Source organism: Undibacterium sp. Di27W (assembly GCF_049340345.1).
Taxonomy (GTDB): Bacteria; Pseudomonadota; Gammaproteobacteria; order Burkholderiales; family Burkholderiaceae_D; genus Undibacterium.
This window is the reverse complement of the sequence record NZ_JBMPOS010000004.1, coordinates 1-57,671: the sequence shown is the minus strand read 5'-3', so window position 1 is coordinate 57,671 and position 57,671 is coordinate 1. Positions and strand designations below refer to the sequence as shown.

43 protein-coding genes (1 of these 43 running past the window's edge) are annotated in these 57,671 nt (G+C 51.1%); 29 read left to right on the top strand and 14 right to left on the bottom strand.

Annotated elements, in window-relative coordinates; genetic code table 11:
- Together ACO0LF_RS09875 and ACO0LF_RS09870 are read left to right on the top strand one after the other, a co-directional pair.
- Positions 1–883: the 3' portion of a tryptophan 7-halogenase gene (locus ACO0LF_RS09875; RefSeq protein WP_423013942.1), read on the top strand. 221 nt of this gene lie to the left of the window's left edge; 883 of the gene's 1,104 nt are visible here — the last part of the coding sequence; its start codon lies beyond the left edge, outside the window; it ends in the stop codon at positions 881–883.
- A 95-nt stretch (positions 884–978) separates the two neighbouring features.
- Entirely contained in the window at positions 979–1,893 is a 915-nt protein-coding gene (locus ACO0LF_RS09870) for a hypothetical protein (protein WP_423013941.1), read from the top strand.
- Between the two features lie 49 nt (positions 1,894–1,942).
- Here the strand turns inward: ACO0LF_RS09870 and ACO0LF_RS09865 are convergent, their stop codons facing one another.
- Positions 1,943–3,136 (bottom strand): trans-sulfuration enzyme family protein, encoded by a 1,194-nt coding sequence (locus tag ACO0LF_RS09865; RefSeq protein WP_423013940.1) that lies wholly within the window; start codon positions 3,134–3,136, stop codon positions 1,943–1,945.
- Positions 3,133–4,518, bottom strand: coding sequence for a pyridoxal-phosphate dependent enzyme (locus ACO0LF_RS09860; protein ID WP_423013939.1), 1,386 nt, complete (start codon positions 4,516–4,518; stop codon positions 3,133–3,135). Before ACO0LF_RS09860 ends, ACO0LF_RS09865 begins: the two co-directional genes overlap by 4 nt.
- 463 nt (positions 4,519–4,981) lie before the next feature.
- Here ACO0LF_RS09860 and ACO0LF_RS09855 point away from each other — a divergent pair, with 463 nt between their 5' ends.
- Positions 4,982–5,740, top strand: a complete 759-nt coding sequence (locus ACO0LF_RS09855) for a DUF6882 domain-containing protein (protein ID WP_423013938.1) — start codon at positions 4,982–4,984, stop codon at positions 5,738–5,740.
- Between the two features lie 80 nt (positions 5,741–5,820).
- On the opposite strand, the gene ACO0LF_RS09850 is transcribed toward ACO0LF_RS09855, so the two are convergent.
- Together ACO0LF_RS09850 and ACO0LF_RS09845 are read right to left on the bottom strand one after the other, a co-directional pair.
- Positions 5,821–6,297 carry a cache domain-containing protein gene (locus ACO0LF_RS09850; protein ID WP_423013937.1) on the bottom strand — a complete coding sequence of 159 codons (477 nt, stop codon included), beginning with the start codon at positions 6,295–6,297 and terminating at the stop codon, positions 5,821–5,823.
- Between the two features lie 250 nt (positions 6,298–6,547).
- The gene (locus tag ACO0LF_RS09845) at positions 6,548–6,916 is read right to left on the bottom strand and encodes a hypothetical protein (RefSeq protein WP_423013936.1); all 369 of its coding nucleotides are present in this window, start codon (positions 6,914–6,916) and stop codon (positions 6,548–6,550) included.
- Between the two features lie 278 nt (positions 6,917–7,194).
- Here ACO0LF_RS09845 and ACO0LF_RS09840 point away from each other — a divergent pair, with 278 nt between their 5' ends.
- The 10 genes from ACO0LF_RS09840 to ACO0LF_RS09795 all read left to right on the top strand — a co-directional run bounded on the left by ACO0LF_RS09840 (position 7,195) and on the right by ACO0LF_RS09795 (position 24,304).
- The gene (locus ACO0LF_RS09840) at positions 7,195–8,547 is read left to right on the top strand and encodes an MdtA/MuxA family multidrug efflux RND transporter periplasmic adaptor subunit (RefSeq protein WP_423013935.1); all 1,353 of its coding nucleotides are present in this window, start codon (positions 7,195–7,197) and stop codon (positions 8,545–8,547) included.
- A 33-nt stretch (positions 8,548–8,580) separates the two neighbouring features.
- Entirely contained in the window at positions 8,581–11,685 is a 3,105-nt protein-coding gene (locus tag ACO0LF_RS09835; RefSeq protein ID WP_423014216.1) for an MdtB/MuxB family multidrug efflux RND transporter permease subunit, read from the top strand.
- A 4-nt stretch (positions 11,686–11,689) separates the two neighbouring features.
- Complete coding sequence (locus ACO0LF_RS09830) at positions 11,690–14,803, top strand: multidrug efflux RND transporter permease subunit (RefSeq protein WP_423013934.1); 3,114 nt, start codon at positions 11,690–11,692, stop codon at positions 14,801–14,803.
- 8 nt (positions 14,804–14,811) lie between these two features.
- A complete protein-coding gene (locus ACO0LF_RS09825) occupies positions 14,812–16,269 on the top strand; it encodes an efflux transporter outer membrane subunit (protein ID WP_423013933.1) in 1,458 nt (485 codons plus the stop codon).
- 468 nt (positions 16,270–16,737) lie between these two features.
- The gene (locus ACO0LF_RS09820; RefSeq protein ID WP_423013932.1) at positions 16,738–17,370 is read left to right on the top strand and encodes a TetR/AcrR family transcriptional regulator; all 633 of its coding nucleotides are present in this window, start codon (positions 16,738–16,740) and stop codon (positions 17,368–17,370) included.
- 143 nt (positions 17,371–17,513) lie between these two features.
- Complete coding sequence (locus ACO0LF_RS09815; RefSeq protein ID WP_423013931.1) at positions 17,514–18,710, top strand: efflux RND transporter periplasmic adaptor subunit; 1,197 nt, start codon at positions 17,514–17,516, stop codon at positions 18,708–18,710.
- 2 nt (positions 18,711–18,712) lie between these two features.
- Positions 18,713–21,913 (top strand): efflux RND transporter permease subunit, encoded by a 3,201-nt coding sequence (locus ACO0LF_RS09810; RefSeq protein WP_423013930.1) that lies wholly within the window; start codon positions 18,713–18,715, stop codon positions 21,911–21,913.
- Positions 21,914–21,953: 40 nt separating this feature from the next.
- Positions 21,954–22,604, top strand: a complete 651-nt coding sequence (locus tag ACO0LF_RS09805) for a protein-L-isoaspartate O-methyltransferase family protein (protein WP_423013929.1) — start codon at positions 21,954–21,956, stop codon at positions 22,602–22,604.
- Between the two features lie 27 nt (positions 22,605–22,631).
- Entirely contained in the window at positions 22,632–22,955 is a 324-nt protein-coding gene (locus tag ACO0LF_RS09800; RefSeq protein ID WP_423013928.1) for a rhodanese-like domain-containing protein, read from the top strand.
- 23 nt (positions 22,956–22,978) lie between these two features.
- A complete protein-coding gene (locus tag ACO0LF_RS09795; protein ID WP_423013927.1) occupies positions 22,979–24,304 on the top strand; it encodes a TolC family outer membrane protein in 1,326 nt (441 codons plus the stop codon).
- A gap of 89 nt (positions 24,305–24,393) precedes the next feature.
- Here ACO0LF_RS09795 and ACO0LF_RS09790 read toward each other — a convergent pair whose 3' ends face one another.
- Positions 24,394–25,257 (bottom strand): metal-dependent hydrolase, encoded by an 864-nt coding sequence (locus tag ACO0LF_RS09790; RefSeq protein ID WP_423013926.1) that lies wholly within the window; start codon positions 25,255–25,257, stop codon positions 24,394–24,396.
- Between the two features lie 87 nt (positions 25,258–25,344).
- Positions 25,345–26,202, bottom strand: coding sequence for a helix-turn-helix domain-containing protein (locus tag ACO0LF_RS09785; protein WP_423013925.1), 858 nt, complete (start codon positions 26,200–26,202; stop codon positions 25,345–25,347).
- A 157-nt stretch (positions 26,203–26,359) separates the two neighbouring features.
- On the opposite strand from ACO0LF_RS09785, the gene ACO0LF_RS09780 reads away from it, so the two are divergent.
- Complete coding sequence (locus ACO0LF_RS09780) at positions 26,360–26,980, top strand: LysE family translocator (protein ID WP_423013924.1); 621 nt, start codon at positions 26,360–26,362, stop codon at positions 26,978–26,980.
- Between the two features lie 45 nt (positions 26,981–27,025).
- Here ACO0LF_RS09780 and ACO0LF_RS09775 read toward each other — a convergent pair whose 3' ends face one another.
- From ACO0LF_RS09775 to ACO0LF_RS09765, 3 genes are all read right to left on the bottom strand, one after another.
- Positions 27,026–29,125, bottom strand: coding sequence for a TonB-dependent receptor plug domain-containing protein (locus tag ACO0LF_RS09775; protein ID WP_423013923.1), 2,100 nt, complete (start codon positions 29,123–29,125; stop codon positions 27,026–27,028).
- A gap of 239 nt (positions 29,126–29,364) precedes the next feature.
- On the bottom strand, positions 29,365–31,464 hold the full coding sequence (locus ACO0LF_RS09770) for a TonB-dependent receptor plug domain-containing protein (RefSeq protein WP_423013922.1): 2,100 nt from the start codon (positions 31,462–31,464) through the stop codon (positions 29,365–29,367).
- A 108-nt stretch (positions 31,465–31,572) separates the two neighbouring features.
- Complete coding sequence (locus ACO0LF_RS09765) at positions 31,573–33,687, bottom strand: TonB-dependent receptor plug domain-containing protein (protein ID WP_423013921.1); 2,115 nt, start codon at positions 33,685–33,687, stop codon at positions 31,573–31,575.
- A gap of 198 nt (positions 33,688–33,885) precedes the next feature.
- On the opposite strand from ACO0LF_RS09765, the gene ACO0LF_RS09760 reads away from it, so the two are divergent.
- From ACO0LF_RS09760 to ACO0LF_RS09710, 11 genes are all read left to right on the top strand, one after another.
- The gene (locus tag ACO0LF_RS09760; RefSeq protein ID WP_423013920.1) at positions 33,886–34,278 is read left to right on the top strand and encodes a hypothetical protein; all 393 of its coding nucleotides are present in this window, start codon (positions 33,886–33,888) and stop codon (positions 34,276–34,278) included.
- Positions 34,279–34,364: 86 nt separating this feature from the next.
- Entirely contained in the window at positions 34,365–35,231 is an 867-nt protein-coding gene (locus ACO0LF_RS09755) for a PhzF family phenazine biosynthesis protein (protein WP_423013919.1), read from the top strand.
- Positions 35,232–35,737: 506 nt separating this feature from the next.
- Positions 35,738–38,536: a TonB-dependent receptor gene (locus ACO0LF_RS09750; RefSeq protein WP_423013918.1), complete on the top strand. Its 2,799-nt coding sequence runs from the start codon at positions 35,738–35,740 to the stop codon at positions 38,534–38,536.
- A 65-nt stretch (positions 38,537–38,601) separates the two neighbouring features.
- Positions 38,602–40,110, top strand: coding sequence for a tryptophan halogenase family protein (locus tag ACO0LF_RS09745; protein ID WP_423013917.1), 1,509 nt, complete (start codon positions 38,602–38,604; stop codon positions 40,108–40,110).
- 231 nt (positions 40,111–40,341) lie between these two features.
- Positions 40,342–41,541 carry a cation:proton antiporter gene (locus tag ACO0LF_RS09740; RefSeq protein ID WP_423013916.1) on the top strand — a complete coding sequence of 400 codons (1,200 nt, stop codon included), beginning with the start codon at positions 40,342–40,344 and terminating at the stop codon, positions 41,539–41,541.
- A 352-nt stretch (positions 41,542–41,893) separates the two neighbouring features.
- Positions 41,894–43,267 (top strand): MFS transporter, encoded by a 1,374-nt coding sequence (locus ACO0LF_RS09735; RefSeq protein WP_423013915.1) that lies wholly within the window; start codon positions 41,894–41,896, stop codon positions 43,265–43,267.
- Between the two features lie 27 nt (positions 43,268–43,294).
- The gene (locus tag ACO0LF_RS09730) at positions 43,295–44,971 is read left to right on the top strand and encodes an alpha-amylase family glycosyl hydrolase (RefSeq protein WP_423013914.1); all 1,677 of its coding nucleotides are present in this window, start codon (positions 43,295–43,297) and stop codon (positions 44,969–44,971) included.
- A gap of 28 nt (positions 44,972–44,999) precedes the next feature.
- Positions 45,000–47,408: a TIM-barrel domain-containing protein gene (locus tag ACO0LF_RS09725; RefSeq protein ID WP_423013913.1), complete on the top strand. Its 2,409-nt coding sequence runs from the start codon at positions 45,000–45,002 to the stop codon at positions 47,406–47,408.
- 160 nt (positions 47,409–47,568) lie between these two features.
- A complete protein-coding gene (locus tag ACO0LF_RS09720) occupies positions 47,569–49,458 on the top strand; it encodes a glucokinase (protein ID WP_423013912.1) in 1,890 nt (629 codons plus the stop codon).
- A gap of 84 nt (positions 49,459–49,542) precedes the next feature.
- The gene (locus ACO0LF_RS09715; RefSeq protein ID WP_423013911.1) at positions 49,543–50,649 is read left to right on the top strand and encodes a helix-turn-helix domain-containing protein; all 1,107 of its coding nucleotides are present in this window, start codon (positions 49,543–49,545) and stop codon (positions 50,647–50,649) included.
- 116 nt (positions 50,650–50,765) lie between these two features.
- Positions 50,766–51,830, top strand: a complete 1,065-nt coding sequence (locus ACO0LF_RS09710) for an alpha/beta hydrolase family protein (RefSeq protein WP_423013910.1) — start codon at positions 50,766–50,768, stop codon at positions 51,828–51,830.
- Positions 51,831–51,863: 33 nt separating this feature from the next.
- On the opposite strand, the gene ACO0LF_RS09705 is transcribed toward ACO0LF_RS09710, so the two are convergent.
- The 4 genes from ACO0LF_RS09705 to ACO0LF_RS09690 all read right to left on the bottom strand — a co-directional run bounded on the left by ACO0LF_RS09705 (position 51,864) and on the right by ACO0LF_RS09690 (position 54,029).
- Positions 51,864–52,247: a hypothetical protein gene (locus tag ACO0LF_RS09705; protein WP_423013909.1), complete on the bottom strand. Its 384-nt coding sequence runs from the start codon at positions 52,245–52,247 to the stop codon at positions 51,864–51,866.
- A 64-nt stretch (positions 52,248–52,311) separates the two neighbouring features.
- Positions 52,312–52,887 carry a putative 2OG-Fe(II) oxygenase gene (locus ACO0LF_RS09700; protein ID WP_423013908.1) on the bottom strand — a complete coding sequence of 192 codons (576 nt, stop codon included), beginning with the start codon at positions 52,885–52,887 and terminating at the stop codon, positions 52,312–52,314.
- A gap of 90 nt (positions 52,888–52,977) precedes the next feature.
- The gene (locus ACO0LF_RS09695; RefSeq protein ID WP_423013907.1) at positions 52,978–53,256 is read right to left on the bottom strand and encodes a GNAT family N-acetyltransferase; all 279 of its coding nucleotides are present in this window, start codon (positions 53,254–53,256) and stop codon (positions 52,978–52,980) included.
- Entirely contained in the window at positions 53,253–54,029 is a 777-nt protein-coding gene (locus tag ACO0LF_RS09690; RefSeq protein ID WP_423013906.1) for a sulfite exporter TauE/SafE family protein, read from the bottom strand. Before ACO0LF_RS09690 ends, ACO0LF_RS09695 begins: the two co-directional genes overlap by 4 nt.
- A gap of 110 nt (positions 54,030–54,139) precedes the next feature.
- On the opposite strand from ACO0LF_RS09690, the gene ACO0LF_RS09685 reads away from it, so the two are divergent.
- From ACO0LF_RS09685 to ACO0LF_RS09670, 4 genes are all read left to right on the top strand, one after another.
- Entirely contained in the window at positions 54,140–55,033 is an 894-nt protein-coding gene (locus ACO0LF_RS09685) for a LysR substrate-binding domain-containing protein (RefSeq protein ID WP_423013905.1), read from the top strand.
- An 85-nt stretch (positions 55,034–55,118) separates the two neighbouring features.
- Positions 55,119–55,973, top strand: a complete 855-nt coding sequence (locus ACO0LF_RS09680; RefSeq protein ID WP_423013904.1) for a DUF6348 family protein — start codon at positions 55,119–55,121, stop codon at positions 55,971–55,973.
- Positions 55,974–56,077: 104 nt separating this feature from the next.
- Positions 56,078–56,914, top strand: a complete 837-nt coding sequence (locus ACO0LF_RS09675) for a branched-chain amino acid aminotransferase (protein WP_423013903.1) — start codon at positions 56,078–56,080, stop codon at positions 56,912–56,914.
- Between the two features lie 15 nt (positions 56,915–56,929).
- Positions 56,930–57,319, top strand: coding sequence for a VOC family protein (locus ACO0LF_RS09670; RefSeq protein ID WP_423014215.1), 390 nt, complete (start codon positions 56,930–56,932; stop codon positions 57,317–57,319).
- A 119-nt stretch (positions 57,320–57,438) separates the two neighbouring features.
- Here the strand turns inward: ACO0LF_RS09670 and ACO0LF_RS09665 are convergent.
- The coding region (locus ACO0LF_RS09665; RefSeq protein ID WP_423013902.1) for an ExbD/TolR family protein at positions 57,439–57,671 on the bottom strand (233 nt) is incomplete at its 5' end.

Here is a 57,671-nt window from a genome sequence, read left to right as displayed (position 1 = left end):
GAATATCAGTCACTGGGGCAGTGATCTGGCGATAGAGCAGGATGCCATGCGCAATCTGGATGGGCATGGCTGGTATCTCGATCGCCACCGTTTTGATTGCTGGCTGCAGGATGTCGCGCAAGAACGTGGTGCGGCTTTGCTGAGGCAAAGCAAGCTGCTGTCTTTTGCACCTGCGAAAAACAATCCTGAGTATTGGGATGCTGTCATCGCCGTGCAGGGCAAGACAGTGCAGGTAGAAACCAGAATGCTCATTGATGCCAGCGGCAGAAAATCGCTGCTGACGCGGCAACTGGCTATTACTCGCAAAACCACAGATAAACTGGTGTGCAGTTGGCTGTTGGGTAAGGACACAGACAATACAGCAGGCTCCAGCCACATCAGTGCCGAAGCTGGCGGCTGGTGGTATAGCTCATCCCTGCCAGGCCAGGGTCGCATTGTGGCGTTTTACACTGATGCCGATTTGCCAGCAGCGGCTGCCTGCAATCATCAGCAAGGGCTATTGCAACGTCTGCGCCAGAATACGCAATTGTCGGCCTGTCTTGATGAATATGGTTTTGTGCCGGGACAACAGCATGGATATTGTGCCGCCCATACTGCAGTGCTGCAGCAGTTTGCCGGGCCTAACTGGCTGGCCATTGGTGATGCCGCACTGAGCTTTGATCCTCTGTCTTCGCAAGGCATATTCAATGCCTTGTACACTGGCCTCGCTGCAGCAGAGGCAGTGTCGCATTATGATGCTGAGGCACAAGCTGCTTATGTGGTGGAGTTGACATCCATACAGGCAGCTTATCTGCATCATCTGCAAATCTGGTATCAGCAGGAGCAACGCTGGGCTGATCAGCCATTCTGGCAGCGTCGCAACGCTACTTTCATTGCTGCCTGAATTTTCGTCGCAAAATTGTAAGCAGAGGTGATGCCCCTGTATGCATCGGGAACCCTGGGCTAAAATTGTCGCTTTCTTTGCTCTGGATGATCTCGGTGTCTTATTTTTTTCGATGCATCTTGCTATCCATGCTCTTGTTGCTGACGGCCTGTTCAAAAACAGAATATGCCGACACTCTGGAGCCTGATGTGCTGATGAAGCTTGTTTTCAAAGGCTGGCAGGCAGACTCCATAGTCAAGCGCCCTATATTGAAAATCCAGGATGATGGGTTCAACAAAAATGGCATGTACCTGGCACCTGTCAAGGTATTGAAGTTAGCAGACGACAGGGCTGTCATGCTGTGCAGGGCGATTCCCGAGGACACTGGCAAAATCAGCAGGGATGTACTGGCAGCTTATTGGTTCAAGCGTGATGGCGAAAAATGGTTGCTTGAAGCCAGGCAGGATGAGATCGACAGCCTGCGGTCTGTACAGGAAATCAAGACAGTAAAAATCATGGAACTGGCATCAGCCAAACAGGGATTGCTGATTGAATACAGTCAATCTCAAAGAGGTGAAACTGATGTACTCGCCAGACTGTATATGCTGAGGCAGCATCAGATCACAACTCTCTTGCCTGAAAACCGGGACTTCATGTTGCTCATGAAAGAACTCAATCATGCAGATTGCAGCAGGCGTATGAAGAAAGCACCTGGCAAGCCTGAACGCGTGCGTTTGAATGACAGGGAGGGGAGAGATGGTAATTGTCTGGACATACAGGTCAGGCTGCAGCTTAAGCCAGGCAAAGACTTGCCGGGTGATATCGTATTAAGTGCAAATGCAAAGATGTTTGAGTATCGCGAAATAGAACGTCACGACTTACCAGATGCCAGTGGTGAGTACTTCACGACCTATGAGGTCATCCCCAGGACTTCGCGCTCTGCTATGGTGTATCGCTATGATGAAGCCAAAGGCAAGTATCAGATAATCAGCGATATCAAGAGTTTCTTGCCTGACTGGTATCACGAGTAAAGCATGACCAGCCCGGCTGTATAAACCGGGCTGGTGAACTACTTTCTAATCAAACCGCATCCAGGGCAGACTGCAAATCCTGCCTCAAGTCTTCCACATCTTCTATACCTACCGACAGGCGTATGAATGAATCAGTGATACCGAGTTTGGCTCTTTGTTCTGCCGGGATCGTTGCATGCGTCATGATGGCCGGATGTTCTATCAGGCTTTCTACGCCTCCCAAACTCTCAGCCAGGGCGAATACTTCGCAACGTTCCAGGAAGCGGCGTGCGCCTGCCAGGTCGGTATCGAGTTCTATGGAAATGATGCCGCCAAAGCCATCCATCTGCTTTTTGGCCAATTCATGTTGCGGGTGGCTTTCCAGTCCTGGGTAATACACCTTTTTGACCTTGGGCTGTTTTTCCAGCCAGCGTGCCAGGTCCAAGCCATTTGAGTTATGGCGTTCGACGCGGATGTTGAGCGTCTTGATGCCACGAAGGGCGAGGAAGCTGTCGAAGGGGCTGGCAATCGCGCCAACGGAGTTTTGCAAAAAGCCCAGACGCTCGCGCCAGTCAGCCTGATGGGCTTCGCCACCAACGATGGCTATACCACCGATGATGTCGGAGTGACCATTCAGGTACTTGGTCATGGAATGGACGACGATATCGAAACCCAGTTCCAACGGACGTTGTACTTTTGGGCTGGCAAAGGTATTGTCAGCCACGGCGATGATATTGTGCTCGCGGCAAATCTTGGCAATGGCGCGCAGATCAGCCAGCTTCAGCATGGGGTTGGTCGGTGTTTCTACCCACAGCATCTTGGTGTCAGGGCGTATCGCGGCCAGCACTTCTTCTGGCTTGGTCATGTCGACATACGTGAACTGCAGGCCAGCACTGCGCTTGCGCACACGTTCAAACAGGCGATAGCTGCCGCCATACATATCATCGCCAGCGATGATATGGGCACCGCTATCGACGATTTCCAGCACAGTGGCAATCGCTGCCAGGCCGGAGGCAAAGGCAAATGCCTGCGCGCCGCCTTCGAGGTCAGCTACAGCGCGTTCCAGCGCCCAGCGCGTCGGGTTGTGTGAGCGGCCATAATCGAGGCCCTTGTGGACGCCAGGGCTGTCCTGCACAAAGGTGGAGGTTGCATAGATAGGCGGCATGATGGCACCCGTGACCGGGTCAGGAAACTGCCCGGCGTGGATGACACGCGTGCCAAAGGCTTGCGGATGGGTAGGCTTCTTGTATTCGGGATAGCTCATGAAAGTGTCCTGCGCATATGGTTAAGAAGGTCAAAGCGGGTAATCAGGCCATAAAACTGTTTTTCCGGTTTGTCGGCTGCAATGATGGCAACCAGACCGCGGTCCAGTGTTGCGCGTAATGCAGCGATGCTGGCATCCGGTGCCAGGGTTTCTATCTGGCTGGTCATGGTGTCTTCTACCGCACTGCGGAACAGGCTGGCATCGGCAGATACTTTTAACAGCAGGTCTGATTCATCAATGATACCGATAATCGCGCCATCGCGTATGACAGGCAATTGGGAGATATCGGCACTGCGCATGCGGTTGAACGCCACCATCAGGGTGTCACTGGCATTGACGCTGATGACGCCACCTTCATCGTAACGGCGGCTGATGATATCGCGCAGATCGTTATAGTTTTTACGCTTGAGCAAACCCTGGTCTGTCATCCAGTTATCGTTATACACTTTGGACAGATAGCGGGTGCCGGTGTCGCAGACAAAGGTGACTACGCGCTTGGGCGTGGTCTGGGCGCGGCAATAGCGCAGGGCAGCGGCCAGCAGAGTACCAGTGGAAGAGCCTGCCAGTATACCTTCTGCGCGCAGCAGTTCACGTGCCGTGCCAAAGCTTTCAGCATCATCAATGGTATAGGCATGCTTGACAGAGCTGAGGTCGGCAATGCCAGGGATAAAGTCTTCGCCTATGCCTTCTACCGCCCAGGAGCCGCTGACTTCATTGATATTACCTGTCTCTACATACTCAGTCAGTATTGAACCTTTGGGGTCAGCCAGTACAAATTCCAGCGCGGGCTGGACCTTGTTGAAATAACGTGTCAGGCCCGTCAGGGTGCCGCCAGAACCTACGCCAACGACGATAGCATCGACTTTGTGGTCGGTCTGCGCCCAGATTTCTGGCCCTGTCGTGGTTTCATGCGCCAGCGGATTGGCCGTGTTATTGAACTGGTCGGCAAAATAGGAGCCTGGTATCTCCTTGGCCAGGCGTGCCGCATAGTCCTGGTAATACTCAGGGTGACCCTTGCCTACATCCGAGCGGGTGATGTGGACTTCTGCACCCATGGCTTTCAGATGCAGGATTTTTTCTGTCGACATTTTGTCGGGTACCACCAGCACCACACGATAACCCTTGGCCCGCGCCACCAGCGCCAGGCCCAGACCGGTATTGCCAGCCGTGGCTTCGATCACCGTGCCGCCTGCCTGCAGACGGCCTTCGCGTTCTGCGGTTTCTATCATGGAGCGGCCTATGCGGTCCTTGATGGAGCCACCAGGATTTTGTGATTCCAGTTTGAGGAATAATTCACACAGCCCTGTATCAAAGCGGGTGACTTTGACCATAGGGGTATTGCCAATCAACGCAAGTACTGCGGGATCAGTTTGTTTCGTCATTATTTTTTTCTCCAAGCCTGCATATGATGAATACATGGCTTGTCCATCCTTTGTTGAAGAGGCAGCCATGCTAGCGATACCGGCGGATAAGCCGGAAGTAATTTTTTCATCTATGGATATACGAAAAATAAACATAGATGAGCTTGCAAACCATGCACCCTGGGCAGCTAAATCAAGCCAAATAGCTGTCAGGGCACTGGATTTAAGTATAGGCCCGGAATAAAGTAATTTGCTTATGTGGCTAATAAATAAGCTAACAAATCAGCAAAAACAAGTAAAAAATATGCCAGTTATTGTTTTTTTGCTGTAGTAGTGGCGACTATAAATTGTGTAAGTATTTGTAATGGAATTCTGATTGCCTGGTTTTAATTGTGTCGGGCAGGTTTGACGGCTGGTAAAGTCTTGCCACATCGCAAGTGAATGGACTAAGGCGCACATTCCTGCTAATTTCTGGTTTTTGCTAATGAAAACCAGAATAAACATGGATGAAGAATCTGAAGAACTGGAATGCGCGCAGCATGGCAAGGCACATGCGACTTATGTATGTGAGCATCTGATTGCCGATTCTGTACAAAAATGGCATTCGGATTATCCAGATGCAGAAAACCACTGGCCCGACGCCTGGTGTGCGGCGTGCAATGCGCATTATCTGGCGGAAAGCGGTGAGTGGAATGAGCGCAATGAAGACCTGGTGCCTATTAAACTGATGTGTCATGTCTGTTATGAGGATGCCCGTTCGGCCAGTCTTGCACGCATGGCAGGCCCAAGCTTCGATGCCTGGGAGCATTTTCTTGATAGCTGTTTTGAAGAGCTGAAAAATAAAACTGATCAATTGAATCAGGAATTTTCCCTGGGTTCACATCAACGCTATGACTGGGACCAGGAAAAAGCTGAGCTGGTATTTTCCAATGAGGGCGTGCCTGCTGTCATTGCAAAGATAGATTTCATAGGCTCACATTCATCCAGGTCGGATACCTGGTTATGGGCCTGGGCTAATTTCCACTTACTGGAAAATATACGTACTCGCATCACTGCAGTGCGTGACTTTGGTGAGTTGCATGATTATCCCAGCCTGACCACGCCGAAATGGGAGGCTGAAGAAGGAGATGCCTGGGATATGGCGGCGGTTGCTGCCCATGTACTGAACGCGAGAGGTGTTTACCGCAGCCCACGTGAGGGCGGTGCCGCTTTTCTATTGATACGTGAAATTTGCAAAGCGTGAAGCGTCTGATATTAAGCTGAGGCACAACCAGGCTTGTTCCTCAGCTTAATGTCCAGTTTTAAATGTCGTCTTTGAAGATGTTATTTGTAGATGCCGCAACCTATCAATACATCACCCACACGCTCTATGTAAGTGGATTTTGGTTCCAGTACTTTGGTGGTGGGGTTAGGCCATTTATAGTCGACCCAGCCTTGCCCAGCCTTGCTATTGGCGACATTGAGGAATTTGGTGACGATAGGTGTGCCATCCACGTCCTTTAAATCGAGCAGGTTTTTGCCTACCATCTTGGGATTCGCGCCATGGGCGCGATTGATGCCATCGCCATTGGTGTTGTAGACGAAAACATATAAATCTTTAACAACAAATTGCCCGGTGGTATTGTTAAATTCGGCGTAAGCTTTTTCTTTGCCATTTTCCTTCAAATAAGCGGCAGCCCTTTTCACCAAGGCAACGGCGTCATCTGCACTCCCTTTTTCGGCAGCGCTAGCGCTCAGACCGAAGCTCATTAGTGAGAAGCCCAGTATAGCAAGCGTGGCTTTGATAAATAGTCTGCGCATCTTGATCTCCTATTATTAGTAATGAATGGCCAGGGGCAGTCGCTGCCGCATCTGGCCTGATTTCATTCTAATGTTGAATTTACATAATGCAATGTTTGCGATTTGCATATATGTTAAACAATGAAAAAAATGCTTGTTGTATGAGAGCGTCTATTTTCCGGGTTTCTATGGCTGCCAGTCTATGAATATTGCGTCGCGGTGTCTGTGATGCAAGGTTGGGAGCAAACAATACTTTTAAAAATTTGCCAGATCATGAGTTTTCATGATCTTGCTTGAATTGTCTATTAGCTTCATCCAGGTGTTTAATGAGGACGTGAGAAATAATATTGACGCCTATGCCGCCAAACATTGCAGGTACAAGATAGAGTGCCAGGGAAACTTCAGAAACGAATATCGTATCGTCAGCAAGAGATGGTGTCAGTTTCGCCGCAGCGGCAAGTAACCGTAAAAAAATCACGTCTAGTCCGGCAATGGCAACCAGGGCAAAGCCAAATATCAAAGTGGTCTTCTGCGATATCGCCTTTTTAAGCATGAGCATGCTATACAGGCCAAAGGGCAAGACAAAGGATACCAGCATCATGAGCCAGAACTTGATTTCTGAAAATATTGTGTTTTCCATATGTGGCTTTCTACAAATGTAAAGCGAGAAAAAATAAGTACTACGCTTTTTTCGACAGGATTATTAAACGAAAGTGCTGTACGCCAAGTAACGTATTCTTTCTTTTTAGTAACGTATTGAATTTCACGTTGTACAGGATATCGCTTCCAGATAGTATAGTTTTGATAAAACGGCTATTGGTTTGCGCTTATGGGATTTCCTCAAGGTTTTCTATAGCGCTTATGTATACAAACTAATTTGCTATTCGCTTTGGAACTGACAGTGTGAAGGCTAGGAAGATGACATCAAGAATCGTCAATTGGAAATCGGCTGGTGCCGTGCTGGTCCTTATTGCAGTAGCGGCAGGGGGCTGGTGGTATTACCATCGTACGAATGCCAGCGCAGCAGCAGATGCAGGCAATGGCCCTTCAGGAAATTCAGGAAAGCGAGGCGGCGGACGTGATGGCGGCAATAAGGCGCAGCCAGTATCCGTCGTGCCTGCGCAAAAGCGTGACATACGCATGATCGTCACGGCGATAGGCAATATTGCTGCCGCCAATATCGCTGTTGTGCGCACCAAGGCTGATGGCGAACTCAAGGCGATTTATTTCAAGGAAGGCCAGGCTGTGCAAGCCGGGCAGTTACTGGCCCAGATAGACCCCAAGCCTTTCCAGATTGCCTTGTCACTGGCACACGGCACTTTAGCGCGTGACCAGGCGCAGTTAAAAAATGCCGAGCTTGATTACCAGCGCTACAAAGACCTGGTCGAAAAACAGGCAGCTCCAAAACAGCAAATGGATACGCAAGAGGCACTGGTGCAGCAGCTGCACGGCACCATCTTATCCGACCAGGCCTCAGTAGATAATGCAAAACTGCAATTGAGTTATACCCGCGTAACCGCTCCTATCTCTGGTCTGGCTGGCTTGAAGCAGGCTGACCTGGGCAATATCGTGCATAGCTCAGACACCAATGGCCTGGTATCAATCACGCAAACCCAGCCGGTTGCCATCGTATTTGCCATCCCCGATGTACGCCTCGATAAATTGCGTAAGCAATTGAAGGACGATGTGCCTTTGCGGGTAGAAGCATGGGACAGGGAGCAAAAAAATATCCTGGCAGAAGGCAGTGTCGCCAATACCGATAACAGCATAGATTTGACGACAGGCACAATCAAGGTCAAGGCCCTGTTCCCGAACAAGGACAATGGCCTGTTCCCCAACCAGTTCGTCAATGTACGCTTGCAACTCGATACCATGAAAGACGCGCTGGCAGTGCCAGTGGCATCGGTACAGCGCGGCACGGTCGGCAATTTTGTGTATGTCGTCGGTGAAGGCGGCGTGGTTACGCTAAAGCCTGTCACTACGCTGGCCACCGATGGTGACTGGGTGGCTGTCAAGGCGGAACTCAGGCCAGGTGATCAGTTGGTAACTGATGGCGCAGACCGTTTGCGCGATGGTGGCAAAGTGGAAGTCATCGCGGCATCAGCCAGACCTGGCGGCGGCGATGAACCTCGCGGCGGTGGTGGCAAACGACGCAAGGGGGGCGGCGCTTCTGCTTCTGCTTCCGGTTCTGCGTCGGCACCGGTGCCTGCTTCAGCGCCGGCAGCGGCATCAGCTCCCGTCCCTGCCTCCGCAGCAGAAACCAGGAAATAAGGGCGCTCAGCTCATCATCACATCATGGCTACCCTGAACCCCTCACGTCTGTTTATTGAAAGACCGGTCGCAACTTCGCTGATGATGCTGGCGATTTTGCTGGCCGGTTTGCTGGCTTACCGCCTGTTACCTATCGCGGCCTTGCCGGAAGTGGATTACCCCACCATACAGGTGACCACACTTTATCCTGGTGCCAGCCCGGATGTGATGACCTCGTCGGTCACAGCACCGCTGGAACGCCAGTTTGGACAAATGCCGGGCCTGGCACAAATGTCGTCGACCAGTTCTGGTGGCGCCTCTGTGATCACCCTGCGGTTCGAATTGAGTCTGTCGCTCGACGTTGCCGAGCAAGAAGTGCAGGCCGCCATCAATGCAGGCAGCAATCTGCTGCCCAGTGATTTGCCGATGCCACCGGTATATAGCAAGGTCAACCCTGCTGATGCACCGGTATTGACGATCGCGGTCTCATCCACCACACTGCCAGTCATACGCATACATGATCTGGTCGAGAGCCGTCTGGCACAGAAAATCTCGCAGGTACGTGGCGTTGGTCTGGTCAGTATTGCCGGTGGGCGCAGGCCAGCTGTCAGGATACAGGCCAACCCAACGGCGCTGGCCAATCTTGGTCTCTCGCTGGATGATTTACGTACTGCCATAGGTAGCGCCAATGTCAACCAGGCCAAGGGCAGCTTTGATGGCCCACTGCGAGCCTCGACGATCGATGCGAATGACCAGATGAAAAGCGCGGCAGAATATGCCAACTTGATATTCGCCTACAAAAACGGTAATCCGATACGCCTGCGTGATGTTGCCACGATGGTCGATGATGCCGAGAACATGCGCCTGGCAGCATGGGCAGACAAGGCTCCGGCTGTTATTCTCAATGTACAGCGCCAGCCTGGCGCGAATGTGATACAGACAGTAGACCGCGTGAAAGCCTTGCTGCCCAGTTTGCAGGCCGCCATGCCCGGCTCTGTCGATGTGCGGGTACTGAGCGACAGAACTACTACCATACGCGCTTCTGTCGATGATGTGGAAATCGAATTGCTGCTGGCCATAGGCCTGGTGGTATTCGTGATCTTTGTTTTCTTGCGCAGTGTGCCTGCCACCATCATCCCCAGTGTTGCCGTTCCCCTGTCACTGATAGGCACCTTTGGCGTCATGTACATGATAGGTTTTTCGCTCAACAACCTGACGCTGATGGCGCTGGTGATTTCGACTGGCTTTGTGGTTGATGATGCGATCGTCATGATAGAAAACATTGCCCGGTATGTCGAAGAAGGCGAATCGCCTATGGCAGCAGCCCTGAAGGGATCGCAGCAAATAGGCTTCACCATCATTTCCCTCACGGTTTCCCTGATTGCGGTATTGATACCGCTGCTGTTCATGGGCGATGTGGTTGGCCGCCTGTTCCATGAATTTGCGATTACCCTGGCTGTCTCGATATTGATTTCTGCCTTCGTGTCTCTGACCCTGACACCTATGATGTGCGCCCGTCTTTTGCATCATGAAAAAGAAGAAGACTTTGGCCCCGTCAAGCGCGCTGTAGGCCGCATGTTTGAGCAGACCATTGCAGGCTATGGCCGCATGCTGACCTGGGTATTGGACAGGCAAAAAACCACCATGCTGGTGTTTGTGGCGACACTTGCTCTGACTGGCTTGCTATACATTTTTGTCCCCAAGGGTTTCTTTCCTGTCCAGGATACGGGTCAGATACAGGCCATTACCGAGGCAGCGCAATCCACTTCGTTTGCCGCCATGGCAGAACACCAGCAAGAACTGGCCAGCGTAATTTTGACTGACCCGGCGGTGGAAAGCGTATCTTCTTTCATCGGTGTGGATGGTGCAAACGCCACCCTGAATGCAGGCCGCATGCTGATCGTGCTGAAGCCGCTGAATGTACGCGTGATATCGGCTACCCAGATCGCCAGACGCCTGGCTGAGCTGACGCGCAAGGTACCAGGCATCGCCATCTATATGCAGGCAGTGCAGGACCTGACCATAGAAGACAGGATAGCCAAGACGCAGTACCAGTTCATGCTGAGTTCACCCGATATTGCTGAACTGTCGCGCTCGACTACTGCCCTGCTGGAACGCTTGCGCAAGCTGCCACAACTTGCCGATGTCGCCAGTGACCAGCAAGAGCTGGGCCTGCAAGCTTATGTAGATATAGACAGGGATGCCGCAGGCCGCTTTGGCGTCAGCGTGGCAGCAATCGACAACTCGCTGTACAACGCCTTTGGCCAGCGCCTGATCTCGACGATTTTCACCCAAAGTAATCAATACCGCGTAGTACTGGAAGTGGCACCGCAATACAAAGTGGGTATGGATGCGCTGAATAACCTGTATGTACCGGGCACAAATGGCGTACAGGTGCCGCTGTCTTCTGTCGCCAGAGTGGTGGAAAGGATAGCGCCACTGGCGGTCAACCATGCAGCGCAATTCCCTGCCGCGACAATTTCCTTCAATCTGGCCCAGGGTGCGGCACTGGGTGATGCAGTCAATGCGATAAAGGCAGAAGAAGCAGCCCTGCATTTACCCGTCAGTGTAGAAACCAGCTTCCAAGGGGCTGCACTGGCTTTCCAGGCATCCCTGTCCAGCACCCTGTTGCTGATACTGGCTGCGATCGTCACCATGTATATCGTGCTGGGTGTTTTGTATGAAAGCTATATACATCCGCTGACCATACTTTCGACCTTGCCATCTGCAGGCCTGGGAGCCTTGCTGGCCTTGCTGGTATTCAGGCTGGACCTGGGTATCATCGCCATCATCGGTATTGTGTTGCTGATTGGTATCGTCAAGAAGAACGCCATCATGATGATCGATTTTGCGCTGTACGCGCAGCGTGAAGAAGGCTTGAACCCGCGCGAGGCCATCCACAAGGCTTGCCTGTTGCGCTTCCGCCCCATTTTGATGACCACCATGGCAGCCTTGCTGGGTGCTTTGCCACTGATGCTGGGTTCGGGCGTGGGCAGTGAATTGCGTCACCCTCTGGGTGTGGTCATGGTCGGTGGGCTGATCGTCAGCCAGTTGCTGACGCTGTTCACGACGCCAGTGATTTATCTTGGCTTCACGGCGCTGGCCAGCAGGTTTGCCCGCAAGCCAGGTTCAGAAACTGCAACAGAAACTGCGGCGTGAGCAGATGAATCTTTCCCGCCCCTTCATAGAACGTCCGGTCGGCACTGCACTCATTACCCTGGGTGTGGCGCTGGCGGGCATCATCGCGTACTTTTTGCTGCCTATCGCGCCCTTGCCGCAGGTTGAGTTTCCTACCATCTCCGTCAATGCCTCATTGCCTGGTGCCAGCCCGGATACCATGGCAGCCACCGTTGCTACGCCGCTGGAACGTGCGCTGGGCAGCATTGCTGGCGTCAATGAAATCACTTCCTCTTCATCATTGGGAAGTTCGCGCATTACCCTGCAGTTCGACATGAGCCGGGATATTGATGGCGCAGCACGGGATGTACAGGCCGGTATCAATGCGGCGCGCGCCATGCTGCCGTCAGGCATGCCCAGCAACCCGACTTACCGCAAAGTCAACCCTGCTGATGCACCAGTGATGATTATCGCGCTGACATCCAAGACACTGACACGCGGCCAGATGTATGATGCCGCCTCTACCGTGCTGGCACAGCGCCTGTCGCAAGTTGATGGCATAGGCCAGGTCAGCATAGGTGGCGGTGCATTGCCGGCGGTGCGCATAGAGGTGGATCCCAACAAACTGGCAGCGAATGGTATTTCGCTGGAAAATGTACGCGCCACCGTGGTAGCCAGCAATGCCAACCGCCCCAAGGGTTCAGTCGAAGACCAGCAGCATTACTGGCAGCTCAGCGCTAATGACCAGTCTTATAAAGCTGAGCAATATGCACCGCTGATCATCAGCTATGCCAATGGCGCCGCACTACGCCTGCGTGACGTTGCTGAAGTGGTGGATAGCGTACAGGACGTGCGCAATTACGGCATGGCGAATGGTACACCCGCGATCTTGCTGATACTGAACAAGGCACCCGGTGCCAACATCATCAAGACTGTCGATACAATCCGCGCCCTGTTGCCACAATTGCGCGCTTCCATCGCACCAGCTATTGATGTGAATGTCGTCATGGACAGGACACCAACCATACGCGCATCCATCACTGAAGTGCAGCGTACACTGGCGATTGCCTTTGGCCTGGTTATCGTGGTGGTGTTCGCGTTCTTGCGTAATTTTCGCGCGGCCCTGTTACCCGCAGTGGCAGTGCCGGTTTCACTGGCTGGCACTTTCGGCGTCATGTATTTGCTCGGTTACAGTATAGATAATCTCTCGCTCATGGCGATGACAGTGGCTACTGGTTTTGTGGTGGATGATGCGATCGTCGTACTGGAAAATATTTCGCGGCATATAGAACGCGGCAAGACGCCGATGGAAGCTGCCTTGCAGGGTGCGCGCGAAATTGGTTTCACAGTAGTTTCCATCAGCCTGTCATTGATTGCGGCCTTCATACCCATCCTGGCAATGGGTGGCATAGTCGGGCGCTTGTTCCGTGAGTTTGCGGTGGTGTTGTCAGTGTCTATCCTGGTGTCCATGCTGGTATCGCTGACCACCACGCCTATGATGGCAGCAGCATTGTTGCGGCCTGTGGAAAAAGCCAAGGCACCGGGTAAATTCTCACGTGCACTTTCCCGCTTCCAGCGCGGCCTGATGCGTGGTTACCGTCGCAGCCTGCGCTGGACCTTGCGGCATCAGCCATTGACCCTACTGGTACTGGCAGGCGTGATTGCGCTGAATGTATCGCTGTACATAACGATCTCCAAGGGATTTTTCCCGCAACAGGATACCGGCTTGATGATGGGCGGCGTGCAGGCTGACCAGGCCAGCTCTTTCACCTCCATGCAGGAAAAACTGAATGCTTTCAGCAAGATAGTGCTGGCCGACCCTGCAGTCGCCAATGCCACCGGCTTTACCGGTGGCGGCCAGCGCAATAGCGCGAACATGTTTATATCACTCAAACCCAGGACTGAGCGTGAAGAGAGTGTAGATCAGGTCATCAACCGCCTGCGTGGCAAGCTCGCCCATTTGCCGGGAGCCAATCTGTTTTTGTCACCGGTACAGGATATCCGTATCGGTGGCCGGCAAAGTAACGCCGCGTGGCAATATGCCTTGCAGGCCGATGACCTGACCGACCTGCGCACCTGGGAACCACGCATACGCAAGGCCTTGTCGCAACTGCCTGAACTAGCTGACCTGAATAGCGATCAACAGGATAAGGGCATACAGACTTCACTGGTGATAGACCGTGATGCCGTGGCCAGACTGGGTTTGACCGTCAGCGCCATCGACAGCACACTCAATGATGCCTTTGGGCAGCGCCAGATCGGTGTCATCTATAACCCACTGAATCAATATCGCGTAGTAATGGAACTGGCACCTGCCTATCTGCAAAGCCCCGAGAGTTTGAAGAGCCTGTATGTCACTACCTCCAAGGGTGTGCGCATACCTCTGGCCAGCGTGGCAAAGGTGGAGACCACCAATACACCTCTGGCAGTCAATCACCAGAGCGGTTCGCCAGCCAGCACCATCAGCTTCAACCTGGCACCGGATGTCGCCTTGTCACAGGCAGTGGATGCGATTAATGACACCATCAGCAAACTGGGTGTGCCGATATCCGTGCATGGCAGTTTCCAGGGTACGGCGCAGGCTTTCCAGTCGTCCCTGAGCAGCCAGCCGCTGCTGGTGCTGGCAGCCATTATCACCATCTACCTGGTGCTGGGCATGCTGTATGAAAGCCTGATCCATCCACTGACGATACTCTCAACTCTTCCTTCTGCAGGCATAGGTGCCTTGCTGGCGCTGATGTTGTTCAAGACTGATTTTTCCATCATCGCCCTGATCGGTGTGGTGCTGCTGATAGGCATCGTCAAGAAGAACGCCATCATGATGATTGATTTTGCGATTTCTGCGCAGCATGAAGCAAACAATCGTGGCAGCAGCGTGACTGCCGGTGCAGCGATTTACCGTGCCAGCCTGCTGCGCCTGCGTCCCATCCTGATGACTACCCTGGCGGCGATCTTTGGTGCTGTGCCACTGGCACTCGGTACGGGTGATGGTGCTGAATTACGCCAGCCACTGGGCATAGCCATCGTCGGCGGCCTGTTGTTGAGCCAGTTGCTGACTCTGTATACCACGCCTGTCGTCTTTGTCTGCATGGACAGATTACGCCGCAAGAAAAAACCAGTAAAAGCAATAGCGAGCGCAGGCGCTTTGGATATTGCATGAGAGTGATTATGAAAAAAAATATTAACTTGCGTCCCACATCTTTTACAAGTTCTGCTTTTCCACGCTTATCCGTACTTACGCTAGTCTTGCTGCTATCAGCCTGCGCACAGACCAAGGCACCGCCACCGGCTACAGTCCCGCTGACCGCAGAATTCAAGGAAGCCAGTTACTGGAAATCAGCGCAGGCTACGCGCGCCGGTACTGAAGCTGCAATGTCAGAATCCTGGTGGGAAATGTTCAATGACCCTGTCCTCAACGAACTGCAACAAAAGCTATTGCTGGGCAATGAAAACCTGAAGTCAGCCGCCGCCCAGATCGCCAATGCCAAGGCCGTGCTCAAAGCCAGCCAGTCTGCATTGTGGCCAACAGTGTCACTGAATGCGGGCGGTACGCGCAGCGGTAACCCTGGTTCAGGCCAGAATGGCCGTACTACCAGCAATAGTTATTCCCTGGCTGTCGATACTTCTTGGGAAATTGACTTATGGGGCAGGTTGTCAAAAGCTACCGATGTGGCCAACGCCAGTCTGCAAGCCAGCCGTGATGACTATGACGCAGCGCGCCTGTCTGCCCACGCGACGCTGGCACAAAGCTATTTCGCCATGCGCGTGGCCGAGGCTCAGCAAGCCATATTGCAAAGGACCACCACCTCCAATCAGCGCAGCCTGGAATTGACCGAAGCCAGATACAAAGCGGGGGTAGCAGGTCAGAGCGATGTCTTGCAAGCCAAAATACAAGTGACTAGCGGCCAGGTGCAATTGAAAGACGCTGTGGCACAAAGGGCGCAACTGGAGCACGCGATTGCCGTGCTGCTGGGTATGACTCCCGCAGCCCTGAATATCAGCAACACCGCCACCTTGCCAACAGCGCCAGTAGTACCTGTGCTGATCCCCGCTACTTTGCTGGAACGTCGGCCCGATATCGCGGCGGCTGAACGCAAGCTGGTCGCGGCTTATGCCCAGATAGGCGTCAAGGATGCGGCTTTCTTCCCTGATATCAGCTTATCGGCCAATGCCGGTTACCGCAGTTCTTCCCTGAGTAAATTAATCGATGCTCCCAACTTGGTCTGGTCTTTGGGGCCTTCGATATTGCTGTCTATTTTCGATGGTGGTGCACGCCAGCTGGCCAGTGACCAGGCACGTGCAGCGGCAGATATCGCCGCCTCTGCTTATCGCCAGACCATATTGACCTCATTGCAGGAAGTGGAAGACAATCTGGTCGTGCTGGAACAACTGGATGCAGAACTGCAATTGCAAACAGAAGCCTTGCAAGCCGCCCAGCGCAATCTGGAAATCACGCAGGAGCAATACAAGGCAGGCACAGTCAGCTACCTGAATGTAGTCACATCGCAGAATGCTGCCTTGTCCAGCGAATCCAATTTGCTGTCAATACGCAACCGCCAGTTGGCAGCCACCAATATCTTGCTGAAAAATATAGGTGGTCGCTGGCAAACAGCCAGCTTGAAATGACACAGTACTTGCCAGGTGCATGAGTTGCAATTGCCTGCACTTGCATTGTTTTCTACTTCCTGATCTGCACTAAGGCACGCTCCCGGTGAAAATCCTCTTTCCCGGGTAGCTGCCGCATTCCACCTGCGCGCAAGTTAAACACAGCTTGTTCCAGAATTATCTTGTTTGGACGCCTCAATTTTGCATTCTGTCGCATTGTGATTGTGACAGATGCCGCTGCTTGGCAAAATCTGCGCAAGTTCACAGAGCGATTAACGAATAAGGTTTGCGCACAGAATTGATTTGTTGCTTGCAGAGTAATTTCTATAAATGGTTTTTTTATGAAAAATGATATAAAAGGCAATTTATTCTTCAAGTAATGTCAACTTGATACATGCTTTAGTGCTGCTCGCCTAGTTTGTCTTGACGCTGATCTGAGCGCGGACTATATTACTGACTCAAAAGTAAGTTAATTGAGTTGTTATTATTATGTCATGCCCTTTTAAGCCCAAGTGGGAGCGCCGTAAGGATGCTCGTCCACAAGAATTACTTGCTGCAGCCCTCGATTTATTTGTAGAGCGCGGTTTTGCTGCGACACGTCTGGACGATGTGGCGCGTGCGGCTGGCGTTTCCAAGGGGACTTTATACCTGTATTTTTGCAGCAAGGAAGAATTGTTCAAGGCCGTGGTCAGGGAAAGCATCGTCCCCCTGTTAGGTGAAGCAGAAGGCGTAATAGAACAATTCGAAGGCAATAGTGAAGAATTATTTCGCCTGGTCATGGGAACTTGGTGGAACAGCATAGGCACGACCAAGTTGTCAGGCTTACCCAAACTGATGATGGCAGAGGCAGGTAATTTTCCTGAACTGGCCAGGTTTTATCAGGAAGAGGTCATTAACCGTGGTGAAAACCTGGTCATGACCATGCTCAAGCGCGGCATGGCACGTGGTGAAATACGCAGCGTGGATGTAGAAATTGATGCCAGGATACTGATTGCCCCCATGATCATGATGATGATATGGAAGCATTCTCAAGGCGTTTGCAATGTTGACCCGGATAAGCTCGATACTTATCTGGAGCATTATATAGAGTTGGCACTGCATAGTTTGTTGTTGAAAAAGTAGATTCAGTAATTTGAATGCGCATTAGCATGTCTTGCTTGACCCTGACATAGTGTCAGGCTTTAAAGTCAGGGTTTCTTATGACCTGGACAGTTTACCGACCGTCTTCTCCCGGGTCCTGAAACAATTACTTTTGGAAAACAAGCATGTTAAAACGCAAGACTTTCTGGATCATCGCTGTGGTGCTGCTATTAGCCGCAGGCATGATGCTGGTGAAGAAAAAATCACAAGGTAATGTAGTGCAGGCACCGGCGTCGGCAAATGCCAGCGCTGCGAATATGCAAACAGCGCCAGTGGTACTGGAATTTTTGCCTGCTGACATCGTCGAAGTCAGTAATACCGAAGTCAAAAAAATGCTGGCCTTGTCTGGCGCCTTGCGTGCCATCAATCAGGCTGCCGTCAAAGCCAGAGTGGCTGGTGATATTACAGAAGTTCTGGTGCGTGAAGGCGAAGCGGTGCAAGCTGGCCAGGTCTTGATAAAGATGGATACCAGCGATTACCTGGCCAGGCAAGAACAAGCCAGGGGCGCTTTGGCAGCAGCACAGGGGCAGCTGGAAATTGCCCGCCTGGCGCGCGACAATAACCGGGCTTTATTGGATAAAAGTTTTATCTCAAAAAATGCCTTTGACAATACCAACAATCAATATGCCATCGCGCTGGCTAATGTAGACAGCGCCAAAGGCGCGCTGGCCGTGGCCCAAAAGGCATTGGCCGATACCGTCATACGTGCCCCTATCTCAGGCATGATCAGCAATCGCATGGTGCAGCCTGGCGAAAAGATTTCGCCAGATAACCGCTTGCTGGACGTCGTTGATTTACGCTTGCTGGAAATGGAAGCACCGGTGCCAACGCAAGATATTGCCAGCATCAAAATTGGCCAGGCCGTGCAATTGAAAATAGAAGGTGTGTCATCGGCTGTCGATGGCAAGGTGGTGCGCATCAACCCCGCAACGACTGCCGGCTCACGCTCCATCATGGCCTATGTGCAGGTCGCCAATCCCGATACCATTTTGCGAGCTGGCATGTTTGGCGAGGCACAACTGGTCGTCGATAAAAAATCAGAAGTGCTGACCGTGCCAGAAACGGCGATACAGTATGAAGCTGAACAGGCTTTCGTGTATGCGATAGAAAATAATGTCCTGCAACAAAAGCCTGTCAAGCTGGGTCTGCGTGGTGAAAACCAGGGCAAGCCCGTGGTAGAGGTATTGTCCGGCCTGGCACCGCAAGCCAGGATAGTCAAAGCCAATCTGGGTCGCCTGCGTGCGGGCGTGGCTGTGAAGCTGATTGCCACGACAACCACGACAACCACGACAACGACGACAACCACGACAGGCAAGGTGTAATCATGTGGTTCACACGTATCAGCATAGGCAACCCGGTGCTGGCAACCATGATGATGGTGGCCTTTGTGGTCCTGGGTTTGTTTTCCTACAAGCGTTTGCGGGTAGATCAGTTCCCCGATATTACTTTCCCGGTCGTGGTGATCCAGACTGACTATCCAGGTGCCGCCCCTGAGACCATAGAGTCCGATATCACCCGTAAGGTTGAAGAAACCGTCAACACCATCAACGGCATCAGCGCCCTGACTTCGCGCTCTTACGAAGGTACTTCTGTCGTTATCCTGGAATTTGACCTGACCGTTGATCCAGCACAGGCAGCGCAGGATGTGCGTGAAAAAGTCGCCCTCATCAAGGCTGGCTTTCGCAAGGAAGTCAAAGAGCCCAGGGTGACGCGTTACGACCCGTCTGACAAACCCATCTTCTCGGTTTCAGTGACGAATGACGACAAGATCAAGAAACGTGATTTCCGTGAACTGACCACTATCGGTGACCAACTGGTCAAGAAGCGCCTGGAAAATGTCCGTGGTGTCGGTTCTGTGACCCTGGTCGGTGGCGTCAAACGCGAAATCAAGATTTACCTTAAACCTGGTGAAATGGAAGCCCTTGGCCTGGGCGTGGATCAAGTCATCAATGCCTTGCGCAATGAAAACCAGGAATTGCCTACTGGTGCTATCCGTGCGCTCGATAATGAAAAAGTCGTGCAGATACAGGGTCGCATCCAGAACCCGCAAGATTTTGGCCGTATTATCGTGGCCCGCCGTGGTGGCCAGCCTGTATTACTGTCGCAAGTTGCCAGCGTAGTCGATGGTCAGGAAGAGCAGGAGAGCCTGGCCCTGTATAACGGCCAGCGTACTGTCGCCCTCGATATTTTGAAAGCGCAAGGGCAAAACACCATAGAAGTTGCTAATGGCCTGACCGATGCTCTGAAGGCACTGGAGCCGCAATTGCAGGCGCAGTATCCCGGTGTCAAAGTACAAGTTATTAAAGATGGCTCACGCCAGATACGCGTGGGTGTAGAGAATGTACGTCGCACCCTGATAGAAGGCGCAGCACTGACAGTGTTGATCGTTTTCCTGTTCCTGAATTCCTGGCGTTCTACTGTCATCACTGGCCTGACCTTGCCTGTGGCCTTGATAGGTACTTTCCTGTTCATGGACATGTTTGGCTTCACCATCAATATGATCACCCTGATGGCCTTGTCGCTGTGCGTGGGTTTGCTGATTGATGATGCCATCGTGGTGCGTGAAAATATCGTCCGTCATGCGGGTATGAAGGTCAATGGCAAGTTCAAGGATCATCATACGGCAGCGCTGGAAGGTACGGCAGAGATAGGTCTGGCAGTTTTGGCGACAACCTTCTCCATCGTGGCCGTGTTCTTGCCTGTGGGTTTCATGGGCGGCATCATAGGCCGTTTCTTTCACCAGTTTGGTATTACCGTCACTGCTGCTGTCTTGATTTCCATGTTCGTGTCGTTCACGCTTGACCCTATGTTGTCATCCATCTGGCCAGACCCGGATGCACATGGTCATACTGCACTGGATGAGCATGGCAAGCCGGTACGCAAGGGCTGGTATGCGAATAGCATAGGCCGCGTACTGGAACAGTTTGAACGTGGTGTGCAATGGTTTTCGCGAGGCTATCAGGTGATATTGCGCTGGTCGCTCAAGCATCGTATTAAAACTCTGGTCATCGCCATCCTGACTTTTTTCCTTGGCCTGGCAATACCTGGTACAGGTTTGATAGGTTCAGAATTCGTGCCTCAGGCGGATTACTCCGAAACAGGGGTCAACTACTACACGCCGGTAGGCTCATCGCTGGAATTGACAGAAACCAAGGTGCATCAGGTCGAGGCTGTGGTCAAGGAGTTCCCTGAAGTGCTTGATACCTATAGCACCGTGAATACAGGTTCGGCACAGGGCAAGAATTATGTGACCACTTTTATCCGCCTGGTGCCACGCAAGGACAGAGCCAGGACCACCAGCCAGATGTCAGTTCCTCTGCGCACCCGCCTGAGCCAGATTGCTGGCATTACCGTCACGCATATAGGTGCACTCGATGGTGTAGGCGGTGACAACAAGAATTTGCGCTTCAGCCTGCAAGGTAGTGACCTGGTGGAGTTGGGGAAATTGTCGGAGCAAGTACAGGCAAAATTGCGCAGCATACCTGGTCTGGTGGATCTGGATTCCAGCCTCAAGGCACAAAAACCGACGATCTCGGTGCAACCGCGCCGCGACATCGGCGCAGACCTGGGCGTAGGCGTGGCCCAGATAGGTGGTGCTTTGCGGCCTTTACTCGCAGGTGAAATTGCCACCACCTGGCGCGCCCCGGACGATGAAAACTATGATGTCACCGTGCGCCTGTCGCCGAATGACAGGAATAGTCCTGAAGACCTGTCGCGCCTGATGCTCAGCAGTACCCAGACCAATGCTGACGGTTCGCCAAAAATGGTGCCCTTGCGCCAGGTGGCAGACATCAAGCCATCGACAGGTGCTAACCAGATCAATCGCCGTGACCTGAACCGCGAAGTGGAGCTGTCTGCCAATGTGGTGGGCCGTTCTGCCGGTGAAGTCAGTGCCGAAGTCAAAAAAGTGCTGGATGGCATGCAATGGCAGCCCGGTTATCGCTACAAGATGGGCGGCGCCACCAAGAACATGACTGAGTCCTTTGGCTATGCCTTGTCAGCCCTGGCACTGGCGGTGATTTTCATTTATATGATTTTAGCATCGCAATTTGCCAGCTTCTTGCAGCCCATCGCCATCATGTCCGCCTTGCCCATGACCTTGATCGGTGTTTTCCTGGCCTTGATGTTCTTCCGCTCTACGCTGAACATGTTTTCCATCATCGGTTTCATCATGTTGATGGGATTAGTGACCAAAAATGCGATTTTGCTGGTAGATTTTGCTAATCAGGCAAGAAAAGAAGGCATGGACCGTATGGAAGCCTTGCTGGAAGCGGCCCATGTACGTCTGCGCCCCATCCTGATGACCACGCTGGCAATGGTGTTTGGCATGGTGCCACTGGCATTTGCCCTGTCTGAAGGTTCTGAGCAACGGGCACCGATGGGGCAGGCTGTGATAGGGGGGATTATCACTTCGTCATTGCTGACTTTGGTGGTTGTTCCAGTGATTTATACCTATCTGGATGATTTGGGGCTGTGGATTACGCAAAAATGGCGCGGTAATCCTCAAACTGTCCAAGCGCTTTGATAAAATGCCGTTTCCATCAATTTTGCAATCGAGTATAGAAATGAATATCGAAAAAGCACGCTTCAACATGATAGAGCAACAAATCCGCCCCTGGAATGTGCTGAACCAGGAAGTGCTGGATATGCTGATTGTGGTTAAACGCGAAGATTATTTCCCGGCGGAACAAAAAAGCCTGGCGTTTTTTGATACCGAATTGCCATTGCCAGATGGCAGCAAGGCCATGACGCCCAAGCTGGAAGCGCGCATTCTGCAAGAACTGGTGTTAAAGAAACAGGAAAATGTCTTGCTGGTTGGCGCAGGCACAGGTTATCTGGCGGCCTTGCTGGCTTACTCTGCGCGACATGTGACTGTGCTGGAATCGTCCAAGGTCTTGCATGAACTGGCGAGCAATAATCTGCACCGCAATCATGTCAGCAATGTTGATGTGGTGCTGGCGGATGCTTTCAGCGATAAAAATACTGGCAGCTATGACGCCATCGTCATTGCCGGTGGTCTGGAAGAATTGCCTGAGCATTTGCAACAGCAATTGAATGCAGGTGGCCGTTTGCTGGCTTTCATTGGGCAATTGCCTGCATTGACTGCGCAATTATTTACGCGCACTTCTGCAACTGCCGTGAGTAAGCAAAACCTGTTTGAAACTGTGGTGGAAGCCGCCGCAGGTGCCAAGCCAGTGTCGCATTTCAGCCTGTAATCCTGAACAGAAAACGGAGAACATGGCATGGAAAACATGACTGCAACAGAGCTGGCGCTATGGCTCAACGATAGTAGTAGAAAAGCCCCGGTTTTACTCGATGTACGGGAACCTTGGGAGTATGAGACTTGTCATATCCCGGGTGTGCAACTGATGCCCATGCAGACAGTGCCAGCCCGTTTTCAAGAGCTGGAACCGGATGATGTGATTGTCTGTATCTGCCATCACGGCGGGCGCAGTATGCAGGTAGCAAATTTTTTAGAGCGTCAGGGTTTTACCCACACAATTAATCTGACTGGTGGTGTGCATGCATGGGCACAACAAGTCGATACGGGTATGCCCACTTATTAATTTACTTTTTTTCGGAGCCTTACATGCGTAATCCTATTCTTGCCACACTGCTGGCCTCTGCTTTCTTGTCTTTGAATGCAAATGCAACTGATTTGCTGCAAATATACAAGGACGCTCTGGCAAATGATGCGCAGTATGCAAGTGCCCGCGCCAGCCTGACTGCAGGTCAGGAAAAACCTGTGCAAGGCCGCGCAGGTTTGTTGCCCGGTATCGCTCTGAAAGGCAGTGACACCAAGTCGAGTACCGATGCCGAAGTCGATGCGGTAACTGGTACCCGTACTTTGAAAGGCGTGACCAATACCTGGACTCTGGCTTTGTCCCAACCTTTGTTCAACTGGGGTAACTGGCAACAATATGAACAGAGCAAATTATCTTTATTGGTGAGTGAAGCGCAGTTTGAGCAAGCCAGGCAGGATTTGATCCTGCGGGTTGCCCAGGCCTATTTTGATGTACTTGCAGCGCAAGATACGCTGGAAACCTTGCGTGCTCAAAAGAGCGCCATTTCTGAACAACTGGCTTCTGCCAAGCGCAATTTTGAAGTAGGTACATCGACCATTACGGATACTCACGAAGCACAGGCTCGTTATGATCTGGTGACAGCGCAGGAATTTGCTGGTCAGAGTGATTTGCAAGTCAAGCGCGCAGCGCTGCAGCAAATCATCGCCAAGGATGCCGGTGAACTGGCTACCCTGAAAGTCGGTGTCAAACTCAGCGAACCACAACCGGCTGTGATTGATGATTGGGTGTCTTCTGCTGAAAAGCAAAATTTTGGTGTAGTGGCTTCGCAAGTTGCCGTTGAAATCGCCAAGCGTGAAATACAAAGAAATCGTGCCGGACATTATCCTACGGTAGATCTGGTTGCCAGCACTGGCCGTACTTCGAATGCAGGTGCCAGTAATCCAAACGGTGTAGGTGTGATCAAGCCAACCACCATAGGCGTGCAATGGTCAATTCCTATCTTCGCCGGTTTTTCTGTTGACAGCCGCGTCAAGGAAGCGATCGCCCTGGAAGACAAGTCACGCAGTGATTATGAAAATGCCCGCCGTACTGCTGCTCAAGGTGCCCGCCAGGCATTTGTCGGTGTGAGCTCAGGTCTGGCACAAGTAAAAGCCTATGAAGCAGCAGAAATTTCCAGCCAGTCTGCTCTGGATTCCAACAAGCTTGGTTACCAGGTCGGCGTACGTATCAATATCGACGTGCTGAATGCGCAGCAACAACTGTACACTACACGTCAGACTCTGGCGAAAGCGCGCTATGACACTATCCTGAATGGCCTGCGCTTGAAATCTGCCGCCGGGACTTTGAAAGAAAATGATCTGGCAGAAGTGAATACTTTGCTGCAGCACTAAGCTGTTGTTAAGAATCGTTTTTTTGCGTTTCTGAATTTCATCGCCAAAGAAAAAGCTCGCTGTAAAAAGCGAGCTTTTTCTTTGGGTATTCAGGTTTTGGCCGGTTTACCGATTTCACGGTATATCGCCTCCTGCTCTGTCAGCCACGGTACTGTCAGATGCAGGTTTTCACGTTCCCATGGCTGGAAGCCAGGTTTGAAATAGGCGAAGTAGTGCGGTAAGGAAAACCATAACAAACCACCTGGGCGCAGGCAATATTTGAGTGCCTGCCACCAGGTTTTCGGCTTGAATAGCTGACCGTCCTTATACAGGCAATGCATGGTTTGTATGACTGTATCCAAACTGAATAGCATGCTCACATATAAAAACCAGGCTATGCGCCGCAGATAACCACCACCTATCGCGTGGTAGGCGTCATAGGCCACGGATTTGTGTTCAGTTTCTTCTATCGAGTGCCAGGTCCACAAGGTTTTCAGGGGTTCTTCTGCATCCCCTATCCAGCATGGTTCACTCAAAGTAGCGTCGGCAAAAATGGCGGTGAAATGCTCATAGGCTATGGTGATGGCGAGATTGCTCTCAACGCTGAACCTGGCTGTGGTGCGTATGCGCCAGGCCATATAGCCCTCCAGGAGGTAACTCAGGCCCTGGGCATGCAGTTGCTGATTATATTGAGTATGAATATGACGATGACTTGCTTCCTGACCGATAAATCCCCTGATTTCTTCTTTCAATTGCTCATCCTTGATCAAGGGCAGGGCAGCCTTGACGCTATCTATGAAATATTGTTCTCCGAGCGGAAAACTGAATGACTGCGCATTGAACAAATGAGTACGGAAGGCATCTCCACCCAGCCAGTGGCGTGAAAAACCTTGGGATAAATCTATTTTTAAATGACGTACTTGCAGTGGCTTTCGTGGACTGTGCGGGCTGTTTTTTTCTTGGCTCATACTCATCAGATTTCTCATGTTGGCAATGAAAAACAGTCTGCACAATTATCCGCATACTTACTTGTACCAAGCCGTCAAATTTGTACCGACCCGTCAATCGATCAATAAAAAGAGTTTATTAAAGTCTTCATCAGGGATCAGATAAATCCAGTAAGCAGGATCGCGGGCACTGATTTTTTGCCTGAGTTGAGCAGGAGGAATGCCCGCCAGCTCTACGTATTCGCGATGCATATGGGCTTGATCGTAATAGCCAGTATCCTGGGCGATCTGGGTCAGGTCACCCCAGGCGACATCTGGTTTGATGATGTACGGCAGAGAAAAACCAAATCTTACTATGCGCCTGACATCGCGTAAGGTCACTCCAAAATTCTCCCTGACGCGTCTTTCAAGCTGCCGCTGACCTATGCCAAAAAATTCCGATAATTCCAGCAAGGGGAAAAAGATTTTTTTGTGCGCAGCCAGAAATGCTGCCCCCATAGTACTGCGCGGTCGATGATCGAGTACCTCAAGTAAAAAATCCTGAAACAAGGCCACGATGGCCGCATTGTCATAGAGTCCATCGAGTTCCTGCAAGAATGTCTGGACACGTTCCGCATTGACCAGATCATGGAAGGCCAATGTGTTGCCAGTAATTTCAGCCACATTGATACCCATCGCCTGTTGCAACATACCTGGTCGAAAACACACCGCCAGTGACAAAGTCCCGGGTTGATAGCGCACATGCACAGGCTCCATCATGGGCCCGCGTAAAAAGAAACGTTTCGCCTGCTGTTCGCTTTGATCGTCTTGTATGACCTTGCCACCACCATGCGCAAACAGCATGATGGCAGGGCATAAAGACGCTGGCAAAAACACTTCGCAATCATCCAGTTCCACGGTCATGATGTACATGAGCAATGGAGACAATCTGGGGTGAACTGGAAATACCTGATAGTTAATAGGTGTATGCAATTGGCTCTGGGATGACTAGGTTCTACTCAGGCGCTATTTTAACCAAAACTCAGCTGTTGCTTGTGATTTCCTGTAAGGTATGGACTCGGGATTTTCAAATTCGGAATTTCTCATGCTGATATAGAATTTTTCACTACTTTTTATCATTTGCTTAGCCATGAATTTCACTACCTTGTTACTTTTTGTCCCTGCCTGTTTTGCCCTGAATATGGCACCAGGCCCGAATAATCTGCTGTCGCTGAGTAATGCCACCCGTTATGGCGTACGCATTTCATGTGTAGCAGGTGTCGGTCGCCTGCTGGCATTTACTCTCATGCTGATCCTGGCATCGGCAGGACTGGCGGTGGTCTTGCATACTTCAGAATTGCTGTTTACTGTCATCAAGCTAGGCGGTGCGGCATATCTGTTTTACCTGGCCTGGCAATTGTGGCGCAGCGATACTACACAGACACAGGAAGTGTTTACACCAGCCCTGAACTTGCTGGCGCTGGCCAGGCAAGAGTTCCTGGTCGCCATCGGTAATCCCAAGGCGATATTGATATTTACGGCTTTCCTGCCACAGTTTATCAATCCAACTGAGCCAACTGCCTGGCAATTCGCTATTCTGGGCGCAGCATTCTTGCTGCTGGAATGGCTGGCTATCGTCTTATACGCCTATATGGGCGTGCATATGCGTCGCTGGTTTGCGCAGCCACGCGGCAAGCGTCTGTTCAACCGTAGCTGCTCAGGTTTGCTGGCGGCTGCAGGCCTGGGCTTGCTGGTTTCACGTCGCAGCTAAGCGGACTTATTGCAGACTTATAGCGGACGTATGTGACTGCTTGGCTTACATCTTGTACATTAGCTGCAAATAGAAGTTGCGGCGTGGTAGTGGAATGTCATTGGGAATGGCACCAGGTGCGAAGCTGGGTTCACGTGCATCGACATTCATCAAATTACGTATGCTGCCAGCAATCTCCCAGCGGCCAGCTGTCGTGCGCAGGTTGAAGTCCAGGGTTTTGTAATCGGCGATGGCAGGTCGCAGGTCACCGGCAGTGCGTTTGCGTCCGGCTACCCAGTTGAATTGTGAGCTGGCCAGCCAGTCCTGGGCAAATTGCCAGTCGGCACGGGCGAATAGATGATGATGCGGTGCATACCCGGCATCTTCATTGGTGGCTTTGTCGATGTTGTGCTGGTAGCTGTAGTTACCACTCAGTTTGAGCTGGCGACTGGCTTGCCAGTTCAGCTCGGCTTCCATGCCACGACCATCCTGGCCACTGGTATTGGCATAGGCACTGCCGGAACCTGAGATGGCATCGGGAACAGTGCGTATCAGGTTTTTCATCCTGAAAGCAAACAGATTGAACTTGGCCTGAGCCTCAGGACGGATTTGCCAGATCAGTGCTGCTTCCAGGGTTTTGATGGTTTCAGGCTGTATGCTGGGGTTACCGCGCTGAGTGGGGTTATTGATGCTATACAATTCCACAAATGAGGGAGCGCGGAAGGCTTCACCATACAAGAGTTTTGCAGTCAGGTTATAGGCAGCTTCCCATACCAGCGCCAGACGTGGATTGGTGGTGCTGCCGACATCGGAATAGCGATCATGGCGCACACCCGCAGTCAGACTCCAGTCGGGAGCCAGCTGCCATTCATCCTGCAAGATCAGATAATCGATTTTTCGCCGGTGTGGCTGCAAAAAAGCCAGAGGGCCAGTGTAGGCCTTGACATCGCCTGCCGGCTGCGGCAAGCCACTGCTGGTAATCAAAAAGTTTTTATACTCCAGCGTGTCATACAAATTCAAATCATCATGACCCACACCTATGCGTACATGATGTTCGCGCCAGCCTGAATACAAGAGATAAGCGGACAGGCGGAATTGTCGCTCGGAGGTGTCTGGTGCACCTATCATGCCGATGGGGAAGCTGCCAGTGGGGAAGGTGACGCCCGCCGGAAAAAGTCTTAAAGGAACCGGTATGCGCTGCAAATATTGCATGACACTGAAATTAAAACCCGCTCCCCAATTTTCGCCCAGATGGGCATCACTCCAGGACAGGTCAGAAGTCAGGCGTTGACTTTTCATCTTGCCCAGTGGGTCCAGAGCCGAGGCGATACCTGAGCCGCCCCCGAGATTGTCACGCACGATGAGATTCGTGCGCCAGCGCCATTTTTCATAGCCCAGTTCCAGATTGGCATCAATCGCGTCATAGCCGCTATTAATCGGACCGGGAGCCAGGCTGGCATGGGTGCCAAACACTTGGTCAAACCCGGTTTGCGCATCTGCGGTGATGATTTCATTATTGCCTGCTGTCTTGCCGGCACGCAGATAAGCCGCCACATCGAGATTACCCCATTTACCACCATGCTGTATCCAGGCATCACGTGTGGCATACGAGCCGGTGCTTACACCAAACTCAGTACCCGGTGTTTCTGCCGCGTTCTTGGTGATGATGTTGATGACACCGCTATACGCATCGGCCCCGTATAGCGCCGAACCCGGACCACGGATGATTTCTATGCGAGCAATATGTTGCAAGGGGTAGCCACCCCAGAGCTGCGATTTATTACCTTGAAATAAGATGGTCAGAGGTACGCCATTTTGCAATACCAGGATCTGCGGATTGAGGTCGCTGACGATGCCACGCACAACATAGGCAGGAAAATAAGCTGAACCAAATCTCTCCACATGGATGCCAGCCACTGCCTCCAGGACCTGATCAAGATCAATGGCGCCAGTGGCACGGATGTCAGCAGCAGTGATGACACTGGTGACAGCGGGTGCCAGACGCAAGGATTTTTGGCTGCCGGTGGCGATACTGACAGTCAGTTTGTCGCCATAGACTGCTTTGAGATCTTCATCCTCTTCACTGCTTTGTGTCTGCGCATGGGTGGACATTGACAATGCCAGCAAGAGGCTGGTCAGCAAGCTGTTGCGTCGCCATAAACACATCTTTCCTCCACAGATCAAGCACCGGTTCAGAGAGTTTGCAGACTCAGACTGAGATTATTCGTTAGCCTCATCATAAATCTGCCAGAGCAGCCTGTCATGGATTTATAGTTGCTTCACCATAGCTATTTTTTACACGCCTGCTGTAAGCCAGTTAGTGTGGCGGAAATGTCGCATTTATCCCAAGTGATGACAGAATGGAATGCAAACTCTTTATATCGCTTTCGCATACGAGGCTGTTTTCACATCTTGTAAACCAGTTGCAGATAAAAACTGCGGCCTGGTAAGGGGATGTCATTGACTATGCTACCTGGTGCAAAACTTGGTTCACGTGCATCGGCATTCATCAGGTTGCGTATGCTGCCGGACACTTCCCATGCGCCAGCATTGGTGCGCAGGCTGAGATCCAGCGTCTTGTAATCTGCGACAGGTGGACGGGTGTCGCCTACGGTGCGTTTGCGCCCAGCCACCCAATTGAATTGCGGGCTTAATGACCAGTCTTGTACAAATTGCCAGTCGGCGCGGGCAAACAGATGATGGTGCGGTGCATAGCCTGCGTCCTGGTTGGTGGTCTGGTCGGTATTGCGCTGATAGCTATAATTGCCATTCAAACGCAGCTGCCGGCTGGCTTGCCAGTTCAGCTCGGTTTCCATGCCATGTCCTTCCTGGCTATTGGTATTGGCATACGAACTGCCCGTGCCTTTGATGGCATTGGAAACGGTACGTATCAGGTTTTTCATCCTGAACTGGAAAATATTGATTTTTGCCTGCAGGTCATTGCGTGCTTGCCAGATCACAGCTGCTTCCAGGGTTTTGATGGTTTCAGGCTGTATGGATGGGTTGCCGCGCTGTGCCGGGTTATTGATGCTGTATAGCTCTGCGAAGGAGGGGGCTCTAAACGCTTCTCCATACATGAGTTTTGCAGTCAAGTCATAGGCCGCAGCCCACACCAGTGCCAGCCTTGGATTGGTGGTGCTACCTACATCTGAATAACGATCATGTCTCAGGCCAGCCATCAGGTTCCAGTCCGGTGCGAATTGCCATTCATCCTGAATATACACATAGTCTATCTTGCGTCTGTGTGGCTCCAGAAAGGCCAGTGCACCTGTATATGTTTGTACCGCACCTGCAGGTTGGGGCAGGCCAGCCGGCGTCACCAGGAAATTCTTGTATTCATAGATATCGTACATATTGAGATCATCATGCCCCAGGCCCAGGCGCAATTGATGATCGTGCCAGCCAGAATATATGGCATAAGCCGAAGCACGCATTTGCCGCTCAGAGGTGTTCGGTGAGCCTATGATCCCATTTGGAAAAATACCTGTAGGAAAAGTCGTACCAGCAGGATATAAAACCAGAGGAGAGGGCAAGCGCTGCAAGTACTGCATATAACTGAGATTGAAACCCAGGCCCCAGTCCTGCCCAAAATGACTATCACTCCAGGAGATTTCCGATGTCAGGCGCTGACTTTTCAGCTTACCGCTAGGGTCAAGAGCAGAAGAAGTGCCCGTGCCGGTTCCTATATTGTCGCGCAACATAAAGCTATTGCGCCAACGCCATTTCTCATAGCTCAGATCAAGGTTGGCATCGATTGCATCGCGACCATTATTCATGGGGCCCGGAGCCAGGCTGGCATGGGTGCCAAACAGTCTGTCCAGGCCGCTTTGCGCATCGACACTGATGGTGTCGGTATTGCCCGCAGTTTTACCCATGCGCAAATAGGCGGCCAGATCCACGCTACCGATTTTTCCGCCATGCTGTATCCAGGCATCGCGCGTAGACAGCGATCCTGCAATGATGCCAAATTCTGTTCCCTGTATTTCAGCAGAAGTTTTCGTGATGATATTGATCACCCCGCTGTAGGCATCTGCGCCATATAAAGCCGAGCCTGGCCCGCGTATAATTTCTATGCGAGAGATATGCTGCAAGGGATAACCAGCCCAGAGCCTGGACCTGTTACCGGTCAACAGTATCGTCATCGGTACACCGTTTTGCAATACCAGGATTTGCGAATTCAATTCATTGATGATGCCGCGCATGACATAGGCAGAAAAATCATTGGCCCCAATTTTTTCTGCATGCATGCCTGCTACGCTTTCCAGTACCTGATCAAGGTCAGTGGCACCCATGGCACGGATATCGGCAGCGGTGATGACGCTGGTGACTGCCGGTGCCAGTCGCAGAGATTTCTGGCTGCCGGTAGCAATGCTGACCGTCAGTTTGTCGCCATAGATGGCTTTCAGGTCATCGTCTTCTTCATTGTTCTGCGTGCGGGCATTTGCTACTAATGAAAATGCCAAGAGCATGGCAGTCAGCATGGCTGTGTGTGGTGACAGGTACATCGCTACTCCAGGGATCAGTCATTGCTTGAATGCACTCATCATAAGTCCCCCAGGAAAGACTGTCACAGGTTTCTGGTAAATTGTTGCGCACTTATCTTTTTAGTATGCTTACATTTTATAGACGACTTGCAGGTAGACGCTCCTTGGTGCCATGGGTAAATCATTGGGTATGGCCAGTCCGGGCGCAATGCTGGGTTCGCGTATGTCTGCATTGAAGAGATTTCTGACACTTGCGCTCCACTCCCATTTGCCACGCTCGCGTTGCGAGCGCAGGCTGATGTCGACGCTGGTGTAATCGGGGATCGCAGGACGCACATCGCCAGCAGCACGGCGACGATCTGCTACCCAGTTGACTTGCGGGCTGATTATCCAGCCAGAGCGAATTTGCCAGTCTGCTCTTGCATACACATGATGATGCGGCGAATAGCCAGCATCAACTTGTGTGCTTTCATCTATCGAGTGTTGATAAGAATAATTGGCGAGAAACTTCAGGTCTTTATTTAATTCCCATTGCAGCTCGGCTTCCAGCCCATGGCCATTTTGATTGCCAGTATTGTAGAAGGTGGCCCCAGTACCAGGCGTAGGATTGGCAACAGCACGGATGATGTCCTGCATGTTATAGCGGAAAACATTCAGGTTCAGCAAGACATCCTGATTGGCTTGCCAGGACAGCGCCAATTCCGTGGTGGCGATGCGCTCAGGCTTGAGATTAGGATTGCCATTGGCGACGGGATTGAGACCATTTGTCTCATTGAAGGCTGGTGCGCGGAAGGCGCGGCCATATAAGAGCTTGGCAGTCAGGTCATGGCGTGCATCCCATACCAGGGCCAGACGCGGATTAGTGGTGCGACCAAAATCTGAATACCTGTCATGGCGCACGCCGGCTGTCATGGTCCAGTCCTTGGCAAAATTCCATTCATCCTGCAGATATAGATAATCATTCTGCCTGCGGGTCGGCAGGATATGCGGTTGTATCTGGCCATAATCCATGACCGGTCCGGTTGGGATAGGGATACCTGCAGGACTGAGCAAGAAGTTCTTGATGGTCTGGCTGCGGTATAAGTTGACATCATCATGTCCCAGCCCTACGCGTAGTTGGTGATCGGCCCAGCCTGAGTAGCTGGCGAACGCGGATAGCCGGAATTGTCTTTCCCAGCGTGAAGGGCCACCTATCATGCCATCCGGGAAAACGCCAGTAGGCAATTTGGCGCCAGGCGGCAAGAGTTGCAGACTGCTTTTTTCAATATAGCGCAGGAAGCTCAGGGTGCTGCCCAATATCCAGTCTTTTGCAAAAGCCGTATCTAGCCAGGACAGGTCGGATGTCAGTCTTTCCGAGCTAGCACCTCCACCAAAATCCAGTGCAGAAGAGACTCCTGCGCCAGTTTGCAAGTCGGTTCGGCTCAATATACTGGAACGCCAGCGCCAGTTACCCAGACTGACATCCAGATTGGCATCGACAGGATTGTCACCCATATGTACGTTACCGGGTGCAAGGCTGGCATGGGTGCCAAACAACTTGTCATTCCTGGTTTGTGCATCAGCAGTCAGTACTTCTTTCTGACCATCGGTGGCACCGGCGCGCAGATAGGCTGCGACCTTGAATGGGCCCCATAGTCCGCCATGCAACACCCAGGCATCGCGGGTGTGGAAAGAGCCCAGGCCGACACCCACAAAAGTACCGGGTATTTCATCTGCAGTCTTGGTGATGATGTTGATGACACCGGAAAATGCATCCGCACCATAAAGGGCGGAACCAGGGCCACGTATGACTTCTATCCTGGAGATATTTTCAACTGAAATCGCATGCCACAAGGTCTGCCCCTTGTCGCCAGTATACGCGGTGGTCATGGGAATGCCGTTTTGCAGGACCAGCATGTGCGGATTGGTCACACCACCACCACCTATGCCACGCATGACATAGGCTGGAAAGTAAAAAATGGCCCCGTAGCTGACATGCATGCCAGGTATGGTCTCCATTACCTGATCAATGTTGGTAAAGCCTTGCGCGCGAATATCTTCCGCCGTAATGACAGAGGCGACAGCCGGCGCCCGGCGCAAGCTCTGCGCCTTGCCAGTAGCGATGCTGACCATGGACTTGTCACCATATACCAGTGCCAGGTCTTCCTCTTCTTCGGCGCTGGCGGCAAGAGCAGTGCCGCTCAAAAAAGGGAGCAAAGGCAGCAGGGTACTCAGGCTTAGCAAGAGACGTGACAGGAGTGACATGGTTTTTATGGTGATGCAGGCTGATACAAATTGATTGGTTTAGCTTAATCCAGTCGCACATGACTATCAAGTTAAGTACTGTTTAATTGTGGAAAGAAAACTGTTTTACAACGCCTGCATGAAATTACAGGAAAACAAAGTGCAGGTGCTATCATAATTAACATTCATATTTGTCTTTTTCTCATGGTTTGATAAGTTATGTTAATGATCATCGTTGTGACGGCCAGTTTGCTGATGCTGGCAGGGACTTATAGCCTGTTTGCCAGTTTGTACTGGTCTCGATCTGGCAATTATCCTAAAAACTGGAAAAAGCTCTTTTTTTACAGCTTGCTAGCAGGACTGTTGTTGGGACTGGCGTCGTGGCTAGGCATGTTCTGGATGTTGCTGCCCTATCCAAATATCGCTGGCGAAGGCTGGTTTGCCGGCTTTCCATATATGGCTGTGTATGTGGATGCAACAGGTTACCACTATCACTTCAATTTTACGCAAGCGAGCGTGATTGCCAATGCTGTGTTCTGGTTTTTATTGCCTATGGCGGGTTTGCATGTCTACGGCAGGTATTGGTATAGACAACAGAAAAAGCCGACATGATATTTCACTTTGTCCTGGAAATTTCTTACCTATACTAAGGGCACAGTATTGCTGAGTTTGTGCAGGCGCATGCTAGGGAGCATAAATTGAAAAAACAAATTTTTCCGTTTTCCATGGTAGACGTCTTTGCCAGGCAAACGCTGGCGGGCAATGGCCTGAGTATCTTTGTGCTGGAACAAACCCTGTCTACTTACATGATGCAAGCCATGACCAGGGAAATGCGGCAGTTTGAAACGATTTTTTTGCAAAAACTCGAAGGCCAGAACAAATGGCGTGCGCACATTTTTACCATGGAAGAGGAACTTGGTTTTGCCGGCCACCCCATCATCGGTGCCGCTGCCAGTCTGCATCAGCGCTTCTATCCTGAAGCTACCAGTGCGGAATTTGAATTCGTTCTCAATGAACGCAGTGTTTTTGCCAGTAGCAGACAAGAGCAAGGTCATTTTTTTGCTGAAATGAACCAGGGCAAGGCCAGTTTTGGCGAGCCCTTGACGGCATCCGCCTGCGAGAGTTTTTTTAAGGCCCTGAACCTGCACGTGCATGACAAGGTGACCGACTTGCCATTGCAGGTAGTCTCCACCGGCTTACCTTATCTGATAGTGCCCATACAACAGCATCTCGACAAGGCACGCATTTGCCATGAAAAATTTGAAGCCTTGCTGGCGGGTGTAGGTGCCAAGTTTGTCTATGTGCTTGATGTGCAGCGTCGTGAAGGTCGCACCTGGGATAATGAAGGCAAGGTCGAGGATATTGCGACAGGCAGCGCGGTTGGGCCTGCCGCAGCCTATCTGGTCAGGCATCAGCGTGCCCAGGCAGGTGTTACCCAGGTTTTTGTGCAAGGCGCTTATGTACACAGATCCAGTGAATTGCATGTCACTTGCAATGCCGTCGATGAAACAGTCCTGGTACGCGGGCAGGTATGCATGGTGGCGCAAGGCGAGCTTTACGTATAAAGCATAGATATTTATTACTAACATCATGCTTGCGAGCTAGCCTCCCTGTATTGGCATCGCTATAAAGAAAAATTGCCCTTTACATAAGGGCGAATAAATCATGTCCATCTGTTCTTATTATGCAGATATGGCAATCCCTCTATCACACAGTCTCCAGACGATCTCAATGCGTCCTGGCGGCTATGCTGCACCTTATTTTTCTGGTCAAGCTTACTTCTTTAATAAGTAGTTCAATTACACAAAGTAGTCTAACTACATTAATTGTCTGTTCTCTTGTGGGGCGTGCGCAACACATTTTGGTGCGTTACCAGTAAATTGCTATAGTGGTCTTATATGGTGCATGTATTTTCTTTGTAGTTTTTTGTAGTCTTCGTTTGACACGTAATCTAGTTTTAGTACAAAATTCATTTCGGAACGTTGGGTTCTGATTGTCAGGCTAGTGTTTGAGGTCTGTGGTCTGACAGCTCGAAGAGTGCAGGTCAAATAAAAGTGTGAGGGGACAATACATGAAACAAGCTACGCAAAAGCGTCATCAGAGCCAGACTCTGCATCGCTTTTCTTTTAAATTAAGCCCGGTTGCGGCTGGATGTGCAGTGTTGATTTTTGGTATGACCGACATCGCGACGGCGCAAGAGGCAGCAGGCAATACCGTGGTCGTGACTGGTATACGCAAGGGTATAGAAGAAGCTATCTCGATCAAGAAAAATTCAAATTCCATCGTCGAAGCGATTTCTGCAGAAGACATAGGCAAATTGCCAGATGCCAGCGTGGCAGAGTCTATCGCCCGTTTGCCTGGTGTGACTGCACAACGCAGCCGTTCTTCAGGCAAGGCGGCAGATGTCAGTGTGCGTGGCTTGTCTCCAAGCTTCAATGGCTCCTTGCTGAATGGCCGCGAGCAGGCTTCTACAGGTAATGCCCGCAGCCCGGAATTTGATTTGTTCCCGGCTGAACTCATGGGTTCTGTATTGATCTACAAAACGCCAGACGCAGCACTGGTAGGCCAGGGCCTGGCAGCAACGATTGATTTGAATACCCTCAAGCCGCTCGATTTTGGCAAACGCGTACTGGCAGCCAGCTATCGCAAGCAACGCACGGGCGTACAATCAGGCTCCGAAGAGGGCACAGGCGACCGCGCATCTTTCTCTTATGTAGATCAGTTTGCCAACCGCACTATTGGTGTCTCGCTGGGCTTGACCAAGTTCAAGGAAGATGGTGGCGGTCAGCAAAAGTTTGATTCCTGGGGCGGCTTTGCACCCACAGTCGATTATAACGGCGCTAAAGTTGTGGCACCGGGCGGATTTAAGTCTGACACTGAAGTTAGCAAGAGCAACCGCGATGGCGCTTCTTTGACGTTGCAATACAAGCCAAATAAAAATTTCAAATCTTCTATAGACGTATTTTATTCCGCTGGTTCTACCAGCCTGAAGAAAACCGGCCTGGAAGGTGCGATTGCCGGTTCCGCTGGTGGCTATGATCCTGACGGCGTACTCAGCAATGCAACCATCGTCAATGGTGTTGCTACAGCCGGTACTTTCAGCAACTACAAAGGTGTGGTGCGTAATCACAAGGAAAGCGCTGACGACAAGCTGACTTCAATCGGCTGGAACAGTGAAATGAAGCTCGATGAGTGGACCGCAGTAGCCGATCTGTCTTATTCGAAAGCTGACAAACATAGCAAACGCTATGAAACCACGGCAGGTCAGCCGGGCGATGTAACGCCACTGGGTTCAATTTCTTATACCGGTTTTAATGGCGGCAACTTTGCAGATGTGAAGTACTCCACCAGCCTGAATTATTCCGATCGCAATGTCTCCAGGCTGACTGACGTCGACGGCTGGGGTGGTGGTCCGAATACGCCGCAAGCTGGTTACGTTGCTTTGCCAGATATTAACGACAAGGTCAACAGCATACGTCTGAGTGCCAAGCGCGACCTGAGTTTTGGTCCTGTGGTAGCGGCCCAGTTTGGCTTTAACTATACTGAACGCGATAAAGCCCGTACTGGCCAGGAAGGTCGTCTGGTCGTCAAAGGCGGTGGCGGCTATGCTTCTGCAGCCGTGCCAGGCAGTGCAGTGGCAACTGCGGGCACAGTTGGTTTGCCAGTAGTCTCTTTTGACCCTGATGGTTCTTTGGGCTCGATTTATGAACTGGCGCGCTGGGTTGATGCATCCGTGCTCGCAAAAGACTGGACCGTTAATGAAAAAGTCTCGACCGCTTACGCGATGGGTGATCTGGATGGTCAGGTAATGGGTTTGAATTACCGTGGTAACTTTGGTGGTCAGTTCATCCATACTAACCAGCGCTCGACGGGTAATCAGGTTGATCTGGCCAAGTGCACGGGCATTACAGTTGACACTTGCCCATTCAAGACTACTTCTGGCGGCAAGTCTTATTCTGACTTTCTGCCTAGCCTGAACGTCTCATTTGATCTGGGTAAAGAACAGTTCTTGCGTGTGGGTCTGGCAAAAGTTTTGTCACGTGCCAATATGGATGATTTGCGTGCCAGCCAGGAATTTGGTGTTAAAACCGGCGGCGCTTTCCCTATCCTCGCAGGCAGCGGTGGCAATGCTGAGCTCAAGCCTTTCAGCGCCAAGGCTTTTGATTTGTCGTATGAAAAATATTTCGGCAAGAAAGGTTATTTCAGCGTTGCCGGTTTCTATAAGCAGCTCGATACTTATATCTATCGTGCACCACGTACTTTCGACTTTAAACCTTTTGTCAGCGCAACGACACCTTTGCCTCTGAGTGGCCCATATCAAGGTTCTACTATCGGTTTGTTGACGACGCCACAAAATGGTGAAGGCGGTAATATTCATGGCTTTGAAGTTGCCCTGAATATTCCTTTCTCCATGATCACCCCAGTACTGGATGGTTTTGGTGTCATGGTGAATCACTCTGATACGTCGAGTCAGATTACTTTGCCTGCATTTGGTTTTGGTACGCAAAATATCAGTGCTGCAAATATCCCATTGCCAGGTTTGTCCAAACGCGTCAGCAATCTGCGTTTGTACTATGAAAAAAATGGCTTCCAGATCGCTGTTGCAGGTCGCAAGCGCTCTGACTTCCTGGGCCAGATCAGTGACTTCCAGGATAATCAGCAATTGACTTTCATCAAGGGCGAAACTATCGTTGATTTCCAGGTATCGTATGAATTCCAGACTGGCTACCTGAAAGGTTTATCATTGCTGGCGCAAGCGAATAACTGGAACAATGCACCGTTCCAGCAATATGATACCGATCCAAACAAGATCACAGATAAAACTGTGTATGGCAGGACTTATCTGTTCGGCCTGAACTACAAGTTCTAAGCTGAACTGCAATCAGCCCCTGTCAGCGCGAGCTCACGGGGGCTTGTTTTTTTGGTGGAGACAACATGCAGAATACAACTATAAAAAACGTGGTGATTGTAGGCGGTGGTACTGCCGGCTGGATGACGGCAACGGCGCTGGCGACTGTGTTGCAGGGGCAATACCGGATACAGGTAGTGGAGTCGGATGAAATTGGTATTGTCGGTGTCGGCGAAGCCACCATACCGATGATACAAAGATTCAATCAGGTCGTCGGTATCGATGAAAATGAATTCCTGCGCGAGACCCAGGGTACTTTCAAGCTGGCGATAGAATTCGTCAACTGGGGCAAGCAGGGTGATCGTTATATGCATGGCTTTGGCACGATAGGCCAGGATCTTGGCAGTGTACGCTTTGACCAGTACTGGCAAAAAATGGCTAAGCTGGGCAAGGCCGATGAGCTGGCTGCGTATTCAATTACCCGCATGATGGGCAAGGCAAATAAATTCATGCCTGCCCGCTACGACGTGCCTAATTCACCGCTGAACCAGATTGCCCATGCCTATCATTTTGATGCCAGTCTGTATGCCCGTTACCTGCGCAAGATCGCGGAAGCACGTGGTGTAGAGCGTACCGAAGGCAAGATAGTCTCAGTCAGCCAGCGTGAGGCGGACGGCTTTGTCGATGCCATCATTCTGGAAAATGGTGAGCGCATAGAAGGTGATTTATTCATAGACTGTTCCGGCTTCCGTGGCTTGCTGATAGAGCAGACCCTGCATACAGGTTATGAAGACTGGTCACACTGGTTGCCTTGCGACAGGGCACAGGCCGTGCCTTGTGAATCTGCACCAGAACTGCTGCCCTATACCCGCGCCACGGCACACCGCGCTGGCTGGCAATGGCGCATCCCTCTGCAACATCGCATAGGCAATGGCCATGTGTATTGCAGCCAGTATGTCAGTGATGATGAGGCTGCTTCCGTGTTGTTGTCCAATCTCGATGGCAAACCACTGGCCGATCCGCGCGTCATCAAATTCAAGACTGGCATGCGCAACAAGACCTGGAACAAGAATGTGGTGGCGATAGGTTTGTCCAGCGGCTTTCTCGAACCATTGGAATCAACCAGTATCCACCTCATACAATCTGCCATTGCACGTCTGATCGATTTCTTTCCTGATCAGGGTTTCAATGCCGTTGATATCGCTGAATACAATCGTCAGTCGCGCTTTGAATATGAGCGTATCCGTGATTTTGTGATCCTGCATTACAAACTCAATCAGCGCGATGATTCAGTTTTCTGGAAAGCTTGCGCAGCCATGCCCGTGCCGGAAAGTTTGCAGCACAAGATTGACTTGTTCCGCGCCAGCGGGCGCTTGCTGCGCGTTGATAATGAATTGTTTGCCGAGGTTGGCTGGCTGCAGGTTTTTGAAGGGCAAAATTTAATTCCTGAAAACCTCAATCCTCTGGTAAATTTGCAGACCGAAGCGGACACCATGGAATATCTGGAGAGTGTGCGTGAGGTAGTGCAGAAATGCGTGGCCATCATGCCCGGACATGCTGCCTATATAGCCCAGCATTGCAAGGCCAGAAGCTGAGTCAGTGCTGAGTGGGGGGAGGCACCACTGCAATAACCTGTTTCCGATCTTACTGCGCGAGCGTGATCGGGGCTCATGCGCTGCTCAAAATGCTCATGTACTAAAGTACATTCCGCTTTTTGCGCTGCTCTCCACGCCCGCTGACGCTCGCTCGCTACAGATCGTCAACAGGTTCTAAGAATTGGTGCATAGAAAAATAAACTCAAAAAAATATAAATTATGCATACTGGTATGAGCACTACCGAGATTTTTTTGATCGCGATGTTTGTGATTTTCACGCTGCCTTATCTGATCTGGCGGGTAGGTAAAACCGACTATTATGCGCCACTGGTAGTAGTCCAGATTATCACAGGTATTTTATTGGGGCCTGGTGTCCTGGGCGCGATTTATCCTGACTACTACAAGTTTGTCTTTAATCCCCAGGTAATACAGTCACTGAACGGCATCGCCTGGTGGGCCGTCATGATTTTTGTCATGATTGCCGGAATAGAACTGGACTTGAAGAAGGCCTGGGAATACCGTCGCGAAAGTACCATCACAGCAGGCCTGGCATTGGGCATGCCTTTGCTGTTTGGTTGCGTAGCTGGTATGGGCCTGCTCAGTATGGATGGCTGGATGGGGCCCAAGGCCATGAGCTGGCAATTCGTACTCGGTGTGGGCATGTCTTGCGCAGTCACCGCTTTGCCCATTCTTATCCTGTTGATGGAAAAGCTCGATATTCTGCGCCAGCCCATAGGCCAGCGCATATTGCGTTATGCCAGTCTTGACGATATTGCCATCTGGGGCGTGCTGGCGGTGATTTTGCTGGACTGGACCAGGGTAGGGCGACAAGTCGGCTTTTTAGTGGTGTTTGCGGTAGCCACTGTGTTGTTCCGCAAGCTCATGACCTGGCTGGAAGAACGTGACCGCTGGTATGTCGGCCTGATTTGGCTGGCCGCCTGTGCCTTTGCGGCTGACTGGGCTGGCCTGCACTATATGGTAGGCGCTTTCCTGGCGGGGGCGGTCATGGATGCTCACTGGTTCAACCAGGAAAAAATGGATCTCATGCGCCACCATGTCTTGCTGGCCATCATGCCAGTGTTTTTCCTGAGTACAGGTTTGCGTACCAACTGGGCCGTGGGTGGCGCTGCGGTATTCATTGCGGCTGCGGTACTGCTGGTGGCCTCTGTCTCAGGCAAGCTGATAGGCATACAGGTCGCAGGAAAAATATTGAAATGGGAAAAAGGCGAGGCATCCATCATCGGCTGGTTATTGCAAACCAAGGCTTTGATCATGATTATCTTCGTCAATATTTTGCTGGATAAAAGCATCATCACTAGTGAAACCTTTACTGCCTTGTTGCTGATGGCGATTGCCAGCACCATGCTGACCGTGCCTGTGGTGTATCCGAAATTGCAAAAAATGAAGGAACTGATTTTCAGGAGTAAATAAGCTTTTTGAATTTTGGTTTTTCAGGTGAATGCCCGCTACTTTTGTGAAGGTGGCGGGCATTTTCTTTTGGTGGTGTGTGTCTGAATAAGTCTAAAAAGCGCAGAAAATGATGGGTAGTATTGCTACAGATTGCTATTTTCAGCTTAAGGTTTTGTACGAATTTTTCATTTTCATCATGCATGGACATTGTTTGTAGTTGCCCTTAAAAATTTATGTAGTTTGGTTACATTTTGCTGTGGTAGTATTTCAAAATGCAGATGTGCTTAATATGGTGGCTTTGTTCAGAAGTCGTATTCAGTCAGCAAGCCGTACTGCAACAGTAGTTCATAATAAAATTTGGGGACAAAACACCATGCAAGTATCTGCATACAAACCGCGTCTGTCGTTCTGGCAGTTGTGGAATATGAGTTTCGGTTTCTTTGGCATACAGTTTGGTTTTGCACTGCAAAATACCAATACCAGCCGCATTTTTTCTACCCTGGGGGCGAACCCGGATGATCTGGCGCTGTTCTGGCTGGCCGCACCCATCACTGGCTTGCTGGTGCAACCTGTCATTGGCTATCTGAGTGACAATACCTGGCATCCGTTTTGGGGCCGTCGTCGTCCTTTCTTTTTCATCGGTGCGATACTGGCGTCGATTGCCATGTTTCTCATGCCTAATTCCAGCGTTTTGTGGATGGCGATAGCCGTGCTGTGGATGATGGACAGTGCCATCAATATTTCCATGGAACCTTTCCGTGCCTTTGTTGGTGACAAGCTTGATGTCTCGCAACAAACTGCTGGCTTTGCCATGCAAACTTTCTTCATTGGTTGTGGTGGTGTGATTGCCTCTTTGTTGCCAACTATATTTACTGATTATCTGGGTGTCAGCAATGTGCCTGTGAATGGCGCGATACCTGACACCGTGCGTTACTCCTTTTATTTTGGTGGTGCCATATTTGCCTTGTCTGTCATGTGGACAGTGTTTACCAGTAAAGAAATTCCTCCGGCAGATCTGGAAAAATTTAAACAGGAACGTAAAAACAACCAGGGCATAGGCAAGGCCGTATCAGAAATTCTTGGCGGCTTCACCAAAATGCCCAAGACCATGGTGCAACTGGCGCTGGTGCAATTCTTTACCTGGGTCGCCTTGTTTGCAATGTGGGTCTACACCACACCCTCGATAGCGCAAACTGTGTTTCATAGCAGCGATGCACAGTCAGCAGCTTTCCAGGAAGGCGGTAACTGGGTAGGCATCATGTTCGCGGTGTATGGTGGTGTATCTGCACTGGCGGCTTTTTTGTTGCCTGTGCTGGCGAAAATCACCAGCCGCAAATTTGTGCACATGCTGTGCCTGGTCATAGGTGGTGTCAGCTTGATGAGTATCTTCCTCATCTCATCCAAGCAAATGCTGCTTTTGCCCATGGTGGGTGTGGGCATAGCTTGGGCCAGTGTACTGACTATGCCATATGCAATTCTGGCAGGTGCTTTGCCAGCAAACCGCATGGGTTATTACATGGGGCTGTTCAATTTCTTTGTGGTGATACCGCAGATCATTGCCGGTGTCGTGCTCGGTGCGATCTTGAAGCATTTCTTTGATAACCAGTCCGTCAAAGTGTTGATGCTGGGTGGGGCTTGCATGATACTGGCTGGCTTGTTGACCTTGCTGGTCAAGGATGAAGCCGCAGAGGGAACATCGGCTGCATCAAGCATGGACAAGAGCGCAGCTAATGCTGCTGCAGTTTAAGCAATCAGCATCAGCCGGAGTCTCATCATGCAAGCAAAAGCAATCAGACTGGGGCTGGCAGCACTGCTGGCTGCGTCTTGTAGTTCCATGTCGCTGGCTGCACCCAAGCTAAAAACAACCCAGCCATTTTTATGGGAAAACGCCACTGTCTATTTTTTACTGACAGACCGCTTCTATAACGCCAACCATGAAAACGACCTGGCCTATGGCCGTAAAAATGACGCCGCAGCTTTGCGCGGCTATGCTGGCGGCGACCTGGCTGGCATCACGGCCAAGATCAAGTCTGGTTATTTCAAAGACCTCGGTGTCGATGTCATCTGGCTGACGCCGCCGGTTGAGCAAATCCATGCGGGTACTGATGAGGGTACAGGCAAGTCCTATGGTTTTCACGGCTACTGGGCCAAGGACTTCACCCGTGTCGATGCCAACCTGGGCTCTGAAGCTGACATGCGCGAGTTTGTCGATACCGCACATGCACATGGCATGCGTGTCTTGCTTGATGTGGTCATGAACCACCTGGGGCCAGTGACTGAGCAAGATCCGGTCTGGCCAGAAGAGTGGGTCAGGACATCGCCCACCTGTACTTATAAAGATACTGAAACCACGGTCAGTTGCACCCTGGTCAAAAACCTGCCGGATATACGTACCGACAGCAAAGCCACAGTCAGCTTGCCGCTAGTGCTGGCAGAGAAGTGGAAGGCAGAAGGGCGCTATGACAAAGAAGTCAAAGAGCTGGATGATTTTTTCCAGCGCACAGGTTTGCCACGTGCGCCACGATACTACCTCATGAAATGGCATGTAGATTGGGTGAAGAAATACGGTGTCGATGGTTTCCGCGCAGATACCGCCAAACATACAGAACCAGAAATCTGGAAAGAATTGCATGCCCTCGCCAGCGCCGCTTATGAAGACTGGAAGCAGGCCAATCCCAAAAAGAAACTGGGCAAGCAGGCTTTCTTCATGACTGGCGAAGTGTATAACTATGCACTTGCCCACGGCCAGGACTTTGACATGGGAGGCGGCCAGACCGTCAATTTCTACCAAAATGGTTTTGACAGTCTCATCAATTTTGGTTTCAAGTCAGATGCCAACAAGACTTATGAAGCCTTGTTCAGTGATTATGCTACGCGGCTGCATGGGCCTTTGGCCGGTTACTCCGTACTCAATTACATCAGCTCACATGATGATGGCGGACCTTTTGATCTCTTGCGCCAAAAGCCGTTTGAATCGGCCAATAAACTCTTGCTCAGCCCCGGCGCTGCGCAAATTTATTATGGCGATGAAACTGCACGTACATTGAATGTCGCTGGGGCACAAGGTGATGCGACTTTGCGATCTTTCATGAACTGGGATGAACTCGCAAAAAATATCAGCCGTGATGGCTACCGCATTGCTGATGTCCGCCAACACTGGAGTCGCCTGGGTTTATTCCGGCACGCACATCCTGCCATAGGTGCGGGTCTTCATGAAAAACTGGCGGATCAACCTTATACCTTCAAGCGCACTTATGATAAGAACGGTATCCGCGATAAAGTGGTGATTGCACTGGATATTCCGGCTAAGAGCAATCCTGCGATCAGTGTGAGTGGCGTGTTTGCTGACGGACAAAAACTGCGTGACTATTACTCCGGAAAGACTGCAATAGTCGTCAATGGCAAGGTGCAATTCAATAGTGGCTTGAGCACGATATTGATCGCGCCATAGCATACTCTGAAAAAAAATAATTAGAGACATGAAAAAAACATCCACAGTCAAACTGAATATCTTTGCTGCTGCAGTCTTGTCACTGACGACTGTGGTGCATGCACAAAATTCTGCACGCACTATCGTGTCTGTCAGCAAACAGGCAGATCATCTGGAAATCCAGACCAATGACGGCCACTATATCCTGAAGCCATATAGCGACAAGATCATGGAAACCAGTTTTATTCCTGCTGCTGAAAAATTCAATCCAGCTTCGCATGCAGTCGTCTTGTCGCCCGCCCGTGTCAAGACCAGTTTCAAGGAGACGGCAAGCAGTATTCAATACCTTGCCGGTAACATCAGTGTGAACATCACTAAATCGCCACTGCAAATTTCCTATGCCTATAAGGGCAAGCCTTTGCTTTCGGAAAAAAATGGTTATAGCAAAACCAGAGATGCAGACGTGCTGGACTTTAATCTGGATGCAGATGAAGCTTTGTATGGTGGCGGTGCCCGCGCACTGGGTATGAACCGTCGCGGCAATCGCCTGCCTTTGTATAACAAGGCGCACTATGGCTATGAAGAGCGGTCAGAGCAAATGAACTTTGCCATGCCGCTGGTATTTTCATCGAAGATGTATGGCCTGCATTTTGATAATGCCGCAATAGGCCAGCTTGACCTCGACAGCAAGAGAAACAATGTGCTCGCGTATGAAACCATCAGCGGGCGCAAGACTTACCAGGTCATCGCTGGTGACAGCTGGGCAGACATCGTCAGTAACTATACCAGCCTGACCGGACATCAGCCTTTGCCGCCGCGCTGGACTTTTGGTAATTTTGCCAGCCGCTTTGGCTATCATAATGAAGCAGAAGCGCGCAGCATACTGGATAAATTCCGCGCAGAAAAAATCCCTGTCGATGCCATCATCTTTGACCTCTACTGGTTTGGCAAAGATATCAAGGGCACCATGGGTAATCTGGAATTTGACAAAGACAGCTTCCCCAATCCCAAGGGCATGATTGCTGACTTTGCCCAGCAAGGTATCAAGACTATCCTGATTACCGAACCTTTCATTCTGACGACTTCAAAAAAATGGCAAGAGGCTGTAGACAAAAATATTCTGGCAACTGACAAGCAGGGCAGGCCATTTACCTATGATTTTTATTTTGGAAATACCGGCCTCATAGATATCTTCAATCCTCAGTCACAAGACTGGTTTTGGAGTATTTATAAAGACTTGAAAAATATGGGTGTGGCTGGCTGGTGGGGTGATCTGGGAGAGCCGGAAGTCCATCCACCTGCCTTGCAGCACAAAACTGGTAGTGCCGATGAATTGCATAATATCTATGGTCATCAATGGGCCAGGTTGATTTCTGATGGCTACAAGAAGGACTACCCCAATCAGCGACCTTTCATTCTCATGCGTTCTGGTTATTCTGGTTCGCAAAGACTGGGCATGATACCGTGGTCAGGCGATGTCAATCGCACCTGGGGGGGCTTGCGTGCCCAGCCTGAAATAGCCTTACAGATGGGCATGCAGGGCATGGCCTATATGCATTCTGACCTTGGCGGTTTTGCCGGTGCCAATCTGGATGATGAGTTGTACACGCGCTGGTTGCAATATGGCGTGTTCCAGCCTGTATTTCGCCCGCATGCGCAGGAAGAGGTTGCATCTGAACCGGTCTTGCGCGAGGTTAAGACCAAAGCCCTGGCCAAGGCAGCGATAGAATTGCGTTACCGCATGCTGCCGTATAACTATACCCTGGCGTTTGAGAATAACCAGCATGGCTTGCCTTTCATGCGCCCATTGTTTTATGCGGAACCACAGAACCAGCAGCTGCAAACTGTGGCTGACACTTATCTGTGGGGTGACAGTTTCCTGGTTCATCCTGTCATGAAGGCAGGTGAAAAACAAGCCAGCGTGTATTTCCCGGCGGACAGCACCTGGTTTGATTTTTATACGGGTCAGCAACATCAAGGTGGGGCGACTGACACAGTAAGCGTGGAGCAAGATCATATCCCTGTATTTGTACGTGCCGGTGCCTTTATTCCCATGAGCCCGCTGGTGCAGAACACGCGTGACTATTCAGCAAAAAAACTGGAACTGCATTACTACCATGATGCTGCCGTTAAAAAATCGGCTGGCAAGCTATATGACGACGATGGCGAGACCGCAAATGCCTATGAGCAGGGGGCTTATACTCTCATGCATTTCAATAGCCAGGCAAATGCTGCGCAGTTGAAAGTCAGTTTGCAGGCGCAGGCAGGTGCACATGCTGAGGCTGTGGACAGGGAAATCGCTGTGCATATACACAATATTTCCAGCAAACCAGTGCAAGTCAGCCTGCAGGGCAAAGTTCTTCCGTTTAGCTGGGATGAGACTAAAAAACAGCTGACTATAGATCTGCATTGGCTGAAAAACAGCAAGGCAGAGGTATCAATAAAGTTGGGTAAATGATATTGTCATGCCCAATCAAAGGTAAGTGCAGGCTTGTCACCGTAGATTTTTGACCTGGCAGGCACTGATACTGGGCATGAATTAGCAGGCGTTTGTGGTAAATTGCGAGATTGTATTCTCTGTAAGACAATAGGCAGTAAACCGTATATATGAAAAAAGCATGACGACAGAACACGCACTTGTAGAACATGGTAACGCGGCCGGCTTTTCTGGCGGTCCGCGTTTGTTGGCAGATATAGGCGCAACCCATGCGCGCTTTACACTTGAGTCTTCGCCAGGTGTGTTTGAATCCGTCAAGGTATTGAAGTGTGATGAATACGCCGACATCATTGCCTTGTTGCGCGCCTATTTGTCTTCAGTACCTGGCAGTAAAGTCCATCATGCTGCGTTTGCACTTGCCAACCCTATCGACGGTGACCAGGTCAGGATGACCAATCGTGACTGGGCATTTTCCATAGAAGATGTGCGTCGTGAATTTGGTTTATATACGCTGCTGATCGTCAACGATTTTACTGCCCTGGCCATGTCACTGCCGGGTTTGCAAGCCAAAGACCTGATGCAGGTTGGTGGCGGCACGCCTGTGGCAAAGTCCGTGATTGGTGTACTGGGACCTGGTACCGGTTTAGGTGTGTCTGGCCTGATCCCGACTTCTGATGGCTTCGTTACCTTGGGTAGTGAAGGCGGTCACGTCAATTTTGCGCCGGTAGATGAGCGTGAATATGCCATCCTGCAATTTGCCTGGAAAGAATGGCCGCATGTTTCTACCGAGCGTCTGATTTCCGGCCCTGGCATGGAATTGATTTATCGCGCCCTGGCAGACAGGAATAATAAAAAAGCCCCAGCCTTGCCAGCACAAGACATCATGCGTGGAGCCCTCGCTGATACTGGTACTGAGGCCGATGCGCTTTGCCTGGAAACCCTGGAATGCTTTTGCGGCATGCTGGGCAGTTTCAGTGCCAACCTGGCGGTGACCCTGGGCGCTTTCGGTGGTATCTATATCGGTGGCGGCATCGTCCCATTGATGGGCGATTATTTCGCTACTTCTGCCTTCCGCACACGTTTTGAAGCCAAGGGGCGTTTCAGCAGCTATCTGGCACAAATCCCTACCTTTGTGATTACCACGCCCAATCCGGCGTTTTATGGTGTGTCGGCAATTTTGTCTGAGCACTTGCGTGGCCGCAGTGGTGACAGTTCACTCATGGACCGCATACAGCAAATCCAGGCTGAGCTGACACCGGCAGAGCGCCGGGTTGCTGCCCTGGTATTGGAAAACCCGCGCACGGTATTGAATGAAGCCATTGCAGAGATAGCCCGCCTGGCCGATGTCAGCCAGCCTACCGTTATCCGCTTTTGCCGTTCGTTGGGCTTCCTGGGCCTGGCTGATTTCAAACTCAAGTTTGCCAGCAGCCTGACCGGTACTATCCCCGTGCGCCATAGTCAGGTACGTATGAGTGACAGCACGCATGACCTGAGTGCCAAGGTGATTGATAATACTGTTTCGGCGATTTTGAATTTCCGTGATCAGCTGGATGTACGCTCGCTCGATCAGGCAATCGCGCTGTTGCGCAAGGCGAACAAAGTCGAGTTTTATGCCATGGGCAATTCACGTGCGGTGGCACTGGATGGCCAGCATAAATTCTTCCGCTTCCGTATTCCTACTGCGTCCTATGGCGATGCGCATTTGTTTTCCATGGCAGCAGAATTGCTGAACCCTGGCGATGTTGTCATCGTTGTCTCGAATTCCGGTAAGTTGCCAGAATTGCTGAAAGCGGTGGATGCGGCTCGCCTGGCCGGAGCAGATGTGATTGCGATTACACCCAACCAGTCACCACTGGCGAAGAAGGCCACGGTTTGCCTGGCAGTCAATCATACCGAAGACAATGCGACCTTCCTGTCCATGATTTCGCGCATCCTGCAATTATTGCTCATCGATATCATTGCGGTAGGCTTGTCTGTCGATGCACCTGAAACCGAGGGGCAGGGCGATGACATCAAGCGCAAGGAATTATCGCGTTTCAGCAATTTACTGATTTCGCATCTGGATAGTTGATGACGTCTTAATCTAGTCAATGCAGCTTGCCTGAGCAGTCTGCCTGCTGTTATTGTTTTGCCTTTCATCTTTGGATGGACAGGCATGTCGGCTTTTTTTGATCCCTTGGTCTTGCTCGATGCAGGCTTGCGCGGCACGCTACTGGCCCTGCTTTTGCTGTTGTCTGCCATTTTGGCTCGTGACCGCTCACAATTGCTGGTGGTGCGTGCTGGTATCGCGCTTTGCCTGGGACTGGCGGTACAGGTGCTTAGTGCCACCCCCTGGATAGAAGCCATGGTGTCACGTTTGTGGCAAGCGCCTCTGGTTGCCATCTCTGTCGCAAATGCCATCCTGTTTTGGGTGTTTGTACAGGCCTTGTTTGATGATGATTATCTGTTGCGGCCCTGGCAGGTGCTGGCCTGGTTCGCCGTTGCTGCCTTGAGTGCATTGAATTGTGCAGTCATAGCGGGTAGTGACTCCATCATTGCGCCGCTGACGATGGGTGTGCAGCGTGCCATACCGCTTATATTTGCTATTCTGGCCGCACTGGCAGCCGCCAGAAACTGGCGTACTGACCTGGTTGAACAACGCCGTCGCTTGCGTGCTTTCATCGTGATTGCCGGGAGCATCTATACCGTCTTGTTGCTGATTGCCCGCTTGAGTTCACCGCAGGGCAGGCTCATAGGCGGTACTGCCATGGCTGATGTGCTTGTTTTGTTATTGATTATCGCCATCGTGACATTCAGGATGTTAAAGCTGGGGCATCTGGATTTGTTTCCGCTTCCTGTAGCGACACTGCAAAAGCAAGTCATGCCATCAACTAATCCCGTACCTGTTGTGGCCACTGGGGCAAAGCTTGTGGAGGATAAACTGGTCACTGCCTTGCAAAAACTCATGCAGGGTGAGCATCTTTACCGCAGCGAAGACCTGACGCTGGCCAGCCTGGCTAACAAAATGCAAATCCCTGAATACCGTCTGCGCAAGCTCATCAACCAGCAACTTGGCTATCGCAACTTTAATGCCTATATCAATGCCTTCCGTCTGGATGAAGCGCGCGCTGCCTTGTCTGATCCTGCCCAAAGGGATTTGCCTGTCCTTAGCATTGCGCTGACTTCCGGTTTTCAGTCCATAGGGCCCTTCAATCGTGCCTTCAAGGCCGCGACAGGGCTCACGCCCACCGAGTATCGTAAACAAAATATGGCCGATTCCTGAAATCGGCTAGCCGAAATCTGCAATTTGCAGCTTGTGGCAAGACATCATTCGATTTTTTTAGCATAGTCAGTTTCAGCCGGGGTAGCAGCTCCGGCACTACACTGACAGGAGCCTGAATGATGAAAGCCATGCATACGCATCGTGTTAAACAATTACTGAACTGGTCCGGCTATTTGCTGCTGGGCCTGCTTTTTTTTGCCGGCGGTATGGCAAGAGCATCTGTTGGTTTAACAGAAATTGCGCCTACTGCAAGTGATGGCACGATTACCCTGTATTACCCCAGCAATGCGCCTGAGCAAGCCATACACCGCGGTCCCTTCCATTTCAAGCTGGCAGTTCAGGCGGAGCCGGTACGTGGCAATGCTCATCTGATCATCATTTCTCACGGTTCCGGCGGTTCGCCCTGGGTACATGCTGACCTGGCGCGTAGCATGGTGGAAGCCGGGTTCATCGTTGCCATGCCTGAACACCATGCCGACAACTACAAGGATGATAGCGATCCTGGGCCAGATAGCTGGACTTTGCGTCCTGCCGAAGTATCACGGGCGATAGATGCAGTTGGCCGTGATCCACGTTTTTCTCCTTTGCTGACCTTGGATAAGGTAGGCATATATGGCATGTCGGCGGGTGGCCATACCGCACTCAGCATGGCGGGTGGACGCTGGTCACCGGCTACGTACAAACAGCATTGTGAAGAAGACCTGGCGGATGATTTTCAATCCTGTGTGGGCTTGACTACCCGCTTGAAGGGAAACATATTTGATGGCTTGAAAAAATGGCTGGCTTTAATGGTCATCCGCCATCGCTTCAGCGATACCACCATGCGCGAGCATCATGATCCTCGCGTGGCCGCCGTTGTGGCTGGCGTGCCCACTGCCGCTGACTTTGATATGGCATCCCTGCAAAATCCGCCTGTGCCACTGGGTCTGGTGACGGCGGGGCAAGATCACTGGCTGATACCGCGTTTTCATAGCGATAAAGTACTGGCAGCCTGCCGCACTTGTGAGCTGGTCGCACATCTGCCTGAAGGCGGTCATGGTGCCTTATTGTCTCCCTTGCCACCGAACCTCAGTGGTCTGGAAGGGGATATGCTGAATGACCCTGTCAATTTTGATCGCTCCCAGATGGCAGGAGTGGACAAGAAAATTACGGTTTTCTTTGAAAAGCATTTATTGCATTGAAATGCATGATTCGTATCATTCTGGGTAGTGGATTTATTTCGACAATATATCCACATATTCTTTCACTGCTTGCGCGCCTTCCGGCGTGTCTGTCATGGATCGTAGCAGGAAGCTCATATGCCGGCATTCATCTGAAGTTGAAGCTTGTTTTTCGTCATTGCTTTCAGATGCGACTTCATTTTTATAATTGCTGACTGCCGTCGCATAATGAGGGGATGCAGTCAACAACTGCTGTAGTTTGGGATAGGTGGAATTGAAACGCTGAAGTTCAGTCTTGTATTCCTGGGCAGCGGCAGGGTCAGCGCGGGCGCATCTGTCTTGATAGATGACAGTCAGCTCATACAGGCGTGAGACTACCTTTGCCTGTGCAGCTGAATTATGGTCAGGGGCATTGGCCGCGTTTGAGAGATTGATCATGATTGCTGAAGTCAATGTGAAAATTATTCGTGAGAGCATGAAAATTTGTGTTGGTAGCGAACGCTTATTTATTGAGTAAATAATTGAAGCTGAAAGAGACCCTGTCAGTGTCAGTCAAGTTAGGCCCCACTCTATGAAATACATCGGACCTGAACAAGACCAGCTTGCCAACTTCGGGCGCGATGACATAGTTTTCAAACTGTTTGTATTGCATGTCGCAAGGGAAGAGGGCGAGTTCACCGTCATGTTGATTGGTGTTGAAGTAATAGGCGCCGCTGATGGGTACACCCTCTACATTTCTTTCGTGATTATGTCTTTCCTGATAGCCAAATTTTTTGGTGATATTGATCCAGCTTTGTGTGTACTGGTGATTGATTTGCCAGTCCTGGTCGCGCCTGGTCATATGGACAAACTGCAGCACACTGTCTTCTATGAATTTTCTTAAATGATGTAATTCAGCGCGGGCGAAGATGTTCTTTTCATGGTCGAAAGAACTCAGTACATTGTCGCCCCAGGAGCGACTGAGCAGGAGATTCAAGTCTTCCTTGCGGCGCAAGACTTCTTCATTGATGGCATCAATAGTGTCGTCACTAGCCCTGGATATGCCAACCAGGGTGGGGAAGAGGACTTCGATATTCATTACATGCACCGCCAACAAAAAAAGTGATGTGCATGATCTTAGATGATTTGTTGTTGGCGTGGGCTTGAAACACTTATTTCTCAAAGAAATTTAATGCACCATGCCTTGTTTGCAAATCACTTCCAGCTCGGGATATTCGACATGCAATTGCGCGAGCAATGCCTTGGCTATGCCAAGCTCGCGATAGCTGGGCTTGACGTATAAAACTTCAATGCAGATTTTTCCGCCAAGGATGCTGCAATCCAGTGCTCCTACATGCTGTTGGTCGAGAAAGGCGGAGAGCAAGACATGCTGGCAATTGGTCTGTTCATCTTGTTTGCAGATGCGTAGCGCTGCTTGCACAGCTTCACCAGAAATGATCTCAGTCATGATTTCACTGCTCCCCATAAATAGTGAATGCCCAAAGCCAGCAGGCCGATGAAAAAACAACGCTTGAACAGCGCTGGTTGCATTTTGTCGCGTATGACTTGCCCTAATTGCATGCCAGCTAATGCAGGTAACAGGGCCAGCATGGAATCACCGGCAATATTCCACTGCAAAGTACCGCTGTCGTACAGATTGATGCCCAAGGCCAGTGTGGATACCGTGAAAGACAAGCCCATGGCCTGTACCAGTTTGTCCTTATCAAGATTCAGGGCTTGCAGGAAAGGAACCGAGGGCAAGACAAATACGCCGGTAGAGGCGGTGACCATGCCTGTCGCAATCCCGATGACAGGGGCGAGCCTGCGCTCGGTCTGAGTGGACACTTGCCAATGTACCGATGCCAAGCCCATGACGCCATATAGCAGCAAGGCCACGCCCAGGCCGGCACTTGACCAGGCCTGATCTGGTTTGCTGAATAATAGTCCAGACACAAATGTACCCAGGCAGATACCCAACAGCATGGGAAACAGGCGGCGCAATAACGGTAGTAGCTCAGTGCCATAAGCCAATTGCCATATATTCGTTAAAAGCGAAGGTAAAAACAACAAGGCTGCGGCTTGCATGGTCGTCATTGACAGGCTCAGTAAAGCGATCGCCACGGTAGGCAAGCCCAGGCCTATGACACCTTTTACCATTCCTGCGAGCAGAAAGATGATGGCTATCGCCAGCCACTGAGTACTGTTGCCATGAGGAGTAAATAAGGTAGTCAGCGTTTCCATATAGACAGTTTGCCATTACCAGCAAGAACTGAAAATGTGGAATATACTCAGACAGGCTTCGTATTTGACGTAGTCTAAATCTGGAACTCATTCCAATAAACAATCTTTTCATGCGCTTTGACCTCGTCGATTTACAGTTATTTGTCCATGTAGTGGAGGCGGGCAGTATCACTGCCGGAGCTGAGCGTTCCCATCTGGCGCTGGCGTCGGCCAGTGCACGTTTGCGTGGCATGGAAGATTTACTCGGTGTGCCCTTGCTGTTGCGGCAAAGGCGTGGCGTGGAAGTGACGGATGCTGGCCGCACCTTGCTGCATCATGCCCGCATGCTGATGCAGCAAATGGAAAGAATGCGCGGCGACCTCGGGGATTATGCCAAAGGTCTCAAAGGGCATATACGCATGCTGTGTAATACCTCGGCCCTGACCGAATTTTTGCCCCAGGCTTTGGTCATCTACATGCAAGAACATCCACATATCAATATCGAAGTCGAAGAAAGGCTGAGTAATGATATCGTGCAAGCCATCATCGCCGAGCAGGCTGATATTGGCATCATTGCTGATACGGTAGACAGCGCAGACCTGCAAACCTTTTCCTTTCGCCAGGATCAACTGGTGCTGGTGACTGCTGCCGAGCATCCTTTGCAAACCATGGCCGCCATCAATGGCAATCTGGCATTTGCCGATACCCTGACCTATAATTTCGTCGGTCTGGCAGGTGACAGCGCCCTGCAGCAATACCTGAATGAACATGCGTTGCGACTGGGGCAGCGCCTGCATTACCGACTGCGCTTGCGCAGCTTCGATGGCATTTGTCGCATGGTGGAAAGCGGCGCTGGCATCGCCATCATTCCAGAAACTGCAGCCTTGCGTTATGAGCAATTGATGAAGATACACAGGCTGTATCTGACAGATACCTGGGCAGTCAGAAATTTGCTGATCTGTGTGCGGCAATTTGATGAATTGCCAACTTATGCACGTGAATTGATCAATGCCATCAAGGCTTGAAACTTTTGCGCGGCCTACAAATAACTTGCTCTCTCTGTCTTCTTGTTACAATGCAGGTCTGTTTTCATCTCCACATTCAGTTTCCATGTCAGTTACTACCTCCCTAGGCAATGTTTTTAAAAGCTTCAAAGCTAAGTTTGCATCCAGCTCCACGACAATTGCGACGCCAGTATTTGCTAGCCTGAATATCGATGCAGCTTTAACGCTGGCCTTGTTTGAGGTCTTGACGGCAGACGCAATCAAATTGAAATGGCAAGACAACTACCTGGCCCTGGAAGATGGTTTGTTACTGGCAGTTGAACGGGTGGAAACGGTCACGCTTGCTGAAGATAAATTTCGCACCTGCACGCGCATCTATGCCAGCCATGTGGAGTACTTCCCGCAAGGTTTGAGTGAGTACCAGCATGCCATTGGCGCGACTGAATCTGAGGCTGTGCTGGAAGGTTTGCGTACCTGGGCGAAGATGGATTTACTGGTTTTGCAGGATGCTGTCCGCGAGCAGCCTGTGAATTGCACAGTCATAGAAATGAATACCAGCGCTGAAGCAGCGGAAAGCAGCAGTTTTCGTCAGGTGATACTTGGGCCAGTCGCCCATCTGGCCAGCCAGCCTGCACCCGGGAAAAAAGAAGAGCATCCATTTTGCCCTTGCTGTTTGTTTACAGAAAGTATGCCGGCTTTTCATGATCTGTTGCAGACCAGTGACTTCATAGGCATACGCCTGTTTGCCTCACGCGATAATGAAGACAAGCTGGCCGCTGATTGTCGCGTCAATGGCGAAGATTTTATCCCTGCCGTTGAACATCTGAAGCAATATGCAGAAAAATGGCCGCAGCGCGGACTGGAATTTCGAAAACAATATGTGGTCGTCCGTACCAGCAAGCACAGCGTCAACCAGGCGCAACTGGTGCAACTGGTGCAGGCCAAGCCGACTGAGCTTTGATGCAGCTTTGCTTGCTGCAATATTGAATGTGATACATTAGAAATGATCATTCGCGACGCATCGCCAATTTACTATCAATGTACTATCAATGAGTGAGGAATATTATGTATCGTAGCTACTTCAAGGGACAATGGAGTGAAGGTAATACGCCACTGTTTGGCGCCATGGATAATGCAGTCTGGCTGGGTTCCTCGGTGTTTGATGGTGCACGTTCCATACGTGGCCTGACACCGGACCTGCGCCTGCATCTGGCCCGCGTCATACAATCGGCCCAGAGCCTGGGTTTGCAATGTCCTTACAATGTCGATGAACTCGAAGCCTTGTGCCGCGAAGGCATCGCCCTGTTCCCGGCTGACGCTGAACTGTATATACGCCCGCTGGTGTTTGGCACTGACGGCCTGCTGATTCCTGAACCATCAACGACAGGCTTTGCTCTGACCTTGTTTGATGCGCCCATTCCTGCATTTACCGGTTTCTCTGCCTGCCTGTCCAGCCTGCGTCGCCCTGATCCTTCCATGGCACCGACTGATGCCAAGGCATCTTGCCTGTACCCAAATTCTACCAGGGCTTTGCGTGAAGCCAAAGAACGTGGTTTTGACAATGGCGTGGTCTGCGATGTGCATGGCAATGTGGCAGAATTTGCCACTGCCAATCTCTTCTTTGTGACGGCAGATGATGAGATCGTCACACCCGTGGCAAATGGCAGTTTCTTGTCCGGTATTACGCGTGCACGCGTGATCGGTTTGCTCAAGGAAGATGGCAAGCAAGTGTCTGAGCGCACTGTGAAACCTGAAGAATTGCTGGCAGCAAAAGAAATTTTCAATACAGGTAACTTTGCCAAGGTCACACCTTGCACCAGATATGAAAGCCGTGAATTACCTATAGGTGTAGTAGCGACGCGTGCACGTGACTTGTATTTGCAATTCATGCAAAACACCTAAGCCTGAACCAGGATGATGCTGAAACGGATTCATCATGTAGCAATCATTTGCTCTGATTATCAGGTGTCCAAGGATTTCTACACCCGGCTTTTGGGTTTGCGCGTCATTGCTGAAACCTATAGAGCAGAACGGTCTTCCTACAAACTGGATCTGGCCCTGCCGGATGGTTCGCAAATTGAATTGTTTTCATTTCCTGACGCGCCGCCACGGGTATCTCGACCCGAAGCCCAGGGCTTGCGCCATCTGGCATTTGAAGTCGATGATGTCTCAGCCTGCAAAGCGGTGCTTGAAGCCCAGGGGCTGGCAGTGGAGGATATCAGGATGGATGAATTGACCGGACGACGCTTCGTTTTTTTTGCTGACCCTGATGATTTGCCGCTGGAATTGTATGAGGCGATGAATTGATTGATGCGATGTCACTGAGCGCTGTCACTGAGCGATGTTGCTGAGTTGGCACTATTGCGTAATAAAAAAGCCGGGAAGCATGCTTCCCGGCTTTTTTATTCATGATGAAATGATATGACTTATTTCAAGAACTGCTCATTGCCAACCATACCAATCTTGGTGACACCAAGACGCTGTGCCGCTGCCATGACGGCTGCCACAGATTTGTAAGGTACAACAGCGACCGGACGCAGATGCACTTCAGGCTGATCTTTCTGTGAAGCGGCTTCGGTCAGCTTGGCTTCGAGTTCAGCGCTGTTGACTGTCGTGCCATTCCAGGCCACGGTACCATCAAAGTCCACATCAATATCAA

What these genes read in the sequence shown, in the direction of transcription:
- ACO0LF_RS09860 (WP_423013939.1), bottom strand. Translation starts at nt 4,518, where the DNA reads ATGACGAAACAAACTGATCCCGCAGTACTTGCGTTGATTGGCAATACC.
- ACO0LF_RS09675 (WP_423013903.1), top strand. Translation starts at nt 56,078, where the DNA reads ATGTATCGTAGCTACTTCAAGGGACAATGGAGTGAAGGTAATACGCCA.
- ACO0LF_RS09685 (WP_423013905.1), top strand. Translation starts at nt 54,140, where the DNA reads ATGCGCTTTGACCTCGTCGATTTACAGTTATTTGTCCATGTAGTGGAG.
- ACO0LF_RS09710 (WP_423013910.1), top strand. Translation starts at nt 50,766, where the DNA reads ATGATGAAAGCCATGCATACGCATCGTGTTAAACAATTACTGAACTGG.
- ACO0LF_RS09690 (WP_423013906.1), bottom strand. Translation starts at nt 54,029, where the DNA reads ATGGAAACGCTGACTACCTTATTTACTCCTCATGGCAACAGTACTCAG.
- ACO0LF_RS09720 (WP_423013912.1), top strand. Translation starts at nt 47,569, where the DNA reads ATGACGACAGAACACGCACTTGTAGAACATGGTAACGCGGCCGGCTTT.
- ACO0LF_RS09725 (WP_423013913.1), top strand. Translation starts at nt 45,000, where the DNA reads ATGAAAAAAACATCCACAGTCAAACTGAATATCTTTGCTGCTGCAGTC.
- ACO0LF_RS09705 (WP_423013909.1), bottom strand. Translation starts at nt 52,247, where the DNA reads ATGATCAATCTCTCAAACGCGGCCAATGCCCCTGACCATAATTCAGCT.
- ACO0LF_RS09760 (WP_423013920.1), top strand. Translation starts at nt 33,886, where the DNA reads ATGTTAATGATCATCGTTGTGACGGCCAGTTTGCTGATGCTGGCAGGG.
- ACO0LF_RS09805 (WP_423013929.1), top strand. Translation starts at nt 21,954, where the DNA reads ATGAATATCGAAAAAGCACGCTTCAACATGATAGAGCAACAAATCCGC.
- ACO0LF_RS09730 (WP_423013914.1), top strand. Translation starts at nt 43,295, where the DNA reads ATGCAAGCAAAAGCAATCAGACTGGGGCTGGCAGCACTGCTGGCTGCG.
- ACO0LF_RS09810 (WP_423013930.1), top strand. Translation starts at nt 18,713, where the DNA reads ATGTGGTTCACACGTATCAGCATAGGCAACCCGGTGCTGGCAACCATG.
- ACO0LF_RS09740 (WP_423013916.1), top strand. Translation starts at nt 40,342, where the DNA reads ATGAGCACTACCGAGATTTTTTTGATCGCGATGTTTGTGATTTTCACG.
- ACO0LF_RS09770 (WP_423013922.1), bottom strand. Translation starts at nt 31,464, where the DNA reads ATGTACCTGTCACCACACACAGCCATGCTGACTGCCATGCTCTTGGCA.
- ACO0LF_RS09670 (WP_423014215.1), top strand. Translation starts at nt 56,930, where the DNA reads ATGCTGAAACGGATTCATCATGTAGCAATCATTTGCTCTGATTATCAG.
- ACO0LF_RS09830 (WP_423013934.1), top strand. Translation starts at nt 11,690, where the DNA reads ATGAATCTTTCCCGCCCCTTCATAGAACGTCCGGTCGGCACTGCACTC.
- ACO0LF_RS09850 (WP_423013937.1), bottom strand. Translation starts at nt 6,297, where the DNA reads ATGCGCAGACTATTTATCAAAGCCACGCTTGCTATACTGGGCTTCTCA.
- ACO0LF_RS09815 (WP_423013931.1), top strand. Translation starts at nt 17,514, where the DNA reads ATGTTAAAACGCAAGACTTTCTGGATCATCGCTGTGGTGCTGCTATTA.
- ACO0LF_RS09780 (WP_423013924.1), top strand. Translation starts at nt 26,360, where the DNA reads ATGAATTTCACTACCTTGTTACTTTTTGTCCCTGCCTGTTTTGCCCTG.
- ACO0LF_RS09695 (WP_423013907.1), bottom strand. Translation starts at nt 53,256, where the DNA reads ATGACTGAGATCATTTCTGGTGAAGCTGTGCAAGCAGCGCTACGCATC.
- ACO0LF_RS09800 (WP_423013928.1), top strand. Translation starts at nt 22,632, where the DNA reads ATGGAAAACATGACTGCAACAGAGCTGGCGCTATGGCTCAACGATAGT.
- ACO0LF_RS09825 (WP_423013933.1), top strand. Translation starts at nt 14,812, where the DNA reads ATGAAAAAAAATATTAACTTGCGTCCCACATCTTTTACAAGTTCTGCT.
- ACO0LF_RS09795 (WP_423013927.1), top strand. Translation starts at nt 22,979, where the DNA reads ATGCGTAATCCTATTCTTGCCACACTGCTGGCCTCTGCTTTCTTGTCT.
- ACO0LF_RS09840 (WP_423013935.1), top strand. Translation starts at nt 7,195, where the DNA reads ATGACATCAAGAATCGTCAATTGGAAATCGGCTGGTGCCGTGCTGGTC.
- ACO0LF_RS09745 (WP_423013917.1), top strand. Translation starts at nt 38,602, where the DNA reads ATGCAGAATACAACTATAAAAAACGTGGTGATTGTAGGCGGTGGTACT.
- ACO0LF_RS09715 (WP_423013911.1), top strand. Translation starts at nt 49,543, where the DNA reads ATGTCGGCTTTTTTTGATCCCTTGGTCTTGCTCGATGCAGGCTTGCGC.
- ACO0LF_RS09820 (WP_423013932.1), top strand. Translation starts at nt 16,738, where the DNA reads ATGTCATGCCCTTTTAAGCCCAAGTGGGAGCGCCGTAAGGATGCTCGT.
- ACO0LF_RS09680 (WP_423013904.1), top strand. Translation starts at nt 55,119, where the DNA reads ATGTCAGTTACTACCTCCCTAGGCAATGTTTTTAAAAGCTTCAAAGCT.
- ACO0LF_RS09765 (WP_423013921.1), bottom strand. Translation starts at nt 33,687, where the DNA reads ATGTCACTCCTGTCACGTCTCTTGCTAAGCCTGAGTACCCTGCTGCCT.
- ACO0LF_RS09735 (WP_423013915.1), top strand. Translation starts at nt 41,894, where the DNA reads ATGCAAGTATCTGCATACAAACCGCGTCTGTCGTTCTGGCAGTTGTGG.
- ACO0LF_RS09845 (WP_423013936.1), bottom strand. Translation starts at nt 6,916, where the DNA reads ATGGAAAACACAATATTTTCAGAAATCAAGTTCTGGCTCATGATGCTG.
- ACO0LF_RS09865 (WP_423013940.1), bottom strand. Translation starts at nt 3,136, where the DNA reads ATGAGCTATCCCGAATACAAGAAGCCTACCCATCCGCAAGCCTTTGGC.
- ACO0LF_RS09750 (WP_423013918.1), top strand. Translation starts at nt 35,738, where the DNA reads ATGAAACAAGCTACGCAAAAGCGTCATCAGAGCCAGACTCTGCATCGC.
- ACO0LF_RS09790 (WP_423013926.1), bottom strand. Translation starts at nt 25,257, where the DNA reads ATGAGTATGAGCCAAGAAAAAAACAGCCCGCACAGTCCACGAAAGCCA.
- ACO0LF_RS09700 (WP_423013908.1), bottom strand. Translation starts at nt 52,887, where the DNA reads ATGAATATCGAAGTCCTCTTCCCCACCCTGGTTGGCATATCCAGGGCT.
- ACO0LF_RS09855 (WP_423013938.1), top strand. Translation starts at nt 4,982, where the DNA reads ATGAAAACCAGAATAAACATGGATGAAGAATCTGAAGAACTGGAATGC.
- ACO0LF_RS09775 (WP_423013923.1), bottom strand. Translation starts at nt 29,125, where the DNA reads ATGTGTTTATGGCGACGCAACAGCTTGCTGACCAGCCTCTTGCTGGCA.